Source organism: Paraburkholderia denitrificans, assembly GCF_042655705.1.
In the GTDB taxonomy this organism is placed as follows: domain Bacteria; phylum Pseudomonadota; class Gammaproteobacteria; order Burkholderiales; family Burkholderiaceae; genus Paraburkholderia; species Paraburkholderia denitrificans.
The window spans coordinates 1-55,888 of the sequence record NZ_JBHSMP010000036.1 but is presented as its reverse complement, the minus strand read 5'-3'; the positions used below and the strand labels follow the sequence as shown (position 1 = coordinate 55,888).

The 55,888-nt window shown below is 64.5% G+C and carries 50 protein-coding genes (1 of these 50 cut by a window edge); 26 read left to right on the top strand and 24 right to left on the bottom strand.

What is annotated here, in order from left to right:
* Nucleotides 1–892, bottom strand: the 5' portion of a protein-coding gene (locus tag ACFPTO_RS21910) for a carbohydrate ABC transporter permease (RefSeq protein ID WP_377714672.1). The gene continues 17 nt to the left of window position 1, outside the view; only the first 892 of its 909 coding nucleotides appear in the window; its start codon is at nt 890–892; the stop codon falls past the left edge of the window.
* Between the two features lie 219 nt (nt 893–1,111).
* Entirely contained in the window at nt 1,112–2,344 is a 1,233-nt protein-coding gene (locus ACFPTO_RS21905) for an ABC transporter substrate-binding protein (RefSeq protein WP_377714670.1), read from the bottom strand.
* A 292-nt stretch (nt 2,345–2,636) separates the two neighbouring features.
* Between ACFPTO_RS21905 and ACFPTO_RS21900 the strand changes: the two genes are divergently transcribed.
* From ACFPTO_RS21900 to ACFPTO_RS21890, 3 genes are all read left to right on the top strand, one after another.
* A complete protein-coding gene (locus ACFPTO_RS21900) occupies nt 2,637–3,410 on the top strand; it encodes an SDR family oxidoreductase (RefSeq protein WP_377714668.1) in 774 nt (257 codons plus the stop codon).
* Nucleotides 3,411–3,484: 74 nt separating this feature from the next.
* A complete protein-coding gene (locus tag ACFPTO_RS21895) occupies nt 3,485–4,552 on the top strand; it encodes an ABC transporter ATP-binding protein (protein ID WP_377714666.1) in 1,068 nt (355 codons plus the stop codon).
* Nucleotides 4,553–4,621: 69 nt separating this feature from the next.
* Nucleotides 4,622–5,494: a MurR/RpiR family transcriptional regulator gene (locus tag ACFPTO_RS21890; protein WP_377714664.1), complete on the top strand. Its 873-nt coding sequence runs from the start codon at nt 4,622–4,624 to the stop codon at nt 5,492–5,494.
* Nucleotides 5,495–5,629: 135 nt separating this feature from the next.
* Here ACFPTO_RS21890 and ACFPTO_RS21885 read toward each other — a convergent pair whose 3' ends face one another.
* Nucleotides 5,630–6,112: an Lrp/AsnC family transcriptional regulator gene (locus tag ACFPTO_RS21885; RefSeq protein WP_377714662.1), complete on the bottom strand. Its 483-nt coding sequence runs from the start codon at nt 6,110–6,112 to the stop codon at nt 5,630–5,632.
* A 263-nt stretch (nt 6,113–6,375) separates the two neighbouring features.
* On the opposite strand from ACFPTO_RS21885, the gene ACFPTO_RS21880 reads away from it, so the two are divergent.
* A complete protein-coding gene (locus ACFPTO_RS21880; RefSeq protein WP_377714660.1) occupies nt 6,376–7,002 on the top strand; it encodes a LysE family translocator in 627 nt (208 codons plus the stop codon).
* Between the two features lie 131 nt (nt 7,003–7,133).
* On the opposite strand, the gene ACFPTO_RS21875 is transcribed toward ACFPTO_RS21880, so the two are convergent.
* The 8 genes from ACFPTO_RS21875 to ACFPTO_RS21840 all read right to left on the bottom strand — a co-directional run bounded on the left by ACFPTO_RS21875 (nt 7,134) and on the right by ACFPTO_RS21840 (nt 14,581).
* Nucleotides 7,134–8,081 carry a DUF2242 domain-containing protein gene (locus ACFPTO_RS21875; protein WP_377714658.1) on the bottom strand — a complete coding sequence of 316 codons (948 nt, stop codon included), beginning with the start codon at nt 8,079–8,081 and terminating at the stop codon, nt 7,134–7,136.
* 143 nt (nt 8,082–8,224) lie between these two features.
* The gene (locus ACFPTO_RS21870) at nt 8,225–8,662 is read right to left on the bottom strand and encodes a rubredoxin (RefSeq protein WP_377714656.1); all 438 of its coding nucleotides are present in this window, start codon (nt 8,660–8,662) and stop codon (nt 8,225–8,227) included.
* 46 nt (nt 8,663–8,708) lie between these two features.
* Nucleotides 8,709–8,846, bottom strand: a complete 138-nt coding sequence (locus ACFPTO_RS21865) for a hypothetical protein (protein ID WP_377714654.1) — start codon at nt 8,844–8,846, stop codon at nt 8,709–8,711.
* A 269-nt stretch (nt 8,847–9,115) separates the two neighbouring features.
* Nucleotides 9,116–9,883: a GntR family transcriptional regulator gene (locus ACFPTO_RS21860; protein WP_377714652.1), complete on the bottom strand. Its 768-nt coding sequence runs from the start codon at nt 9,881–9,883 to the stop codon at nt 9,116–9,118.
* 43 nt (nt 9,884–9,926) lie between these two features.
* Nucleotides 9,927–11,285, bottom strand: coding sequence for an aspartate aminotransferase family protein (locus ACFPTO_RS21855; protein ID WP_377714650.1), 1,359 nt, complete (start codon nt 11,283–11,285; stop codon nt 9,927–9,929).
* Between the two features lie 137 nt (nt 11,286–11,422).
* Nucleotides 11,423–13,087 carry a SulP family inorganic anion transporter gene (locus ACFPTO_RS21850; RefSeq protein ID WP_377714648.1) on the bottom strand — a complete coding sequence of 555 codons (1,665 nt, stop codon included), beginning with the start codon at nt 13,085–13,087 and terminating at the stop codon, nt 11,423–11,425.
* 222 nt (nt 13,088–13,309) lie between these two features.
* A complete protein-coding gene (locus tag ACFPTO_RS21845) occupies nt 13,310–13,723 on the bottom strand; it encodes a DoxX family protein (protein WP_377714646.1) in 414 nt (137 codons plus the stop codon).
* Between the two features lie 132 nt (nt 13,724–13,855).
* Nucleotides 13,856–14,581 carry a pirin family protein gene (locus ACFPTO_RS21840; RefSeq protein WP_377714644.1) on the bottom strand — a complete coding sequence of 242 codons (726 nt, stop codon included), beginning with the start codon at nt 14,579–14,581 and terminating at the stop codon, nt 13,856–13,858.
* A 124-nt stretch (nt 14,582–14,705) separates the two neighbouring features.
* Between ACFPTO_RS21840 and ACFPTO_RS21835 the strand changes: the two genes are divergently transcribed.
* The 6 genes from ACFPTO_RS21835 (at nt 14,706) to glnA (ending at nt 20,570) form a co-directional block, all read left to right on the top strand.
* Nucleotides 14,706–15,614, top strand: coding sequence for a LysR family transcriptional regulator (locus ACFPTO_RS21835; protein WP_377714642.1), 909 nt, complete (start codon nt 14,706–14,708; stop codon nt 15,612–15,614).
* A gap of 307 nt (nt 15,615–15,921) precedes the next feature.
* Nucleotides 15,922–16,485, top strand: a complete 564-nt coding sequence (gene ahpC, locus ACFPTO_RS21830) for an alkyl hydroperoxide reductase subunit C (RefSeq protein ID WP_377714640.1) — start codon at nt 15,922–15,924, stop codon at nt 16,483–16,485.
* A 152-nt stretch (nt 16,486–16,637) separates the two neighbouring features.
* Nucleotides 16,638–18,239, top strand: coding sequence for an alkyl hydroperoxide reductase subunit F (ahpF, locus tag ACFPTO_RS21825; protein ID WP_377714638.1), 1,602 nt, complete (start codon nt 16,638–16,640; stop codon nt 18,237–18,239).
* A gap of 218 nt (nt 18,240–18,457) precedes the next feature.
* The gene (locus tag ACFPTO_RS21820; protein ID WP_377714636.1) at nt 18,458–18,751 is read left to right on the top strand and encodes a GYD domain-containing protein; all 294 of its coding nucleotides are present in this window, start codon (nt 18,458–18,460) and stop codon (nt 18,749–18,751) included.
* A gap of 96 nt (nt 18,752–18,847) precedes the next feature.
* Nucleotides 18,848–19,051: a hypothetical protein gene (locus tag ACFPTO_RS21815; protein WP_377714635.1), complete on the top strand. Its 204-nt coding sequence runs from the start codon at nt 18,848–18,850 to the stop codon at nt 19,049–19,051.
* Nucleotides 19,052–19,070: 19 nt separating this feature from the next.
* Nucleotides 19,071–20,570, top strand: coding sequence for a type I glutamate--ammonia ligase (gene glnA, locus ACFPTO_RS21810; protein ID WP_377714633.1), 1,500 nt, complete (start codon nt 19,071–19,073; stop codon nt 20,568–20,570).
* Nucleotides 20,571–20,623: 53 nt separating this feature from the next.
* Here glnA and ACFPTO_RS21805 read toward each other — a convergent pair whose 3' ends face one another.
* Nucleotides 20,624–21,997 (bottom strand): virulence factor family protein, encoded by a 1,374-nt coding sequence (locus tag ACFPTO_RS21805; RefSeq protein WP_377714631.1) that lies wholly within the window; start codon nt 21,995–21,997, stop codon nt 20,624–20,626.
* Nucleotides 21,994–24,612 carry a bifunctional lysylphosphatidylglycerol flippase/synthetase MprF gene (mprF, locus tag ACFPTO_RS21800; RefSeq protein ID WP_377714629.1) on the bottom strand — a complete coding sequence of 873 codons (2,619 nt, stop codon included), beginning with the start codon at nt 24,610–24,612 and terminating at the stop codon, nt 21,994–21,996. Before mprF ends, ACFPTO_RS21805 begins: the two co-directional genes overlap by 4 nt.
* Before the next feature lie 639 nt (nt 24,613–25,251).
* On the opposite strand from mprF, the gene ACFPTO_RS21795 reads away from it, so the two are divergent.
* The 6 genes from ACFPTO_RS21795 (at nt 25,252) to ACFPTO_RS21770 (ending at nt 31,448) form a co-directional block, all read left to right on the top strand.
* On the top strand, nt 25,252–26,412 hold the full coding sequence (locus ACFPTO_RS21795) for a porin (protein WP_377714627.1): 1,161 nt from the start codon (nt 25,252–25,254) through the stop codon (nt 26,410–26,412).
* A 361-nt stretch (nt 26,413–26,773) separates the two neighbouring features.
* Nucleotides 26,774–26,992 (top strand): hypothetical protein, encoded by a 219-nt coding sequence (locus ACFPTO_RS21790; RefSeq protein ID WP_377714625.1) that lies wholly within the window; start codon nt 26,774–26,776, stop codon nt 26,990–26,992.
* On the top strand, nt 26,970–27,701 hold the full coding sequence (locus ACFPTO_RS21785; RefSeq protein ID WP_377714623.1) for a GntR family transcriptional regulator: 732 nt from the start codon (nt 26,970–26,972) through the stop codon (nt 27,699–27,701). The genes ACFPTO_RS21790 and ACFPTO_RS21785 overlap by 23 nt, the downstream gene beginning before the upstream one ends.
* Before the next feature lie 491 nt (nt 27,702–28,192).
* Nucleotides 28,193–29,440, top strand: a complete 1,248-nt coding sequence (gene frc, locus ACFPTO_RS21780) for a formyl-CoA transferase (protein ID WP_377714621.1) — start codon at nt 28,193–28,195, stop codon at nt 29,438–29,440.
* Nucleotides 29,441–29,547: 107 nt separating this feature from the next.
* Nucleotides 29,548–30,360 (top strand): fumarylacetoacetate hydrolase family protein, encoded by an 813-nt coding sequence (locus ACFPTO_RS21775; RefSeq protein WP_377714619.1) that lies wholly within the window; start codon nt 29,548–29,550, stop codon nt 30,358–30,360.
* Nucleotides 30,361–30,446: 86 nt separating this feature from the next.
* A complete protein-coding gene (locus tag ACFPTO_RS21770; RefSeq protein ID WP_377714617.1) occupies nt 30,447–31,448 on the top strand; it encodes a hypothetical protein in 1,002 nt (333 codons plus the stop codon).
* Nucleotides 31,449–31,562: 114 nt separating this feature from the next.
* On the opposite strand, the gene ACFPTO_RS21765 is transcribed toward ACFPTO_RS21770, so the two are convergent.
* Nucleotides 31,563–32,507 carry a LysR family transcriptional regulator gene (locus tag ACFPTO_RS21765; protein WP_296659451.1) on the bottom strand — a complete coding sequence of 315 codons (945 nt, stop codon included), beginning with the start codon at nt 32,505–32,507 and terminating at the stop codon, nt 31,563–31,565.
* A 386-nt stretch (nt 32,508–32,893) separates the two neighbouring features.
* Between ACFPTO_RS21765 and oxlT the strand changes: the two genes are divergently transcribed.
* Both oxlT and ACFPTO_RS21755 read left to right on the top strand, forming a co-directional pair.
* On the top strand, nt 32,894–34,228 hold the full coding sequence (gene oxlT, locus ACFPTO_RS21760; RefSeq protein ID WP_377714615.1) for an oxalate/formate MFS antiporter: 1,335 nt from the start codon (nt 32,894–32,896) through the stop codon (nt 34,226–34,228).
* 20 nt (nt 34,229–34,248) lie between these two features.
* On the top strand, nt 34,249–35,292 hold the full coding sequence (locus ACFPTO_RS21755; RefSeq protein ID WP_377714613.1) for a LysR family transcriptional regulator: 1,044 nt from the start codon (nt 34,249–34,251) through the stop codon (nt 35,290–35,292).
* A gap of 98 nt (nt 35,293–35,390) precedes the next feature.
* Here the strand turns inward: ACFPTO_RS21755 and ACFPTO_RS21750 are convergent, their stop codons facing one another.
* The 4 genes from ACFPTO_RS21750 to ACFPTO_RS21735 all read right to left on the bottom strand — a co-directional run bounded on the left by ACFPTO_RS21750 (nt 35,391) and on the right by ACFPTO_RS21735 (nt 39,395).
* Nucleotides 35,391–36,368 (bottom strand): 2-dehydropantoate 2-reductase, encoded by a 978-nt coding sequence (locus ACFPTO_RS21750; protein ID WP_377714611.1) that lies wholly within the window; start codon nt 36,366–36,368, stop codon nt 35,391–35,393.
* 196 nt (nt 36,369–36,564) lie between these two features.
* The gene (locus ACFPTO_RS21745) at nt 36,565–37,185 is read right to left on the bottom strand and encodes a LysE family translocator (protein WP_377714609.1); all 621 of its coding nucleotides are present in this window, start codon (nt 37,183–37,185) and stop codon (nt 36,565–36,567) included.
* A 73-nt stretch (nt 37,186–37,258) separates the two neighbouring features.
* The gene (gene gltS, locus ACFPTO_RS21740) at nt 37,259–38,461 is read right to left on the bottom strand and encodes a sodium/glutamate symporter (RefSeq protein ID WP_377714607.1); all 1,203 of its coding nucleotides are present in this window, start codon (nt 38,459–38,461) and stop codon (nt 37,259–37,261) included.
* 154 nt (nt 38,462–38,615) lie between these two features.
* Nucleotides 38,616–39,395, bottom strand: a complete 780-nt coding sequence (locus tag ACFPTO_RS21735) for a hypothetical protein (protein WP_377714605.1) — start codon at nt 39,393–39,395, stop codon at nt 38,616–38,618.
* A gap of 472 nt (nt 39,396–39,867) precedes the next feature.
* Between ACFPTO_RS21735 and ACFPTO_RS21730 the strand changes: the two genes are divergently transcribed.
* The 5 genes from ACFPTO_RS21730 to ACFPTO_RS21710 all read left to right on the top strand — a co-directional run bounded on the left by ACFPTO_RS21730 (nt 39,868) and on the right by ACFPTO_RS21710 (nt 43,948).
* Nucleotides 39,868–40,260 (top strand): oxidoreductase-like domain-containing protein, encoded by a 393-nt coding sequence (locus tag ACFPTO_RS21730; RefSeq protein ID WP_377714603.1) that lies wholly within the window; start codon nt 39,868–39,870, stop codon nt 40,258–40,260.
* A gap of 43 nt (nt 40,261–40,303) precedes the next feature.
* Entirely contained in the window at nt 40,304–41,275 is a 972-nt protein-coding gene (locus ACFPTO_RS21725) for an NAD-dependent protein deacetylase (RefSeq protein WP_377714601.1), read from the top strand.
* Entirely contained in the window at nt 41,272–41,886 is a 615-nt protein-coding gene (locus tag ACFPTO_RS21720) for a DUF938 domain-containing protein (protein ID WP_377714599.1), read from the top strand. The genes ACFPTO_RS21725 and ACFPTO_RS21720 overlap by 4 nt, the downstream gene beginning before the upstream one ends.
* 105 nt (nt 41,887–41,991) lie before the next feature.
* Nucleotides 41,992–43,401 carry an NADP-dependent phosphogluconate dehydrogenase gene (gene gndA, locus ACFPTO_RS21715; RefSeq protein WP_377714597.1) on the top strand — a complete coding sequence of 470 codons (1,410 nt, stop codon included), beginning with the start codon at nt 41,992–41,994 and terminating at the stop codon, nt 43,399–43,401.
* A gap of 220 nt (nt 43,402–43,621) precedes the next feature.
* The gene (locus tag ACFPTO_RS21710; RefSeq protein WP_377714595.1) at nt 43,622–43,948 is read left to right on the top strand and encodes a DUF4148 domain-containing protein; all 327 of its coding nucleotides are present in this window, start codon (nt 43,622–43,624) and stop codon (nt 43,946–43,948) included.
* A gap of 367 nt (nt 43,949–44,315) precedes the next feature.
* Here ACFPTO_RS21710 and ACFPTO_RS21705 read toward each other — a convergent pair whose 3' ends face one another.
* Nucleotides 44,316–44,636 (bottom strand): hypothetical protein, encoded by a 321-nt coding sequence (locus ACFPTO_RS21705; RefSeq protein ID WP_377714593.1) that lies wholly within the window; start codon nt 44,634–44,636, stop codon nt 44,316–44,318.
* A gap of 313 nt (nt 44,637–44,949) precedes the next feature.
* Here ACFPTO_RS21705 and ACFPTO_RS21700 point away from each other — a divergent pair, with 313 nt between their 5' ends.
* The 3 genes from ACFPTO_RS21700 to ACFPTO_RS21690 all read left to right on the top strand — a co-directional run bounded on the left by ACFPTO_RS21700 (nt 44,950) and on the right by ACFPTO_RS21690 (nt 49,369).
* Nucleotides 44,950–45,675: a peptidoglycan DD-metalloendopeptidase family protein gene (locus ACFPTO_RS21700; RefSeq protein ID WP_377714720.1), complete on the top strand. Its 726-nt coding sequence runs from the start codon at nt 44,950–44,952 to the stop codon at nt 45,673–45,675.
* A gap of 64 nt (nt 45,676–45,739) precedes the next feature.
* The gene (ltaE, locus tag ACFPTO_RS21695; protein ID WP_377714591.1) at nt 45,740–46,744 is read left to right on the top strand and encodes a low-specificity L-threonine aldolase; all 1,005 of its coding nucleotides are present in this window, start codon (nt 45,740–45,742) and stop codon (nt 46,742–46,744) included.
* A 174-nt stretch (nt 46,745–46,918) separates the two neighbouring features.
* Entirely contained in the window at nt 46,919–49,369 is a 2,451-nt protein-coding gene (locus ACFPTO_RS21690) for a glycogen/starch/alpha-glucan phosphorylase (RefSeq protein WP_377714589.1), read from the top strand.
* Between the two features lie 99 nt (nt 49,370–49,468).
* Here ACFPTO_RS21690 and ACFPTO_RS21685 read toward each other — a convergent pair whose 3' ends face one another.
* The 5 genes from ACFPTO_RS21685 to phnL form a co-directional block, all read right to left on the bottom strand.
* Nucleotides 49,469–50,668 (bottom strand): porin, encoded by a 1,200-nt coding sequence (locus ACFPTO_RS21685; protein WP_377714587.1) that lies wholly within the window; start codon nt 50,666–50,668, stop codon nt 49,469–49,471.
* A 500-nt stretch (nt 50,669–51,168) separates the two neighbouring features.
* Nucleotides 51,169–52,284, bottom strand: a complete 1,116-nt coding sequence (locus tag ACFPTO_RS21680; protein WP_377714585.1) for a succinylglutamate desuccinylase/aspartoacylase family protein — start codon at nt 52,282–52,284, stop codon at nt 51,169–51,171.
* A 330-nt stretch (nt 52,285–52,614) separates the two neighbouring features.
* Complete coding sequence (locus tag ACFPTO_RS21675) at nt 52,615–53,382, bottom strand: ABC transporter substrate-binding protein (protein ID WP_377714583.1); 768 nt, start codon at nt 53,380–53,382, stop codon at nt 52,615–52,617.
* Nucleotides 53,383–53,824: 442 nt separating this feature from the next.
* On the bottom strand, nt 53,825–54,958 hold the full coding sequence (locus ACFPTO_RS21670; protein ID WP_377714581.1) for an alpha-D-ribose 1-methylphosphonate 5-triphosphate diphosphatase: 1,134 nt from the start codon (nt 54,956–54,958) through the stop codon (nt 53,825–53,827).
* Between the two features lie 77 nt (nt 54,959–55,035).
* Nucleotides 55,036–55,815: a phosphonate C-P lyase system protein PhnL gene (phnL, locus tag ACFPTO_RS21665; RefSeq protein ID WP_377714718.1), complete on the bottom strand. Its 780-nt coding sequence runs from the start codon at nt 55,813–55,815 to the stop codon at nt 55,036–55,038.
* Nucleotides 55,816–55,888 lie beyond the last annotated feature (73 nt).

Genomic DNA, 55,888 nt, shown 5'->3' with positions numbered 1-55,888 from the left:
CCGTGCTGCTGCCGCGCATGGCTTGCAGGCGCAGATAGGCGATCGAGAATGCGAACAGGATCAGAAGCATGACGAGCGACACGGCCGCCGCTTCGCCGGGGCGTCCCAGGCGGAAGCCTATTTCGTAGAGGTAGGTGACGAGAATGTGCGTGCTGTCGTCGGGGCCGCCTTGCGTCATGACCCAGATGATCGGGAACGAGTTGAACACGTAGATCACGTTCAGCAGGATCGCCATGTTGATGAACGGCTTCAGCAGCGGCAGCGTGAGCTGGCGGAACTGCTGCCAGGCGCTTGCGCCGTCGATTCGCGCGGCTTCGTAGATGTCGCCCGGAACCGACGAAAGCCCGCCGAGCAGGATCGTCGTCGTGAACGGAATCGACACGAGTATGCCGACGGCAATCTCGACGGGGAACGCGTATTCCGGCGTGGCGAGCCAGTGAATCGGCCCCGAGATGAAGCCGAGACGCTGCAGTGTCACGTTGACCATGCCGTAGTCGTCGTTGAACGCCCAGCGCCACACCACGGCGGTCATCGTGAGCGAGACGGACCACGGCAGCATCACGATCGTGCGCGCGACCCCGCGTCCATAGAAGTCCTGGTTGAGGATGAGCGCGACCGGCACGGAAATCAGCACGGTGCCCGTGACCACGAAAAACGTCCAGACGAGCGTGTTGCGCAGCGCGCTCGTGAACACGGGATCGCCGAGCACGTTATAGAAGTTCTGCAGACCGCTGAAACCGCGGATCTGCCCGAAGCGCGACACCTCGTGCAGCGACTGATACACGATGTTGAAGATCGGGTAACTGATGATGAACAGCGCGAGCAACAGACTCGGCACGATCAGGAGCCAGGGCGCGCGGGGTACGACGACGGCACGGTTGGAGCGGCTCATGCGGATGGATTCGCGTGTACGTTCGGGGGCGCCGCCGGGTGCCGGACTGGCTGGCTGCGTTTGCCCGGTTTGTCTCAGGGGACCGGAAGTCATGTTGTTGCGCCGTGGTGACTACGTTGCTTCGATGTACGTTGCCTCGATGCTTCGGCTGAGCGTCGCGCATGCGAGCCATGCCCGTATACGCGACGCTCGGCGCCCGGCGCCAGAGGCAGGCGGTGCTTACTTGCCGAGCGACTTGTTCGCTTCGGTTGCGGCCTGGTTCAGCGCGTCGGCGGGCTTGGCCTTGCCGAGGTAGATCGACTGCATCGCGTTCGTCACGGCCTTCGCGGTGTCTTCCCAGCCCGTCACGGTCGGCGCGAAGCGTGCGTGCGGCAGGAGCGCGATGAACGCCTGCGTGTCCGCATCCTTGAACGCAGGGTCGGCCGCTTCGGCCTTCGTCGTCGGCAAGAAGCCTTCCGTGCTCGTGAATTCCACGCGCGGCGCCTTCGTGAACAGGAAGTCGAGGAACTTCCAGGCGCTCTTCTTCACCTTCGAGTTCTTGAACATCATGATCGAGTCGGTCACCGCATAGGTCGCGGGCGTCGTGGCGACCGGAATCGCGTCGATGCCGTAATGGATGTTCGGGGCTTCCTTCTTCAACTGCTTCGCGAGGAACGGCGCCGAGATCATCATCGCCACGCGGCCCTGCTTGAAGAGGTTCTGCACGTCTTCGCGGCTGTAGCCCGTCACGCCCGGCTGCGTGAGGCCCTGGTCGATCATCGACTTGTAGAGCGTCGCGGCCTTAACGCCGTCCGCCGAATTGAACGCCGCCTTGCCGTTCTTGCCCACTACTTCGCCGCCGTGGGTCCACAGCGCGTAGTAGAAGTACACGTCGGTTTCGATTTCCTTGCCTTGCAGACCGAAGCCGGCAATGCCCTTGGCCTTCAGCTTCTTCGACGCGTCCACCACATCGTTCCAGGTCTTCGGACCGTTCGGATAGCCCACCGAAGCGAGCATGTCCTTGTTGTAGTAAAGCGCGCGTGCCGAAGCGGCAATCGGCAGGCCATAGACCTTGCCGTTGATTTCACCCGGAGCGAGGAACGGGCCGATGAAGCGCGCCTTGAAATTCGCATCCATGTAGCCGTCGAGCGGTTCGGCGATGTCGTCCTTCACGAAGTCGAGCAACCAGCGCGTGCCGATGATCGCGAGGTCCGCGTTCGCGCCGCCAGAGATGTCCGTTTGCAGTTTCTGTTGCAGCGAGTCCCAGTTCACGTCTTCGATCTTGATCGTCGTGCCCGGATTGGCGGCTTCGAACTGCTTGGCCATTCTTTCGAAGTACGGCGCGGTGGCGTCGCTGTAGTGCGCGACGGTCACGCGAACGGTGTCGGCGTGCGCGGCGACCGCGATGCCCGCGAAGGCGAGTGCGACGGCAAGCTTGCCGAGCATGGTGGATGCACGTTGCTGAAACGACATTCTCTATCTCCTGTAGTGGTTATGCCCTGCTATGCTGCCGCCGTGGCCCCGGCGCCGGGTTGCGTTGTGTGAAAAAATCCTACAGGATGAAAAAAGCGTTGTCACCTGGTAAACGCGATATTGTTTTTCTCTCGTTGCATTGCCTAACATACTGTAAAACCGGGAGAAATCTTGCGGCGCAGCAGAAAACTCAGTGCGTGTTAACCCGGGCGCCGCAGCGCTGTTTTTAAGTGGTGTGTAGGAAATTTTCAGGTATGAGGGTGGGGTTGGCGAGCCTTCTGGAGAGTCGAACATGAGCCGGGTGGTACTGGTGACGGGCGCGAACGGCGGAATAGGCCGTGCGCTGTGCAAACAGTTTCTCGATGCGGGCGATACGGTTCTCGCGCTCGACCGCGATGAGGCGGGTGTGCAGTCGTTGCGTACGCAATGGGGTGCGCAACGGCTGGAGGCGCTCGTTGCCGACGTGAGCGACGCCGACGCGCTCGCCGCTGCTGTTTCAGCCGGAGTGGCCGCGCGCGGGCCCGTGGACGTCGTCGTGGCGAATGCGGGCGGCGCGCTCGGCACGACGCTCGCGCGCACCGACGCGGCGGGCTGGCGGCGCGACATCGACCTGAATCTCAACGGCACGTATTACACGGTCGAAACGGTGCGCCAGTCGATGATCGAGCGGCGGCGCGGCGCGATCGTGCTGGTCGGCTCCGTGAACGGACTCGCGGCGCTCGGGCATCCCGCCTATAGCGCGGCGAAGGCGGGGCTCGTGAGCTACACGAAGGCGCTGGCGATCGAGCTGGGGCAGTACGGCATCCGCGCGAATCTGGTGTGCCCGGGCACGGTGAAGACGCCCGCGTGGCAGGCGCGTGTCGCGCAGCATCCGCGGATCTTCGAGGAACTGAAGAAGTGGTATCCGCTCGGCGACGTGGCGGCGCCCGAGGACATCGCCGACGCGGTCCTGTTTCTCGCGTCGCCGCAGGCGCGCGTGATCACGGGCGTTGCGCTGCCGGTGGACGCGGGCCTGATGGCAGGCAACCGGATCATGGCAAACGAACTGACGCTCGACCCGCTCTGAAGCATCCGGATAACCGACCGGGCAACAATCGGCAGGACACACGCGCGCACGCGCAATCAGCGAACGAGGCAAGCATGGCAGCGGTACAACTGAACGGCATCTACAAGCGCTACGGCGAAACTCAGGTCGTGCACGGCGTCGACCTCGACATCGAGGACGGCGAGTTCGTCGTGCTGGTCGGCCCATCGGGTTGCGGCAAGACGACGCTCATGCGCATGATCGCCGGTCTCGAAGACATCAGCGGCGGCGATCTCACGATTGGCGGCACGCGCGCGAACGGCCTGCCGCCGCAGCAGCGCAATGTGTCGATGGTGTTCCAGAGCTACGCGCTCTATCCGCATCTTTCGGTGTACGACAACATCGCGTTCGGCCCGCGCATCCGCAAGGAACGCGAGGACACGTTCAAGCCGCGCATCGAGGCGGCCGCGAAGATGCTGAATTTGTCGGGCTATCTCGAACGCCTGCCGCGCGCGCTCTCGGGCGGCCAGCGTCAGCGCGTGGCGATGGGCCGCGCCGTGGTGCGCGAGCCCGCGTTGTTTCTCTTCGACGAGCCGCTTTCGAACCTCGACGCCAAGCTGCGCGTGCAGATGCGCACGGAAATCAAGGCGCTGCACCAGCGCCTGCGCAATACGGTCGTCTACGTGACGCACGATCAGATCGAGGCGATGACGATGGCCGACCGCATCGTCGTGATGAACGCGGGCCGCATCGAGCAGATCGGCCGCCCGCTCGATCTTTACGACCGGCCGGGCAACCTGTTCGTGGCGAGCTTCCTCGGCTCGCCTGCGATGAACTTCGCGCAGGGCAGGGTGGTGAGCGATGCGCGCGGCACGGCGCTCGTGCTCGAAGACGGCTTGCGCGTGCCGCTTCCCGAAGGCCGCGCGCAGCAAGGCGCGCGCGTGACGCTCGGGATCCGGCCGGAGCATATCGAGGCGGGCGGCGAGCTGCCATTCAACGTCGACGTGATCGAGCCGACTGGCGCGGAGACCCATATGTACGGGAAAATAGGCGGCTCAACCTGGTGCGTCACCACGCGCGCGCGGCCACAAGTCGAGCCGGGGCAGCGCATGACGCTCGGTCTGCCTCTCGCGCATCTGCATCTGTTCGACACCGAAAGCGGCAAGCGGCTCGATAGCGACTGAATTCGAAACCGAGTGTCGGGCACATCGGGGCACATCGGGGCTCTTCGGCCAATCCACGGGAAATCCAGCTTGCCGGTCTCCAATCTGATCCATCACATCCGCGATGTCGCCGAGTCGCTGCGGCCCGCCGAGCGCAAGGTCGCCGACATGGTGCTGGGCGACGTCGACTTCGCCATGCGCGCGAGCATCACCGAGCTTGCGCAGCGCGCGGACGTGTCCGAGCCTTCGGTGACGCGCTTTTGCCGGGCGGTGGGCGCGCACGGCCTGCGCGACTTCAAGATGCGGCTCGCGCAGAGCGCAGCGGGCGGTGTGCCCTATGCATCGACGTCGGGCGTGGAGAGCGGCGACGAGATCGGCACGCTGCTCGACAAGGTGACCGAATCGGTCGTGCAAGGTATCGCGCACGCGCGCGCGTCGCTCGATCCGGCCGTGTTCGCGGCTGCGGTGGCGGCGCTCGGCAGTGCAAGGCGCGTGTACTTCTTCGGCGTGGGTGCGGGCTCGGGACTGGTCGCGCAGGATGCGGCGCTGCGCATGCTGCGGCTCGACATCGCGGCGAGCGCGTTCACCGACGCGCACCTCCAGCGGCTCTACGCAGGGCTGCTCGAACCCGGCGACGTGGCGTTCGCGATTTCGCAGTCGGGGCGCAGCGTCGAGGTGAACGAGAGCATCCAGATTGCGAAGGAGCGCGGCGCGACCACCATCGCGCTCACGAATGCCGGTTCGCGGCTCGCGTGGGTGGCCGATATTCCGCTGCTGCTGCGCGTGCCCGCTGCGGCGGAGCCGCATGCGCCGGGTGTTTCGCGCATTGCGCATCTCGCGGTGATCGACGCGCTCGCGATTGCCGTGGCGCTCGGCCTCGGGCCGAAGACGCTCGAGAAAATGCGCGATGCGCAGGCGCGCAGCGACGGCGATGTCGCGAAAGCGCCTGAAAGTGACGGATAGCGGCGTATAGCGGCTATGCTGGCGATAGCGGCTATCCAGGCGGCGACGCTGGCGGCGCGTTAGAAGATGAAAAACTACCTCTAAATTGCGCGCGCAACGATTCCGAACACGATTCGATCGTTTCAGCCGCGCGGCCTACACCTGCATCGACGGCACGTCTTTCATGCAGCGCAACGCGAACATCGACCGGCTGTGCCGGATGCCCGCGATGCGATAGAGCTTCTCGCGCAGGAAGCGCTCATAACCCGCGGTTCCATCGACTGCAACCTTGATCCAGTAGTCGTACTCACCCGAGACGAGATAGGCCTCCAGTACCTCGGGCAGCGCCGCGAGCGCTTCGCCGAAGCGGGCGAGGGCGTCGTCCTCGTGGCGGTCGAGCGTCACTTCCAGAATCACGATGTCCGCGTAGCCGAGCTTTTTCTGGTTCACGAGGGCGACATAGCCGTCGATATAGCCATCCGCTTCTAGCTGGCGCGTGCGATTCCAGCATGCCGTGGTGGACATGCCGACCTGTTCGGCCAGTTCGGCATTGGACAGGCGTGCATTCGTTTGCAGCGCGCGCAGGATCTTGTGATCCTGGCTGTCGAGTGTTCGGGCGGGGCGTTCGCGGGCGATCATGGCGAAAAAGAATTTTGTTCAGTTAATACGATTTACTGCGGAAGAACGTTCTGCATTTTGCCTGAAGCGGCACAAAAACAGGAAGCCTTTACAGCGGTGCGGCCGGTATATTTTCCGGCGTGCCTTCATGCCCCGGCACGACCCGCGCGGCCACCTTGCCTGCGCGGGGCGCGCTGCCGCAGCCACAAGCCGCGGCGGACCGTCCGGAGGGCGTGAAGGCATTCACACGCCGATTCCCTTGCCTGTCTTGCAGAACCACAACGATGTCGATCCAGCTGTATCTGTCTTTTCTTGCCGCCGCACTCGTACTCGTCTACACGCCCGGTCCCGTCAACGTCATGACCATGAGCCACGCGCTCCAGGCCGGCTGGCGCCATGCGCTGCCCTGCGTCTGGGGCAGCACGGTTGCCGTACTGCTCCAGCTCACGGTGACGGCGCTCTGCCTCAATTCCCTGCTTCTCATCAGTGAGCACTCGCTCACCGTGCTGCGCTGGCTCGGTGCGGCTTATCTCGTCTGGCTCGGTTTCAAGCAATGGCGCAGCGGCGCACTGGCGGGCGCACAGGCGAGCGACGATGCATCGGGCGACAGCCGCCGCGATCTGTTCTGGCGCGGCTTCGCGACCTCAGGGCTCAATCCGAAGACGCTGCTGTTCTTTCCGTCGTTCTTTCCGCAGTTCATGCGCGCCGACGCGCACTGGAGCGAAAACCGTCAATTTCTGTTGCTGGCGGTGACGTTTGCCGTGCTGTTCGCGCTCGGCGTGGCATCGATGGCGCTGTTCTCGCACCGGCTGCGCCACACGCTGCAACGGCCCAGGCGCGCGCGCGCCATGAACCGGCTGATGGGCAGTTTGCTCGTGGGTATGGGCGCGCTGATGGTTGGGTTGCGCTAAAGCGCGTAGCCAGGTGCAAGGGCGCGCAAGAACGCGCCGCCCCGCAGCGGGCGGGCGCAAGCGCGCGAGTGGGCGCTCACCTGGCGCCGCAGCGTTGCGGAGATTGAGGGTGCTTGGGGGGCTTGAGCCGGTTACGGCGTAGCAGGCGTTGCTGAAGCGGGTGCAGCGCCCGTTGTCGCGTTGCCGCTGCCGCCTTGAGCGGCGGGAGCCGCCGCCGTTGTGGCGGGCGTGGATGCCAGCGTCGTCGCGCTGGCCGCCGCAGGCGCTGCCGCGGAAGTGGCGGCAACGTGCGTTGCCACGGCTGCGTCGCTGGCCGCCGCCGCTGCGCCGGTCGCATGCCGTGACGTGACGGGTGCGAGCGCCGTTTGAGGCGTCACACCTGCCGCAACGGGTTGAAGCAGGGACGCCGGATCAGCCGATGCAGCCGTCGCAGCGGTATCCGGCGCCGCCGGATGCGGCGCGGCAGCCGGCACGGTAACGGGCGGCGGCAGCGGCGTGACCTTGATCTTCCCCGTATCCGGTACGGCTTCGCTACGCGCGGCGGCACCCAGATAGTTCCCGACCAGTTCGAAGAAACGGTTGTAAAACTTGCCGGACTGGATCGTTTCGCTCGAAATCTTGACCATCGCGTCGCTGTTCGAGCGGATCGGCAGCGAGACCGACCCCAGAATCGACAATCCCACGCTCGCCGACGTGTCGCTCTTCTTCAGCGCAAAGCCGTTTTGCACGGCATTCACGTAGACCATGCTCGTGTTCGCCGCGTCGCCGTCCGTACAGACCACGTGGATTTCAACCACGATGTGCGAATCGCTCTCGGGCTGGAAGTTCTTCGAGGCATCGACGGTGCCGTCGTGCCCCAGCGTCGTCATGTAACCCTGGCTCAGGAGGGCGCGGCGCGACGCTTCGCAGGCGTCGCCGCTCGCGTAGCTGAAGCTGCGCGAGAACTGGTTGGGTGCGCTGCTCAGCAACTGGTCGTCCTGGAATTTCGGCTTCGGCGACGAGCACGCGCTCAATGCGACGACAACCGCAGCCAGCAACGGACTCAGCGGATACAGGGAAAATCTCGGAAAGCGGAACATGTTCGGACCAGATCAGACAGCAATGCATCGGACGGCATGCATTGTAGTTCGGTTCCGCTTTGCATGACGCAAGAGTCTGTTTTTTGCCCGGACCCTGAAAGCCGTTCGTCGGCTGGGCGGCCGTGCGCCTCGCGCGGCAGCGCCTAGAACTCGACCAGCGCGAAATCGTCCTTGCCGACATCGCAAAGCGGACAGCGCCATTCGTCGGGCACGTCTGCCCAGCGCGTACCCGGCGCGAGGCCGTCGTCGGGTGCACCCGCCGCTTCGTCGTAGACCCAGCCGCAGATCACGCAGACCCATTGCTTGAAGCCGTCGTCGGCAGCCGTTGCGTTCGCGGTGCCGTTGTGTGCGTCGTGGGACGCGGCATCGGCGTCTTTCGCGCGCGGCGTATCGAGCGCATCGAGTGCGACAACGCGCGGTGCCGACGTGCCGCCTGCGCCATGACTCAGTTGCGTCTGCAACGCTTCCAGCAATCGGGCGGCTTCGCCGGCGGTGAGGTCGATCCAGTAGGGGTCGCCTGCGCCGTCATTCAGGCGTTCGGGCGAGAACTGGATTTCGAGGGCAACGCCTTTCTTGTACATGGGCAAAAACGGGGGAACGAGCGGACTGGCGGGCGGATGGCCGCGTTCAGAGAAAATGCCGTGCGATGAGCGACACCGCAACGCCGCTCGCGCCGATCAGCGCGAGAAACAGCAGCAGCGTCATCGCCTTGCGCGACGAAGCGCTCGAATTGGCGGGGACAGAAGATTGGGAAGGGGTGTTCATAGTGTGTGCGAAGGGCTGTGGGCGCCGGGTGCGCGACCCGATGGGCGCGCGGCGCGTGAGTGTCGCACGATTTCGTGCATGCGTCGACGCTGGCGGTGCAGCCGTCGCGCCGTGCGGCGCAGCGTGCTTGGCCGTTGCCGCGAAGGCGTGATTATCGCCGCAAAATCACCACGAAATGCGCACCGATTCGTGCGCGAGCGGAGATGGACTATTTCCCGCTGGTTGGGAGCGGCCGCGTGCGCCTTGCGGTTCGCGTGCGGCGAGGGAGATCAAGTCCGCAGTTGCGCAGGCGCGGTGCGGCGCCGTGCGGGCCGACCGGCGCGGGCACTGATTTGCGTGTCACCTGCGGTGTTGCCCACGCCGTTGCCCGCGCTGTTTCCTGAAGCATCAGGCAGGCAGTGCTTGTGCAACTGCTGCGCGGCGTGCCGCAAATCGCGTTCGATTGCGCGCCGCACGCCTTCCGCGTCGCGGCGCTTGAGACGTCGCATCAGGGCGTCGTGAGCGTCGTTGAGCGTGGCCGCGAAGCCGCTGTCGTCGAACAGCAGGTTCGAGATCGGCCCGACTTGCATCCAGACGGTCTCGATCAGATCGACCAGCAGCGGCGAGCCACACGCGCGGTACAGCACGAGGTGGAACACCTCGTTGGCGTCCAGGTAACGCGTGCGTTTGTTCTGCGCAAGCGCCTCGCCCATGTGCGCGCAGAGCGCGTCGAGCTGCGCGATCTCGTCGTCGGTGAGCCGGGGCGTAGCGAGGCTCGCCGCTTCGCCTTCGAGCATCACACGCACGTTCAACGCATCGTCGAATTGCGCGCGCGTGAGCTGCGGCACCAGCACGCCGCGATTGGGCACGCTCACGAGCGCGGATTCCGCCGCGAGACGCACGAGCGCCGCGCGCACCGGCATCTCGCCGACGCCCAGTTGTTCGGCGAGTGCGTGGATGCGCAGCCGCTCGCCGGGCACGAAGCGTCCGAGGCTCAGCCATCGGCGCAGCGTCGCGTAGGTTTCGTCCTGCAACGATTGGTGGGCGCGTGTTTTCATCGCGACGAGTCGGACGTGGTGAGCGAGGCTGGCGTTGCGCGGCTCATGTCAGTTCCGTCAAACATGCGTCGAAGGCTTCGAGCAGGCGGTCGACGTCGTCGGCCGTGGTGTCCGGGCACACGAGCATCATGTTGTGGAACGGCGTGATCAGCACGCCGCGATTCAGCAGATACAGATGCACGATGTGTTCGAGTTCGTCGTCCATCGCGGCGCGCGCTTCGGTGCCGTTGCGCGGCGGCGTGGCGCAGAACTGGAATTCGGTGCGCGCGCCCACGCGCGTCACGCACCACGGCAGATCATGACGCGCGATTGTCGCCACAAGCCCGTCGGCCAGGCGTTGCGCGAGCGCGAACATTTGCTCGTAGGCCGCCTCGGTCATCACTTCGGCGAGCGTTGCGCGCATCGCGCTCATCGACAGCATGTTTGCCGTGAGCGTCGTGCCGATGCCCGAATGGCCGGGCGGCGCGTCGAGCTTCGCTTGCTGCGCGCGCGCGGCGAGCTCGGCGGAAAAGCCGTAGACCGCGCACGGCATGCCGCCGCCCACCGGTTTGCCGAGCACGAAGAGATCGGGTTCGATGTCATGCATGCGCGCGTACCCGCGCGCTCCGCTGCTGATCGTGTGGGTTTCGTCGATGGCGAGCAGCGTGCCGTAGCGGCGTATGAGCGCCTGGGCTTCGCGCCAGAAGCCGGGTTCGGGCAGCACCATGCCGACGTTGGTCATTGCCGGTTCGGCCAGCACGCAGGCGACTTCGCCATCGGCGAGCGCCTTGTCGAGCGCATCGAGATCGTTGAATTCGACCACGCGCGTAAAAGGCAGCAGATCGTGCACCTGGCCGAGCAGGCTCGCACGCTGCGTCGGCACGCCGTCGATCAGATCGACGAATACGTCGTCCACCGTGCCGTGATAGCAGCCGTTGAATACGACGATGTGCTTGCGCCCCGTCGCCGCGCGCGCCCAGCGCAGTGCGAAGCGGTTCGCGTCGCTCGCGGTCATCGCGAATTGCCAGTACGGCAGGCCGAAGCGCTGTGCGAGGGCTTCTCCCACGGCTGCGGCGTCCTCGCCCGGCAGCATGGTCGTGAAGCCGCGCTGTGCCTGCGCCGCGATGGCGCGCGCCACCGGTTCGGGCGCATGACCGAACATCGCGCCCGTGTCGCCAAGACAGAAGTCGGCGTAGCGATGGCCGTCGGCATCGGTGAACGTCGCGCCGCGGGCGGCCTCGACATAGAGCGAGAACGGCGTCGACCAGTCGTTCATCCAGTGCAGCGGCACGCCGAACAACAGGTGCTGCGCCGCGCGCGCCGAAAGCGCCTGCGACTTCGGACGGGCCGCGATAAAGGCTTCGCGCTCGCGTGCAAGAACGCGCTGCGCGCGCTCCCGGCTCACGCGTTGACGGGTTGGCATGGGTGTCTCCTGTGTGCTTCTTTTTGGCCGCGCGCCGCCTGCCTGCGATGCGCGTCACGATTTGATCAAATCATCGCACGGGAGATTGGGGAAAGTAAATTTGATCGAATTTCCGCGGCCAGCGACAAAACCTCGATTCAATGAGTCGTTGCCTGCGCATCGAGTAACGAATGCACGCAGACGTCCACGCTCAGTTCGTTCAGCGCCGCAACGGGCAGCGCGTCGGTCGCCGCGCGCGTGAGCACGTGCAAGACGCGCGGCTTGAGGCGCGCGAGCACGAGCTTGCGGCCGTCTCGTGAGACTTCGGCGGCGTAGGTCTGCAGGGCTTCGATGGTCGAGCCGTCGATATCGGCCGATTCTTCGAGGCTGATGATCGTGTGCCGCATGCTCTCGTCGTGCTTCGCCGTGAGCATGCGCAGATGCGAGAGCACGCGCTCCACGTTGGCGAAGAAAAGCGGCGCTTCCGGCCGCACGATGATCATGCCCGGCACCGGGTGGGCATCCGGATGGCTGCGCGTATCGACGAAATCGTGCGTGTCGCCGAGCCGCCCCAGCACGCTCACCTTCGGCTCCGAAAGATTGCGCAGCGTCCAGAGCAGGCTCACGGCGATGGCGAGCAGCAGGCCGTCCAGCACGCCGAGCAGGAGCACCGCAAGACACGCGCCGAGCGCGAGAAAGCGGTCGCGCCGCCACTTGAGATACGGCGCGAACACGTGCGGATTGATCGTGTGGCTCACCGCGTGAATCACGATGGCGGCCAGCACCGGCTCGGGAATATGCGCGATTTGCGGCAGCAAAAGCGCGACCATCAGCGCGATGACGGCGGCGGCGGTCCACGCCGCGACGCGCGTCTGAGCGCCCGCCGCCTCGTTGGCGGAGGTCCCCGAATAACCGGCGCCCACCGGCATGCCGCCGAAGAGCCCGGAGACGAGATTGCTCGCGCCGAGCGCGGCGAGATCGCGGTTCGGCGAGAACGGGTCGTCGTGCTTCAGGGCAAAGCCGCGTATCGAGCCATACGACTCGGCGTAGACGATCAGCATCATCGCGAAGGCCAGTTCGCCGCAGCGCAGCCATTGGGTGCGTTCGAGATCGGGCAGGCCGAAGCCGATGTGCGCGAGGTCGATGCGGCCCACCTGCACGATGCCGTAGTGCGGGAGATCGACGGCATAGCCGAGCACGATGGACAGCACGATCACGACGAGCGTGGCGGGCACGCGCGGCCAGCGTTTGAGCGCGTACAGAATGACGAGCGCGGCGATGGCGAGTGCGCCGCCGTAGAGGCTCCACTGCTTCGTCGTTTCGAGCAGGCCCCACAGATAGCGCGGCGCGTCCGAGTGCGTGGGGTTCACGCGCAGCGCGAGTCCGCACTGCTTGAGAACGATGGTGATGGCGAGCCCGAACGTGAAGCCTCGCAGCACGGACTTGGCGATGAAGTCGGACATGTTGCCGAGACGCGCGGCGCTTGCGATGAGGAAGAACAGGCCGGCCATGATGATGATGCCTGCGCCGAGCAGGAGCCGCGTGGCGGCATCGCCGCCGGATGCGGAGAGCGTGACGGCGGCAAGCACGGCGGCCGATGAAGACGTTGACGATACAACAGCAAAACGGCTGTTGCCGATCACGCCATAGATCGCGAGGCCCGCGATCAGCGCGACGATACCGGCTTGCGGCGGCACGTTGCCGATGTTGGCGTACGCAACGGCTTCGGGCAGCAGCAGGCCGGCGATTGCGCAGCCGGCGAGCAGGTCCTTGAGGTGGCGCTGGTAGAAGCCCGGCGCGGCGCCTGGTGTGGCCGTGGACATGTCGTGCCTCTCTCCCTGTGTTTTTGTGTTGGGTGACGTTGGGGATGGTAGCGCAGAAGACGTCGTTTCAGGCCCAGGGTCATGACGGCGCTTTACCGCAGTGCAGCAGCGCAGTGCGGCAGCGCGGAGCAAGCGCTCGATGCAACAGCAATGAAAAAGGCGCGATGCGTCAAGCGTATCGCGCCTTGGGGGAGGGGAGTGCGAATGCGCTCGGGCAGGCGACTACTTCCGGTCGAGCGAGATTCGTCCGGGCCCGGCCACGGCGAGCGCGAGCAGTCCGCCCGCGATGCTGACGTTCTTGTAGAAGTTGATCATGTCGCCCATTTGCGCCATGCCGGTCTCGGTCCAGAAGCGATGGCCGATCAAGGCTGCGGCGATGGTATAGAGCGCGAGCAGCACGGCGAGCGGGCGCGTGAAAAAACCCACGACGATCAGCAGGCCGACGACCAGCTCCATCACGACCGCGATGGCCGCCGATACGGTGGGCGCCGGTGCGCCGACGTGCGCCATGTACATGACGGTGCCCGTGAAGCCGTTGGCTTTTTGCCAACCGAACAGCACGAACAGCGTAGCAATCAGGATGCGGGACACGAGCAGGACCGCGTCGTTACCCTGGCCGAACAGGTTGTATCGCATGTTTCCCTCCGACGGGATGACGTTGTTTCAGTTCTTTTCTGACGATATGAAGCCTGTGGAAAGAGAGGCCCGGGCGGGCCTCTCATACAGACTATGCAATTCCACGCGGCAATGCCACGCCGCGATTACACGTTACGACCAGAATTCCGACGATTCCATGTTGCGAAGATCGAAGACCAGCACTTCGGCGTCGTCGCCCTGACTGAACGTCAGTTCGCGTTCGTTGCGGATGCGAGCACCATCGCCTTCGCCGAACGCGACGCCGTTAACACTCACGCTGCCGCGCGCGACGTGCACGTACGCGAAGCGGTCTGCGCCGATGGCGAGCTTCGCGCTTTCCGCACCATCGAAGCGGCCTGCATAGACGCGCGCGTCCTGGCGTATCTCAAGCGAGTCCTCGGCGCCGTCCGGCGAGAGCACGAGCCGCAGCTTGCCTTGCTTCTCGGCCTCGCTGAAGTTCTTCTGTGCATAACGCGGCTGTGCGCCCTTCACATTCGGTGCGATCCAGATCTGCAGGAAGTGCACGGGTTCGTTCGCCGAGTGGTTGAACTCGCTGTGCGTGACGCCGGTGCCCGCGCTCATGAGCTGCACGTCGCCGGGGACGATCACCGAGCCGTTGCCCATCGAATCCTTGTGCTCGAGTGCGCCTTCGAGCACGTACGAGAAGATTTCCATGTCGCGGTGCGGGTGCTTGCCAAAGCCGCGTGCCTGGGCGACGCGGTCGTCGTTGATGACGAGCAGATCCGAGAAGCCGATCTGCTTCGGATCGTAGTAGTTCGCGAACGAGAACGTGTGACGTGAGCTGAGCCAGCCGTGTTCGCCGCGACCGCGCTGATCTGCCTTGCGAAGTTCAATCATTTCGACCTCCAGTGATGTTGTCCGGTTGAGTTGCCTGAACGAATGAGGCGTAGTTTAGGTCAATCAGACTGTGTCTAATTGCCGTAAAATACGACTCACTGTCACCAATAAGTGGACAATGGCCATGCAATTCGACGACATGCGGATCTTCATCGCAGCCGTGGACGCGGGCAATTTCACGGCCGCCGCCAACCGGCTGCGCCTGTCGAAGCAGTTCGTGAGCCGGCGCGTGGCCGCGCTGGAGGGGAGCCTCGGCGTGCGGCTGCTCGTGCGCAATACGCGCAATGTGGCCGTGACGGATCTCGGGCAGGACTTTTATGAACGCGCGAAGCGCATTCTCGCGGACGTGGGCGAGGCCGAACGCGCCATGTCCGCACGCCGCACCGAGCCGCGCGGGCTGCTGAAAGTGAGTGCGCCGATGTCGTTCGGCATGGTGCATCTGTCGCCGCTCGTCGCCGAATTCTTGCGCGCGCATCCAGATGTGCGCTTCGACATGGATCTGAGCGACCGCACGGTCGACGTGATCGGCGAGGGATTCGACATGGCGCTGCGTATCGGGCGTTTGCAGGATTCGACGCTCGTCGCGCAAAAGCTTATCGACGTACGCATGATCGCGTGCTGCAGTCCCGGTTACCGTCGCCGTCGCCAGGCACCCGCTACGCCCGCCGATCTCGCGCAGCACGCATGCTTGCCATACGGGCAGCAAGGGCGCGCCGCGTGGGCCTTCGTTGTCGACGGCGTGGAGACGTCAGTCGATGTGCAAGGCCCGCTGCGGGCCAACAACGGCGAAGTGATCCGCGACTCGGCTATCGCCGGACTCGGCATTGCGTATCTGCCGGACTTCATCGTCGCGGGATCGGTCGATGCGGGGCTATTGGTCGAAGTGCTCACGCCGTTCATTGCGCCGCCCGTCGCGCTGCATGCGGTTTATCCGCGGCATCGCGAAAGTTCTGTGACGATCCGCGCGTTTACGCAATTTCTGCGAGAGCGTCTCACGGCGCGTGCAGCGACCGCGCGCGGCGGCGCGCTTTGATGCGGCGGCGCGCGGTCGCTGCACGATGCGCCGGGCATGCAAGCGGAATTTCCAGAAAATAAGCGGGGCAATGGGGCGTAGTGTCGCAGTTTCGTTGTATCCTCACGCCCCGTTGGTTGCTCACACCTGTTGCGCGCACCCATTGCGGTTCGCGTGTACGGTCACGGTGATAGCGGTCGTTTCGAAGGCCGATAGCAATTCCCAATACCCGCGATCAAAGCAACCAATTTATCAAACGGGTCCGATTCACGTAAATTGTGCCCATACCTTTTCCAACCCATTCCAACCCAGAGCGAGGAAGCAACGCATGTCTCTCATCAACACGCAAGTCAAGCCGTTCAAGGCCACCGCTTATCACAATGGCGAGTTCGTTCCGGTCTCGGAAGAGAACTTCAAGGGCAAGTGGTCTGTAGTCGTGTTCTACCCGGCCGACTTCACGTTCGTGTGCCCGACGGAACTGGGCGATCTGGCCGATCACTACGCTGAATTCCAGAAGCTGGGCGTCGAAATCTACGGCGTCTCGACCGACACGCACTTCACGCACAAGGCATGGCACGACACGTCGGACACGATCGCCAAGATCAAGTACCCGCTCGTGGGTGACCCGACCGGCGCGATCACGCGCAACTTCGAAGTGATGATCGAAGAAGAAGGCCTCGCACTGCGCGGCACGTTCGTGATCAACCCGCAAGGCGACATCAAGCTGTGCGAAATCCACGACAACGGCATCGGCCGTGACGCAAAGGAACTGCTGCGCAAGGTGCAGGCTGCGCAATACGTCGCGTCGCACCCGGGCGAAGTCTGCCCCGCCAAGTGGACGCCGGGCGCTGAAACGCTGAAGCCGTCGCTCGACCTCGTCGGCAAGATCTAAGCGCTTCACAAGCCGTAAAACAAGCAGTAAAGCCTGAGCGGCCATCGCGGCGGCGACGGCTGTATCACCTCCGGGCCGCGCCTTCGCGGCTTGCGGCCCGGACGCCTTATCAGGCATTCCCCTCCCTGCTTCATCCTCCGCCGGAAATCGCCATGCTCGACGCCAATCTCAAGACTCAACTTAAAAGCTACCTGGAAAAGATCACGCAGTCGCTCGAGATCGTTGCGTACCTCGACGATGGCGAGAAGTCGCAGGAACTGCAGGGGCTCCTGCAGGACATCGCTTCACTGTCCGATCGCATCCGTTATGAAGAACGCCGTGGCGCCGCAACGGGCGACGCGCGCGTGCCTTCGTTCGAAATCAGGCGTGCGAATGTGGACGTCAAGGTTGCGTTCGCAGGCATTCCGATGGGCCATGAGTTCACGTCGCTCGTCCTCGCGCTGCTGCAGGTGGGCGGTCATCCGGTGAAGCTCGAAAACGACGTGATCGAACAGGTGCGCGCGCTCGACGGCGTGTTCTCGTTCGAAGTCTATATGTCGCTGTCGTGCCAGAACTGCCCGGAAGTCGTGCAGTCGCTCAACGCGATGGCGACGCTCAACCCGAACGTGAAGATCGTCACGATCGACGGCGCGCTGTTCCAGGATGAAATCGAGCAGCGCCAGATCATGGCCGTGCCGACGATGTATCTGAACGGCGAAGTGTTTGGCCAGGGCCGCATGGGCGTCGAAGAAATTCTCGCGAAGCTCGATACCGGCGCGACCGCTCGCGCAGCCGAGAAGCTCGATGCGAAGGACATTTTCGACATGCTGATCGTCGGCGGCGGACCCGCTGGCGCGGCGGCAGCGATCTACGCGGCGCGCAAGGGCATTCGCACCGGCGTGCTGGCCGAACGCTTCGGCGGCCAGGTGCTCGACACGATGGCAATCGAGAACTTCGTCTCGGTACCGGAAACGGAAGGGCCGAAATTCGCAGCGGCGCTGGAGCAGCACGTGCGCGCCTATGACGTCGACATCATGAATCTCCAGCGCGCCGAGGCGCTCGTGCCGGGCGACAAGGCAATCGAGATCCGCACCGCGAGCGGTGCGACGCTGCGCGCAAAGAGCGTGGTGCTCGCGACGGGCGCGCGCTGGCGCAACGTCAATGTGCCGGGCGAACAGGAATACCGCAACAAGGGCGTGGCGTACTGCCCGCACTGCGACGGTCCGCTCTTCAAGGGCAAGCGCGTGGCGGTGATCGGCGGCGGCAATTCCGGCGTCGAGGCGGCCATCGACCTCGCGGGCATCGTGAGCCACGTGACGCTGCTCGAATTCGGCGCGCAACTGCGTGCGGACGAAGTGTTGCAACGCAAGCTGCGCAGCCTGCCGAACGTTACCGTGCATGTGAGCGCGCAGACCACTGAAATCATCGGCGACGGCCAGAAGGTGACGGGCCTCGCGTATCTCGACCGTGCGACGGAGGTGAAGCATGACCTCGAACTGGAAGGCGTGTTCGTGCAGATCGGCCTCGTGCCGAATACCGAATGGCTCAAGGGCACGGTCGCGCTGTCGAAGCACGGCGAGATTGAAATCGACGCGAAAGGTCAGACGTCGGTTCCGGGCGTATTCGCCGCGGGCGACGTGACGACGGTGCCGTTCAAGCAGATCGTGATCGCCGTCGGCGAAGGCGCCAAGGCATCGCTCGGTGCGTTCGAATATCTGATCCGCTCGTCGGCGGAGCAGGAAGAGGACGCGAAGGCGGCCACGGCGGTCGCATAAGCGCTGCTGAAATCTTCCGTCCGGTGGATGAGACGCCAGCCTCTGCGCTGGCGTTTTTTTTCGTCTGCGGATTGTGTGAGATGCGTAGAGAGCGGTGGTATGTCCGTTCGCGTTGCCTAAAATGAAATGGCGCACGCTGCCGGCTTGCGATAGCGTCCGGCGCATCGTAAGACACTGCGCGCGCATCCCGACACGTTCACTCGTAAAGGGGGATCGTCATGGCAACGTATGTAGTGCTCGCACAATTCACCGATCAGGGAATCCGCACCATCAAGAACAGCCCGCAACGGGCAAGCCAGGTCGAGGAAATCGCGCGCGGCTTCGGCTGTGAAATGAAAGAGGTCTACTGGACGCTGGGCCACTACGACATTGTGGCCATCGTCGAAGCGACGGACGAGCAGTCGCTGACTGCATTCGGCCTCGCGCTCGGCTCGGCGGGCAACGTCCGCACGCAAACGCTACGCGCTTTCACCAAGAGCGAAATGGGCGCGATCATCGGCAAGCTGTCCTGATTCGCCGACCGTCAACTGCATTGCCCGTGTTCCGCACGTCCTGGGTACGGGCGATGCTACCTGTGATCGGTTTCCTGCCGATTTTGCGGAGGTCAGATGAACGCTCAAGGCAAAGGCGACGTACGCGCATCCGTGCAAACCGCCGAACAGATTGGCGGCTGGGTGTGGGTCATTACACTGGTCGACTTCGACGCGCGCGAGGTCCGGCGCTCGCTGGTATCCGAAGAAAGCTACACCACGCAGCGCGCGGCGAAAGACGCGGGCGACGCCCGTCTCCAGGCGCTCGCACACGATCAGTAGTCAAACCGGGAGAAAGCCCATGTCCAGTCCTCACGGTGCCTCGCCGCTCAGCGTATCCGTCGACGCCGGCAGTTATCGCGTCGCACGTCCCGAAACGCCGCAGCAGGTCATCAAGCTGCTGCGCGAACGCGAGATCCAGATTGTCGATCTCAAGTTCACTGATCTGCCCGGCCTCTGGCAGCACTTCTCCATCACGTTGCCCGAGGTGCACGAAGGTCTTTTCGAAGACGGGATTGGTTTCGACGGATCGTCGATTCGCGGATTTCAGGAGATTCAGGAATCCGACATGCTTTTAAAGCCGGATCCGACCACCGCGTTCATCGACCCCGTGAGCGAGACGCCCACGCTCTCGTTGATCTGCGACGTGGTCGATCCTGTGCTGCATCAGCCGTATTCGCGCGATCCGCGTTACGTTGCGAAGAAGGCCGAGGATTATTTGCGGCAGACCGGCCTTGCGACGACCTGCTACTTCGGTCCCGAACTCGAATTCTTTATCTTCGATTCGATCCGCTTCGGGCAGGATGCGCACAGCGGCTACTACTTTGTCGAATCCGCCGAAGGGGACTGGAACAGCGGCCGTGACGAAGGCGCGTATGGCGGCGGCAATCTCGGCTACAAGCCGCGCTTCAAGGAAGGCTATTTCCCGGTGCCGCCGCACGATACGCTGCAGGACATCCGCTCGACCATCGTGCTGATGCTGCAACAGGCCGGCGTGCAGGTGGAAGTGCATCACCACGAGGTGGCCACCGCGGGACAGAACGAAATCGACATGCGCTTTGCCACGCTCAAGCGGATGGCCGACAACGTGATGATCTACAAATACATCTGCAAGAACGTGGCGCGCAGCAAAGGCAAGGTGGCGACCTTCATGCCGAAGCCGCTATTCGCCGACAACGCGAGCGGCATGCACTGCCACCAGAGCCTGTGGAAAGACAAAGAGAATCTGTTCTACGACGCGCACGGCTGGGCGCTCACATCGAACCTCTGCCGCTGGTACATTGGCGGCCTGCTCAAGCATGCTCCGGCGCTGATGGCGTTCTGTGCGCCAACAACGAATTCCTATAAGCGCCTCGTTCCCGGCTACGAAGCGCCGGTGAATCTTGCGATGTCGCAGCGCAACCGCTCGGCAGCCGCGCGCATTCCGATGTACTCCGATTCGCCGAACGCACGGCGCGTCGAATTCCGTTGTCCCGATCCCTCGGCCAATGCGTACCTCGCGTTTTCGGCGATGCTGATGGCCGGGCTCGACGGCATCGAAAACAAGACGGACCCGGGCGATCCGCTCGACGTCAACATTTACGACCTGCCGCCCGAGCAGGCGAAGAACGTCCGCCAGGTGCCGGGTTCGCTCGACGAATCGTTGAATGCGCTCGAAGCCGACAACGAATTCCTGCGCAAGGGCGATGTCTTTACCGAAGACGTGATCGATACGTGGCTGGAATACAAGCGCGTGCACGAACTGGATGCGATCCGGTTGCGCCCGCATCCATGGGAGTTTTACCTGTACTTCGATATTTGATGCTGTGTGCGGCGCGGCGCGATCCGTGGTTCCCGATCGCGCTGCGCGCATGACTAACCGCGTGCCGCGATTTCCTTCTTCCAGCCGTCGATGATTCTCGTGGCAAGCGCGTTGTAATCGCCGTCGAAGTGGTGGCTGCCGTTCGTCTTGACGACGTCGATCCCCGTGTTCACGAGCGCCGGGCAGAGCGTGTCCTTCTCGTCCGCGCCGTAGACGCATTGCACGATTGCAGGCGGCACCTTCGCCAGTTCAGGCCGCACGGGCAGCGCCGAATCGCTCGCGGGCATGCCGAGCCAGCCCGTCACGCGGATCTGGAAATCGGCGTCGGGCGCAAAGCCGAGCAGCGACATGTACGACACCTTCGCGCGCAGCGCGTCGGGCAGGCGGTTATAGGCGAACGGCATGACATCCGCGCCGAACGAATAGCCCACGAGCGCAATGTGCTTCGCGTGCCAGTGCGCGGCATAGGCCTTGATCACGCGCGCGAGATCGTGGCTCGTCTGCGCGGGCGGCTTCTCTTTCCAGAAGTAGCGCAGCGAATCCCAGCCGACCACGGCGATGCCGTTCTTCTGCAACGCCTCCGCAATGGTCTTGTCGAGATCGCGCCAGCCGCCGTCGCCAGAAATCACGATGGCGAGCATGTCGGTCGGCTTCGCGGCAGGCAATTCGACCAGTGGCAGATCGGAGATGTCCTCCTCGCTTTCGGTCACGACACGCAGATGCGGCGCGGCCAGCGAGACGAGCTTGTCGGCGCCCGTGAGGTTCGGCGCGAAAACGTGCGGCGTTGCCATGCCCGCGCCCGCGACTGCCGGAGCACGTGCGCCGCCGCTCGTGACGCCTTGCTCGAAGAAGCCGGGCAGGCCCGTGCCGCGGCTCAGTTTCGGATCGGCTGCGCACGGAGCGAAGCGCGCGTCGAGCCGCGCGGCGGGGTCGAGCGAGATCGCGCCTGCGAGCGTGTTCGCGGGCGCCTGCGAGAGCATGCGCGCGGCGATCAGCGCGCCTTCGCCGCTGCCGATGGCAATCGGCGCGAAATACTGGCTCGATTCCTGTTGACGCTCCAGTTGATGGCCGATCGCTTCGGCGTCGCTATAGAGCTTGTGGCAGGTCTCGGTTTTCACGGCGGCGAGGTTCGCCGCATAGCGCGACGTGTCCACGCCCACGACCATTGCGCCGTGCTTCGCGAGGGCATCGGCGCGCGCCTGGTCGTCGCTCGCCCAATGCTCGCCCGCCGAGAACAGCACGGCGAAGCCGCGCATGGGGCCGGACGGCTTCGTGACCGCGACGTCGCCGTAGCGGCCGCCGGGCACGTTCGTGACCGGCGTTGAAGCCGTGTTGATGGCCGCCTGCGCCGCCACGCAGGCGAGCAGGGCGGCGCTGGTGGCGCAGGCGGCGATAACGCGCGGCAGCGCCGGAAATCGAATGGTCATGAACGACTGCCTCCAGCCAGCAGTGAAAGATCGGCGAGTGTGATGAAGACGCTGATCGAGCCCGACGCGGCCAGATAGCGCGGTTCCCAGCGCGGCGAAAACTTGTTCTTGAAGCCGCGCAGGCCCCGGAAGTTGTAGAACCGGCCGCCGAAACGCCAGATCAGTCCGGCGAGGCGATGCCACGGCGAGGCAAGCGGCGTGGCGCCCATGCCCGAGAGCGGCGCCATGCCGAGCGACAGCGTCTCGTAACCCGCGGCCTTCAGATGCAGCGCGAGCTGCGTGAACAGATATTCCATCGTGTACGACGACGCATCGGGCAGATGACGCATCACGCCGACCGTTGCCTCGGTATTGAGGTCGGTCGTCATGAACGTGACGAACGCGAGCGGCTCGCCGTGCTGGCGCACGAGCAGCGCCGACTGTGCGGCGAGATAGTCGTCGTCGAAGGCGGCCACCGAGAAGCTCTTTTCGCGTGCGTCGCGGCTGTCGAGCCAGGCGTCGGAGATCGCGCGCAGCGTCGGCAGATGGGCGTCCATCTGCGCGCCGTCGATGTGCTCGATCGTGAAGCCGTCGCGTTCGCCGCGCTTGAGCGCGTAGCGCAGATGCGCGCGCTGCGAACCCTTGAGGTCGAACTCGCCGAGCATCACGCGCGCTTCTTCGCCGAGCTTCATCAGCGTGAGACCGGCGTCGAGATAGAGCGGCAGCGCGTCGGCGCGCACCTGGTAGAATGCGGCGCGTCCTCCGTGGGCGTGTGCGAGCGCAACGAACTCGCGAACAAGCGCGGGCCATTCCTCGCGCGGGCCGACGGGGTCGTGCAGCGCAGCCCATGTGCGGCCGCGCTTGGCGTACATCAGGAAGGCATTGCGCCCGGCTGTGAACAGGAAGCTCTTGTCGCCCATGAGCGCGAGACCGGCGTCGCTGCGTTCCTGCGCGCGTACGATGCGTGCCGCTTCAGCGAGATCTTCGCTCGCGGGCATCACGAAGCGGCCTGCCGCCGGACGCAGCAGTTGCCGCGCCGCGAGCGCGGCGGCGAACATGCTCGCGCCGAGGGTCGCGCGCAGCGCGCGCGGGGCGCGTCCGTCGAAGGCGAACTGCCACCACAGATTGTGCGAGTACTGCACGTCGCGGAAGGCGAACAGCAGCACCCAGACCGCTAGCGCGATCACGCAGCCCACGGAGGTGAGCCAGCCGGTCGTGAAGGGCTCGGCGAACAGCGACGAACGGCGGTTGAAGCGGTGCCGCGTGGCGAAGAGCAGCACGATCAGCACGCACAGCATGCCCGCTTCGACGAACGCGAGACCCTTCGCGAGCGACAGCACGAAGTTGGTGACGGCGATCATGAGCGCGAGCCACCAGGCCGCGTCGAGGCGGCGCAGCAGCCCGCGCGCGACGAACAGCAGCAGCACGCCGAACAGGCTGCCGAGCAGTTGCGAGCTTTCGAGCACCCAGAGCGGCAGCACGGTTTGCAGCAGCGCGATGCGGTGCGTGAAAGCGGGCGTCGCGCCCGAGATCACGAGCATGCCGCCCGTCACGAACGTGACGACGGCGAGGAAGAGCGGGGCGAGTTGCGAGACGCCGCTCGCGCCGCGCACTCCTACGTCCGCGAGGCGCACGCCGAGCGGACGCGCGAGTGCGCGGCCCTCGAAAGCGGCGAGCAGCGCGGCCGAGAGGATCAGCGGCGCACCGAAGTAGATCGCGCGATAGGCCAGCAGCGCGGCAAGCACCTGCGAGCCGGGCACGGCGGAGCCGAGCGCGAAGACCATCGCGGCCTCGAACACGCCGATGCCGCCGGGCGTGTGGCCGATCAGGCCGAGCAGCATCGCGGCGCTATAGACGGTCAGGAAATCGATCAGTGCGACTTGCGCGTGCGGCATCACCGACCAGAGCGCGAGCCCGGCGCCCACGACGTCGAGCGCGGCGAGCAGCAACTGCGCGACGAGGTCGCGCCGCGCGGGCACGGCAAAACGCAGCCAGGCGCGTCCGAACGGCTCGATTTCGCGCGACTTCGTGGGGCATGCAACGATCAGCGCGGCGCCGAACGCGAGGAGCGCGCCGCCGATCCAGCGCAGCTTCTCCGGGGCGAGGTGCAGCATGCCGGAGAGCGTGCCGGCGGCGCCGGCCATGCCGAGCGCCGTCATCAACGTGAGTGCGAACGCAAGCGTGGCGCTCGTGAATACGGTCATGCGGCCGATCTGTGCGGCGTTCACGCCCGAGCCGCCGTAGACGCGGCAGCGCACGGCGCCGCCCGTGAGCGCGCCGAAGCCGGTGACGTTGCCGAGCGCCGATCCGGCGATGGCGCCGACCCAGAGCGCGCCGCGCGGCACGCGCGCGCCGAGGTAGCGCAGCCCGACCGCATCGCGCCCGACGAGCGCGACAAAGCTCAAGGCCGTGGCGCCGACTGCGCCCATCCATTCGGACGGGGTCAGATTCCAGAGGTGACGGATCACCGACCGGTAATCGACGGACTGCGACAGGTGCTGGAACACCACGAGCAGCAGCGCGCCGATGCCGAGCGCGAACGCCGGTGCGACGAAGCGCTGCAGGTGCAGGGCTTCTGCGCGGCGCTTTAGTGCGGCGGCAACACGCATCAGGCGCGAGGATTGCGAGTGGGGCATGGATTGTTCTGACAATGCTTCGGTGCGGTCGTTGTGGCACAACGGATTGCCCGGAGCGGACATCGCGGTTTATACGTCGTGCTTCGCAGGGGTGAGATGGCTTTGCAAGAGGCGGCGTGGCGAAACGTAATGGTTTGGTAAATGGCCGGTAAAGTCAGGAAACGCTTCGGAGCGCAAGGCGGTTGACAATCCAGGGAAAAAGAACGGTAAATCGGTGTTCGATCAAGGGAGCGCGGGTGGCCCGCGCGATAATGCGTCGCACCACAGACGGATGTGGTTTAAAACGGACGTTTGAAAATAAAAATCGCCGGTTCGCGTATATGGCGACGCATGCTTCTTCTGAGTATTGTTATTCGATTAAGGGCCGTGTGGATGTTTGCAGTACGTAGCTAACTAAGCCGCGCCGGAATGCCCGTTTAGCGGAGGGCTGGCGGGAGTCTGGCGCACGTCAGGCCCGGGTATGGCAGATCCGCAGGCGCAATGAATTTGTTTGCCGATGCAATCATTTTTAAAACATCTGCATAAAGCCACGGGCCGCTGTTAACAATTTGAGACACCTTTTTTAATTCTTTTACTTCGCCGTCCGGGAGAGTTAGTCTGGTTTAGCCAAGTGATGTTTTACTGTGCCGGGAGAATAACGTGAACCGACTCGCCCTGACATCTCTTTCGCTGTCGGCGCTTTGTGCCGCAGGTTTGGCCCATGCGCAGACCAGCGTGACGCTGTACGGCACCATCGATACATCGATCACCTTCATCAACCACGCCAACGGCAACGCGAATCAGTGGTCGCTTGGCAACACCAGTTTCGGCAACCTCTCGGGGTCGCGCTGGGGCCTGAAAGGCGCCGAGGATCTCGGCGGCGGTCTCAAGGCGATCTTCCAGTTGGAGAACGGCTTCAATCCGTCGACAGGCACGCTCGGGCAGGGCGGCCGCCTGTTCGGGCGCCAGGCCTATGTCGGATTGACTGCCGAGCAGTACGGCTCGCTCACACTCGGCCGCCAGTACGACCCGCTGGTCGATCTGGTTCAGGGGATTACCGCGGATAACTACTTCGGATCGGTTTTCGCGACCCCGGGCGACGTCGACAACTACGACAACAGCTTCCGCGTGAACAACGCCGTCAAATACACGACGCCGATGTGGAACGGTCTACGGGCCTCGGCCATGTACGCCTTTGGCGGTGTGGCCGGCTCGACGGGCTCCGAGCAGTCGTACGCGGCCGCCGTGGCCTGGACCAGCGGCCCGCTCAGCCTCGCGGGCGGCTACTTCTACGCGGCGAACAACCAGGCTGCGCTCGGCATCCGCGAGACCTGGATCAGCACCTCGGACGGCCCCTTCGACGGCCCGATCAACGCCGGTTACGCAGCGGCGCACTCGCTCGCGATCGCGCGGGCGGCGGCGCAGTACATCATCGGCCCGTTCACGATGGGACTCGGTTACAGCAATGCGCGGTACGCGCCGGACGCCAGTTCGGTATTCCGCAACACCCAGAAATACAACACCGGGCAGGGCTTCGTGAATTACCAGCTGAACCCGGCGCTGCTGCTCGGCGTCGGCTACAGCTACACGCGGGCGAACGGCGATACGTCGGCGAACTACCACCAGGTGTCGATCGGCGCGGACTACAGCCTGTCGAAGCGCACCGACCTTTACATGACGGCGGCCTGGCAGCACGCAAGCGGCGAAACGGGCGACGGTCTGGGCGGCTCGATGCCGGCCGAAGCGTCGATTGGCTCGTATGGCTACTCGGGCACGAACACGCAGGCGATCGTGAATTTCGGCTTGCGCCACAAGTTCTGATATGGCCGGTTTTTCCCCCGACGCCGGGTGCGCCCAGTAAGCGGCTCACCCGGCGTTCTGCATCGGGTGAACGGCACGCGCCTGTGCGTCCGCCAGTCGTTCGTGTGTATGTTCGGTTGTCCGGACCGCTACTCCCTCTTGCCGTAGGGGCCGATTTCTATCTAGGATTGACTCTTTAGCGTCAAATCCGGCCCGCGTGGGCTGGCCGCAAACCCGACGGTTGAGCACCCATTGAAGCACGTGTTGCAGACAAACGACGATATCTGGATGGTATGTGATATATCACATACAGAATATTGCCTTTTGTCGCGACGCAGCATATGATTGAGCCATTCGATCACTCAATCTGATGGAGCTTCAAATGGATTTCGTCTCTCTCGCGCTCTTCAGCGCATCTGTCTTGGGGTTAGGCGCCGCCGCCACCGTTCTGATCGCCAAATGGCTACCGAAGTCGGCCGTCGAAGCGGCAGCGGAACACGGCCGGTTTGTCGGTCTGGGCGAGGCGCTGGTTGCAAAGCAGCCGGCGTATCGTCCGCAGTTCCGTAAAGAGGCAATGAATGTCGTCAGAACTTCAAACTGAAGCTGTAGCCCATCCTTCCCCCGCGCCGCTCCAGCTCGCGTTGCAGCCTATCAACGCGACGCTGAGCCTGCGCGATCAGGCGTACGCGATGCTGCGTCAGGCCATCGCGGACGCCGACATCTACCAGTCACGCGAGGAAATACGGCTCGACGAGCGCGTGCTCAGCGAGACGCTCGGCGTCAGCCGTACGCCGGTGCGCGAGGCGATGACGCTGCTCGAACAGGAAGGCTTCCTGCGCATGGTGCCGCGCCGCGGCATTTATATCGTGCGCAAGAGCAAGCGCGAGATCGTCGAGATGATCCAGATGTGGGCCGCGCTCGAAAGCATGGCTGCGCGGCTTGCGACGATCTATGCCACCGACGAGGAAATCGCGAATCTGCGCCACATGTTCGACAATTTCCGCGACAGCACGCCGGCGGAGCATATTGCCGAGTATTCGGATGCCAACATCGCGTTTCATCAGGCGATCGTCGAGCTTTCGAAGTCGCAACTGATCCTTGAGACGATCAAGAACATCTTCGTGCATGTGCGCGCGATCCGGCGCATGACGATTTCGCAGAGCGATCGCGCGTCGCGCTCGATCGTCGACCACCTGCGGATCATCGAGGCACTCGAAAAGCGCGACACCGAACTGGCGGAGCGACTCGTGCGCCAGCATTCGCTCGATCTCGCCACCTACGTCGAGAAGCATTGCGACTTCCTCGATTGACCGGGACGGCGTAGCGCAGGCAACGTTGTTATCTGCGAAACGGGAGGCTCCACGGCCTCCCGTTTTGCGTTTACCGCGCGACACGTTCTAACGCCCGGTGGGGCAAAGCTTTATGCGCATCAACTTTTTCATTTTCAAGAAAGTGATGCGCGGCTCGCCTGCATATCGCCGAGCCTTGTGTATCTCGCCCGTATGTATCTCGTGCACTGAATCCAGTGCACCGCGCTGCTCTGAGCCTCGGGGTTTTCCCGCGCACGCGCCGCAGCAATGAGCCCGGAATTCACGTAAATCGATGCTGGACGGGGTTTTGAGGCGATTCCACACGCATCCTGCCACGGATAATCCCGCTCTTGCGTGGCATTGATATATCACATACCGTATTGTCAAACGGCGCAGGCTTCCGTCGCTCCCATGCGAACGCTGACGCGGCCGCAGTTCCCACCGATTTTCGAAAACACGCCCGGCCACGACTACTAATAAGGAGACATGACATGGGCAAGGCATTGGATGGCGTGCGGATCCTCGATTTCACGCACGTACAGTCGGGTCCGACGTGCACGCAACTGCTCGCATGGTTCGGCGCCGACGTCATCAAGGTGGAGCGCGTTGGCGCTGGCGACATCACCCGCGAGCAACTGCGTGACATTCCGGACGCAGACAGCCTCTACTTCACGATGCTCAACGGCAACAAGCGCTCGGTCACGCTCGACACCAAGAATCCGCACGGCAAGCGGGTACTCGAACGCATGATCCGCGACTGCGACGTACTCGTGGAGAACTTCGCGCCCGGCGCGCTCGAGCGCATGGGTTTTAGCTGGGAGCGTATCCAGACGCTGAATCCGCGCATGATCGTCGCATCGGTGAAGGGCTTCGGCCCGGGGCCGTACGAGGACTGCAAGGTCTATGAGAACGTCGCGCAATGCGTGGGCGGCGCGGCCTCGACGACCGGCTTCGACGATGGCCCGCCCGTCGTGACCGGTGCGCAGATCGGCGACAGCGGCACCGGGCTGCATCTCGCGCTCGGCATCGTCACGGCGCTGTTCCAGCGCGAGCACACCGGGCGCGGACAAAAGGTGCTCGCCGCGATGCAGGACGGCGTGCTCAACCTGTGCCGCGTGAAGTTGCGCGACCAGCAGCGGCTCGATCGCACCGGCGTGATGAAGGAGTATCCGCAATATCCGAACGACGATTTTGGCGAAGCCGTGCCGCGCGCCGGCAATGCATCGGGTGGCGGCCAGCCGGGCTGGATTCTCAAGTGCAAGGGCTGGGAGACCGATCCGAACGCCTATATCTACTTCATCGCTCAAGCGCCCGTGTGGGAACGGATCTGCAAGCTGATCGGCCGCGAGGAATGGATTGGCGATCCGCGCTACGCAACGCCCAATTCGCGGCTGCCGCATCTCAAGGAGATCTTCGCCGAGATCGAGCGGTGGACGATGAGCCGCTCGAAATTCGACGCAATGGCCGTGCTCAATCGCTACGATATTCCGTGCGGCCCGATTCTCTCGATGAAGGAGATCGCCTCGGACGAGTCGTTGCGCACGAGCGGCACGATCGTCGAGGTTGAGCATCCGGTCCGCGGCAAATACCTCACGGTCGGTAATCCAATCAAGCTCTCGGACAGTCCCACCGAAGTGACGCGCTCGCCGCTGCTCGGCGAGCACACCGATGAAGTGCTCGCCGAATTCGGCTACTCGCACGACGATATCCGTTCGCTGCGTGCAGCCGGCGCGATCTGAACGCAGTGCACAGGCGGGCGTCGCACGACGCCCGCCTGAATGAATGTGACTGTGAATGTGACTATCCGCGCGCCGGAAGTCTGCGCGCGGCAACGATGGAGCGAAGCATGAACACCTGGATGCGCTTGATGGCGCCTGACGGCGGGATCGTGTTCGGCCGCGTCGAGAATGGATATCTGCACGAATACGCGGGCCTCGATCAGCTCGTGCCGACCGGCGCGGTGCTGCCGTTGCGTACGCTCAGCCCGCTCGCGCCTTGCGCGCCCGGCAAGGTGGTTGCGCTATGGAACAACTTTCACGCACTCGCCGCAAAGCTCGAAAAACCGGTGCCCACGCACCCACTTTTTCTGTTGAAGCCGGCTGGCTCGGTGATCGGGTCGGATACGCCAATCCTTCGTCCTGCGCACTACGCGGGAAAGATCGCCTTCGAAGGCGAGCTGGGCATCGTGATCGGCAAGCGCTGTAGCAATGTGAGCGAGGAAGAGGCGCAGTCTTCGATCTTCGGCTATACGATTGTCAACGACGTCACCGCGGCCGGCCTGCTCACTGAAAATCCGCACTTCCCGCAATGGTGCCGCGCGAAGGGTTTCGATACGTTCTGTTGCATCGGCCCGGCTATCGTCTCCGGCTTCGACTGGCGCAGCGCGCGCGTGGTGACGCGGCTAGATGGGGGCGAACGCCAGAACTATCCGCTCGACGACATGGTGTTCACGCCCGCTCAGCAGGTGAGCCTGATTTCGCAGGATCTGACGCTCGAAGCGGGTGATGTGATTGCCTGCGGGACCTCGCTCGGCGTCGGCTCGATCGGTGCGGGCGCAACGGTCGAGATCGCGATCGAGGGCATCGGCACGCTGAGCAACATACTCGCGACGGAGCGAGCCGAAGGCGTGCCGGACACCGCTGCCCAAAGCGCGGCGTGAAGGTACCGAAGGAACCGGGAAGAAACCGAAGTCCCCGAGAGCACTGACGACGCGCGCGGCGTGACATCCGGGCGCGAGGAGAACCGATGCGAACGCAACTGGCTGGCGACATCGCGTGGTTGGGCGGCGGCCTGCTTTACGCCTGTGCGATTTGTGCACTTGCACAACTGGCGGCGCTGGCTCCGCCGTGGGCGCGGGGCATGCCAGCCGCCGCACGCGTCGCGTACGGCAGTGTGCGGTGCAGGAAAGCGTTGCGCGAGCCACATGTCGCTGCGGCCATCTGCTATGCACTACTACTTGCCGTGCTGCCCGGCTTGATCGCGTTTGGGGTGACCCATGCCGCCGCTGCGGTGGCTGCGGTCGAGGCGGGCACATTCGCCGGATCGTGGCTCGGTATGCGGCTGGATCCCGGCGTGCGCGTTCGCTTGATTGCCGTGGCGGGGTGCGTTGTGGGGCTGGCGGCGCTCGGCAGCGGTATCGGATGGTTTCTCGCGCAACCGGAATCCGGGTTGTTCGAACAACGTGCGGCGAGCTATCTGGCGGTGGTGCTGGGCTCGCTGCTGCTCGGCGCCGCCGCGAGCGCGGTGTGTGGCGCGGCACATGCAGGAGCGCGCGCAGGTCCGCGTGCACCGTTCAGCGTCGGCGACCGCCTCGTGCACGCCGCAGCGCTGTTGCTTGGCATCGCAGTCGGCTGCGACTTTGCGACGGCGGGTGTTGCCGACGATTTCGCGCTTCCGGCGCTCGCTGCCGGGAGCGTGCTCGGAATGGCGCTCGGCGCGCGTCTCATGACGCGGGCGCGGCGGCCGCGCATCGAACGGTTTGCTCTGCTGCCTGCCGTGGATGCGGGGCAGCAGGCCATCGGCACAAGCATGCTCAGGCTGAGTTTTGCCGGTGTGCCCGACGAACTGCTGGTCGAAGCGTGCGGCAGCGGCGCGTTTGCTCCCGAGTGTCTCTATGCGCGCGCCGCTCCACCCGGCGGGTCCGCACGCATCGCACGTGAAGTGCCGCAGGGCGTGCCGCGTCGGCAGCGCCGCCGTTATCGCGCATTGCGGCGCGTGCGCACTGGCAGCCCCGAAGCAGGCAACTAGCGAGTAACCAGCGGGCAAAAAGCGAGTAACTAGCGGGCAACAAGCAGGCCGCTTGAAGCCAAAGCGGGCGAAGGATCAGGAATGACTAAAGCATCCGCGCCGATCCATAGCGATTCACTTATGAAGGCTGCTTTCCGACACGCGCGTGATGCTTTCGATGAGTTGCGCACCTTCTTCCATGAGGAAGCGCTTGAACGCGAGCGCGACGGGCGGCAGGCGCTTGTTTTTGCGGTGCACGACGTACCAGTTGAGCATGACCGGAAAGGATTCGACGTCGAGCACCACCAGGTGCCCGACCTGCAGTTCGAGGCTGACGGTGTGTGCGGAGAGGAACGCGATCCCCATGCCCGCGATCACAGCCTGCTTGATCGTCTCGGTGCTTTTGATCTCCATGGCGATCTTCAGGTTTGCAATCTTGCCCGCGAACCCTTCTTCCATCGAGTTCCAGGTGTCCGAGCCGCGCTCGCGCACGATAAACGCCTCGTTGGCGAGCGTGCTCAATTTGATGCCGCGCTTGTGCGCGAGCGGGTGCGTGGGCGCTGCCACGATCACATACGGATGCGGCGCAAACGGCTCGTTGATGGCGTCGGTCGCGTGCGGCGGGCGCACCATCACGGCGAGATCGGTCTGGTTCGTCGCCAGTTGATGAAGCAACTGTTCGCGGTTGTAGACGAGCAGGTTGAGCGAAACGCCCTTGTAGCGGCGCGTGAATTCGGCCAGCAGGCGCGGAAAGAAGTAGTCGCCCGCGCTGATCACGGCGACGTTGAGCTTGCCGCCCGAGACGCCTTTGAGCTGGCTCATGGCCTCGTCGACTTCGTGGAACTGCTGGATGATCGCGCGGCTGTAGTGAAGCATCTCGGTGCCTGCCGGCGTGAGGTAGGTCTTTTTGCCGAGCTGTTCGAAGAGCGGCAGTCCTGCATGTTCCTCAAGCTGGCGGACCTGCGTGGAAACGGCCGGCTGCGTGAGATGCAGCTCCTCGGCGGCACGCGAAAAACTGAGGTGGCGCGCGACGGTTTCGAAGACCTTGAGCTGCCGCAGCGTGGCGTTTCGCATCGTCATGACCGATCCATAAAGGAATCTGAATCCTGATAATAACAAACTTTAATTGTGAGTAATTCAGCAATGACCCTAGCATGGCATTGAAAGGAGTCCGAATGCCGTCCGTACAGCATGCGGGTTAACGCTGGGGTAGGGAAAACACGGCAGCGCAAGGTATCAAGCAAGGTATCAATAAAGCGGTCGAACCCCTGTGCAATAAAGCGGTGACGAACAGGACGCATTAAATCGAACGCGTGCGGGTTGGCAGATTTTTATTCGAATATCGGTTTTGTCTGTGTAATAAGAATCAAAGGCAGTTTCAGGTCGCAATCGCAAACTATAAGCAGCAATTTATGCAGGCCGGCAATTCCGCCGGCACTCATGAATGGAAAGTGGAGACAAGCGAGATGAATGCAATCAGTCAAAGGAGCGAGACAGGTCCCTTCTGGACCAACCGCTGGTTTCAGTTAGTCGTGGGCATGGTGTGCATGGCGCTCGTGGCCAATCTGCAATACGCATGGACGTTGTTCGTCGCGCCGATGCACGCGCGGCACCAGTGGGGCGTGGCGTCGATTCAACTGGCGTTCTCGATCTTCATTCTGACTGAGACCTGGCTCGTGCCGATCGAAGGCTGGCTGGTCGACAAGTTCGGTCCGCGTCCGGTCGTGGCGGTCGGCGCGGTTTGCGCGGGCCTTTCGTGGGTCCTCAATTCGTACGTGACGACGCTGCCGATGCTGTACGTCTCGTCCGCGGTCGCGGGCATTGGCGCAGGCGGCGTGTATGGCACGTGCGTCGGTAATGCGCTCAAGTGGTTCCCGGATCGTCGCGGTCTCGCGGCGGGCCTCACGGCTGCGGGCTTCGGTGCGGGCGCAGCGGTTACCGTGATTCCGATTGCGAACATGATCGCGAGCCGGGGCTTCGAGCACACGTTCTTTTTCTTCGGCATCCTGCAGGGTGTGTCGATTTTCGTGCTCGCGCTGCTGCTCGTGAAGCCCGCGCCGCGCGCGACCGTCGCGTCGCCACGGCGTCTCGTCTCGCGCGTCGACTACACGTCGGGGCAGATGATCAAGCAGCCGGTGTTCTGGGTGATGTACGCCGCGTTCGTGGCCGTCGCTGCGGGCGGCCTGATGGCGACGGCCCAGATCGGCCCCATCGCCAAGGACTGGGGTCTCGCCAAAATGCCGATGACCGTGTTCGGCGCGACGCTGCCGCTGCTCACGCTGACGCTCTCGATCGACAACATCTGCAACGGCTTCACGCGTCCGCTGTGTGGCTTTATTTCGGACAAGATCGGCCGTGAGAACACGATGTTCTTCATTTTCGTCGGCGAAGGTCTTGCGCTGCTCGGCATGATGCGGTTCGGCACGAACCCCTATGCGTTCATGACGTTTGCCGCGCTCATCTTCCTGTTCTGGGGCGAGATTTTCTCGATCTTCCCGGCGATCTGCGCCGATACCTTCGGCAGCAAGTTCGCCGCCGCCAATGCGGGCACGCTGTACACGGCGAAGGGCACGGCATCGCTGCTCGTGCCGATCGCGTCGATCCTCTCGACAACGGGCGGCTGGAGCGCCGTATTCGTTGTGGCCGCCATCATTACGATTGCGGCGGGTATCAGCGCCAAGTTCGTTCTCGCACCGATGCGCCACCGCCTGCTCACGCAGCAAAGCGACGCGTACCAGGTTTCCCGCACGGATGATGCGCCGTCGGGCCTGTCGCAGTGGTCCAATCAGACCGGCGAATAAGACAGGGCGCGGGAAACGCGATGAACGTATCCCTCCAGCAACTCAAGGTCTTCGTCGCGGTCGCGCGGGCGCGCAGCTTCACGCGCGCCGCGCGCGAGTTCGGCCTCACGCAGTCGGCGGTGAGCCGCTGCGTGCGCGATCTCGAAGAGGCCGTCGAGTTGAAGCTGTTCGACCGCACCACGCGCAACGTCGAACTCACGCTCGCGGGCAGCGGCTTCGAGCGCCGCATCGGGCGACTGCTCGACGAAATCGACATGGCGCTCGCCGAAGGGCGCGAAGCGAATCAGGCGCATAGCGGCGTCGTGCTCGTGGCGAGCAATCCCGCGTTGTCGTCGACGTGGGTGCCTGCCGCGCTCGCGCGCTGCGCCGCTGCGTTTCCGTCGCTTACGCTGCAGCTCGAGGATCTGCCGCAGTCCGCCGTTTTGCGGGCCGTCGAGCAGGGCGAGGCGGACTTCGGCGTGATCGCCGAGGCCGCGCCGCCGCTTGCGTCAGGTGTATCCGGCATGCCCGGTGGATGCGGCAATCTCGACGTGCAGCCGCTCGCTGAGGCACCGCTGTGCGCGGTGCTGCCGCCGTTTCACCCGCTCGCCCAGCACGGCATGCTGCGCTGGGCCGATCTCGCGGGCGAGCCGCTTGTCACGCTCAATCGCGATGCGGGCTACCGTGATGCGGTGGTGCGTGTGCTGGCCGGGCTGTGTGCCGAAGGCAAGCCGCTGCAGGAGTTCGCGCACGCGGCGGGCGTCGCGCGCATGGCGCAGCTTGGGCTCGGCATCGGCGTGCTGCCCGTGTCCGCAGGCGCGATAGCGGCGCGCGATGCAGCCGATCCCGCCTGGCATTGGCCCGCGCCAGCGGGCTCGCTCGCGGTGCGCGTGCTGCAACCGGTCGTCAATGTGACGACGATGCTCGTGCGCCGCCGCCATCGTTCGCTGCGCCCGTGTGCTCAGGCTGCGTGGTCGCAGTTCGCCGCGGACGCGTCGAGCGGCGCGCAAACCGGCGTGCCGAAGCGCGAGGCGGCGTGTACGTCGTTGTCCGCGCAACCGTATGAACCGGCGAGCGTGAGCTAGACGATTCGATGCGGTTTCGCTTCACGCAATATTCGCGCAATAAAAAACGGACCACGATGTGGTCCGTTTTCGTTTATGCCACCGTTACCGCAGCGGCGTCACGCAGCCATCAGCGCCATGCGTTCGCGCTGCTTGACGAGGGCGAGCACGACGTCGATGGTGGGCGTCGGTTCGCCGACGAGCACGCCCATCTCCTGCACGACCGTCAAGAGCGGATCGATTTCCATCGGCCTGCGGTTTTCCAGGTCGACGAGCGTCGAGGTCTTGTGCGCGCCCACCGCGCCCGCGCCGTCGATGCGTCGCTCCACGTCCACGCGGAAATGCACGCCGAACTTCTCGGCGATGTGCTTGGCCTCCAGCATCATCGTGCGTGAGACGTTGCGGGTGGCCGGATCGCTCGTGATGACGTCGAGCGTGCCGTGCGTGAGCGCGCTGATCGGGTTGAAGCAGAGATTGCCCCAGAGCTTCAGCCAGATCTCGTCGCGAATGTTCTCGCGGATCGGCGCGTCGAACCCGGCGGCCTGCATGATCTCGTGCAGTTGCACGATGCGCTGCGTGCGCTCGCCCGAAGGCTCGCCGATCGGAAATTTCTTGCCGTACACGTGGCGGATCACGCCGGGCGCGGCGATTTCGGCGGCCGGATACAGCACGCAGCCGATGGCGCGCTCGGGCCCGAGGCGATTCCACTGCGACCCGTCCGGATCGATGCTTTCGAGCCGGGTGCCCTCGAACTGGCCGCCGTGGCGATAGAAGTACCAATAAGGGATGCCGTTCGTGCCCGTGACGATGGCGGTGTGCTTGCCGATGAGCGGCTGCATGGCGTCGATCACGCCCGCCACCGAATGCGCCTTGAGCGTGATGATCACGACGTCCTGCACGCCGAGTTCGCGCGGATCGGAGGTGCAGCGCACATCGGCGACATATTCTTCGCCGTCCATCAAAAGGCGCGCGCCGTGCTCGCGCATGGCGGCGAGATGCGGGCCGCGCGCGATGAAACTCACGTCGGCGCCCGCGCGTGCGAGCTGCACGCCCATCATGCCGCCTATCGCGCCCGCTCCAAAGATGCAGATCTTCATGTTGAAACCCCAGTGACGTTGAAAACCGCTTGTCCGTCGCCGCGCGGAACATGCTTTAAAAAAAGCGTGCGGTAAAAAGCGTGCCGCTCGCCGCATCGACAGACGATGGTTCGAGCATAGGGGGAGGCGTGGATTAACGACAGTTAAAGTTTGTCGGTAAAACCATCAACAAAAGCTTATGAATGGAGCGTGGCGATCAGCGATGGCGCACGAGCAGGAAACTCACGCCGATCAGGCCGAGAAACGCGCCGCAGCAACGATTGAACCAGCGGCGCACGGCCTGGCGCGTGAGCCAGCGGCCGAGATACACACCGGCGAGCGAGTAGAGCGCAATGGCGATCCATTCGAGCACGAGAAAACTCGCGCCGAGCACGGCGAACTGCGGGCCCATGGGTTTAGCCACATTGACGAATTGCGGCAGAAACGCCGTGAAAACGAGGATCGCCTTCGGATTGCCCGCGGCCACGAGGCACTCGCGCCACGCGATGCGCGCAAGCGACGCGTCTTCTTCGAGGGTCATGCCGGCCGGCGCCGCATCGCTGCGCCAAAGCTGGATGGCGATCCAGACCAGATACGCGGCGCCCGCGAGCTTGATCACCAGGAAGAAGGTTTCGGAGGCGCGCAGCACGACCGCGAGTCCCGCGGCGGTGAGCGCGATCATCGCGGCGAACGCCACGAGCCGTCCCATGCCGCCCACCACTGCGCGGGCGAAGCCGTAGCGTGCGGCCACGTTGATGGACAGCAGGTTGTTCGGCCCCGGCGCCATGTTGAGCGCGAAGCACGCGGGAAGAAAGAAGAGCCAGGCGGTAAGGGACATGTTCGGGCCGCGTGCGCGTCGGAGAGGCGAATCGACTGATTCTATCCGAAACGCACGGCGGCCCCGGCGGCCTTCAGTGGAACAGCGGCAGCGCGAGAAACAGCTTGATGACGATGACGTTGACGACGTCGATGAAGAACGCGCCCACCATCGGCACGATGAGGAATGCGACGTGCGAGTGGCCGTAGCGCGCCGTGACCGCCTGCATGTTCGCGATGGCGGTGGGCGTCGCGCCGAGGCCGAAGCCGCAGTGACCCGCGGCGAGCACCGCTGCGTTGTAATCGCGGCCCATCGCGCGGAACGTGACGTACATCGCGTAGAGCACCATGAGGACCGTCTGCGCGGCGAGGATCGTGAAGACCGGCAGCGCGAGTGCGCTGAGATCCCAGAGGCGCAGCGTCATGAGCGCCATCGCGAGAAAGAGCGCGAGGCTCACGTTGCCGATCAGCGCGACCGCGTGCTCGGCGACCGGGCGGCCGAAGTACGCGAGCCCGTTCGAGAGCAACACGCCGACAAACAGCACGCACACGAACGTGGGCAATGCGAACGCGCTGCCCGCAAGCAGATGCGAAATCGTGCTGCCCGCGGCGAGACTGATGGCGATGAGCGTGACCGTGTAGATGAATGCGGCGGGCGTGGTGGGCTGTTCGGCATTCGGTTCTTCGAAGGCGAAGGCGTCGGGCGCGGCGGCTTCGCCGGCTGCCGTGCCGCGGTGGCCGATGCGGTTGAGCAGCCGCTGTGCGACCGGCCCGCCGATAATGCCGCCCATGACGAGCCCGAACGTGGCGCACGCCATGGCGACTTCCGTGGCCGAAGACAGGCCGTGATTCTGGCTGAAGACCCTGCCCCACGCGGCGCCGGTGCCGTGTCCGCCGGACAGCGTGATCGAGCCGCCGAGCAGACCAAAGAGCGGATCGATGCCGAGCCACAGCGACATGCCGATGCCGAGCACGTTTTGCAGCACGAGCAGCCCGATCACCACGGCGAGGAAGCGCACGAGCACTGGGCCGCCCATCTTCAGACTCGAGAGATTCGCGTTGAGGCCGATGGTGGCGAAGAAGGCGAGCATGAGCGGCGTTTGCAGGCGGGTGTCGAACTTCACGTCGATGTTCGCGCCGGAATGCAGCCCGAACAGGATGAGCGCGACGACGAGACCGCCGGCGACCGGCTCTGGAATGGTCCAGCGGCGCAAGAGCGGCAGCGCGGTGACGAGCCGCCCGCCGAGCAGCAGGACGAGTGAGGCGGCAACGAGCGTGCCGTATAAGTCGATGTTCATGGTGGGCCTTGCAGCGCGGGGGAGAGGAAAAGCAGACGGGCACCGTTCCCGCGCGGGGTGCCATCGTCCACGGTAGACGAGCGTCGCGTTCAGGGCGCAGTGCGTGCCTCGCCAGCCGGCGAGCGCGAACCTGCGAACGCGCACTCTCTGGACGTCACTTCATGGTTGCTTTGCCGACCTCGATGATTTCGGCCAGATGCCGGGCCGGCACGACTTCGCGAATCATCCCGATGTGGGTGTTCTGGGTCGAACCCAATGCGTCGTCGCCGAAATTCACGCTGTGATCGAATGCCCGGTAGGCCAGCGGAACGTCCACCGGCTCCGGCCATTTTTTCTCGATGGCGTGATAAGTCACGGCCGCCATCAGCAGCGTGAGATCACGATCGGGATGGAAACCGTCGCCGGCCATCACCCACCGGAAGCCGGGCTGGATCTGCTGCGCCATCAGGTAGGCCATGCCGGTCGGCACGTGCCCGTCAGCCTTGATGCGCACGCTCGTGATGGCTTCGGCCCGGTTGACGATGCGGTTATCCATGAGGCTCTCCTGGTGCGTGCCCATCACGTAGACCCGGGAGCCGTTGGCGCGGGCAATCCGCGCGAGGTTCGCGAAGGCGGCGGCACTGGCCTTGCAGCCCGCATCGTTGCGTACGGATTTGTCGAGCATGCAACTCGCCAGGTTGCCGCGCTCCTGCAGGATGACGGCATCGAATCTCTGCTTTTTGAGTTCGCGCGCAAGCGCCTGGCTGCGCACGCGCTCGTCCAGATCGCCACCTGTTTCCACCAGCATGTCGGCCCGGATGTCGCGCCGGTCTACGGCCTTGACCAACGCCCTGTACACCTCGGGAAGATTGCCGATGTAGGTACGGCTGTCGCCCACCCACAGCACGCTGTCGGCCGCTTGGGCGAGCGGCACGCACAGCGCCAGCGTCGCCATGACGAGCGCGCTGCGCAGGGCGGATCGGAGCGAAGTCCGGGTCAAAGTCCGGATTGAAGCGCGGTAGTGCGAAAAAACTGGAAGTATGCGTGTCTTCGTATTCAAACTTTCTTTAAACGTGGTGTGAGCGTTCGCCAGGCCATCGTTCTTGTTTCGTCGATAGCGGGCGAATCTTCGGCGCATCGCTTGCGCATCCGGTGCGGCAAGCTGATCCGTGTGAACGATCTGGAGAGGGCGCTCCTGCCTGGAGCGTCGAACATTCTATCAGCATTACGAAGCATCAATTGTTGAGAATTGTTAGATGGCCAGGGACTGGCGATGTCATCGATGCTGTCGGAAAACCGTGGCCGATCCCTGATACCGAGGTTGCGATGCACGGTTCGGCCCGCTGCGGGCGGGCCGTGCGGCATCGCACGCGCCCGCGGCACGTCCCGTATACTGGTCGTCGACCTGCCACGACGACCGAATACCCATGTCTTTGCCTCCACGGCCCGAGGACGATCCGCGCCCCGAGCCTCCCATGCGTCCCGACGACGATGCCTGTTGCGGCTCCGGCTGCGATCCGTGCGTCTTCGACTTCTACGCCGAAGCGCTGAACGCCTGGCGCGCCGAACTCGCCGCATGGGAAGTGCGCGAGGCCGCGCGCCGTGAAGCGGCGGCACGCGAGGCCGAGGGCGCAACCGCGGGCGACACGACGCCGAAGGTTCTGACCCGATGTGAACCGTCTGCAAAGCGCGCTCCAAAGCAGGCTGCAAAAGAGGCCGCAAAAGAGGCCCCGAAGCAGGCTGCAAAACAGACCCCGAAGCAGGCCGCAACACAGACGTCAAAGCGGGCACCGAGGCAACCGCGCAAACCGGCCAGCTGAGCTGAGCGCGCCGCTTCCGCCCGAGCGCGCAATCGAACCCGCCATGACCGAATCCGACCTGCTGACCCCCGCCGCTCCCGCGTCCGATGCGCTCGACGCGCTGCACGCGTTCGTCGAGCGCCATCCGCGCCTGTTCGTGCTGACCGGCGCGGGCATCAGCACCGATTCGGGCATCCCCGGTTATCGCGACGAAAACGGCGCGTGGAAGCGCTCGCCGCCGATCACGTTGCAGGAATTCACCGGCTCCGAAGCCTGGCGGCGCCGCTACTGGGCGCGCAGCATGCTCGGCTGGCCGGCTGTCGGCTTCGCGCAGCCGAACGGCGCGCATCGCGCGCTCGCGCGTCTCGAATCCGCGGGCTTCGTGTCGGCGCTCGTCACGCAGAACGTCGACGGACTGCATCAGCGCGCGGGCAGCCACGGCGTTATCGAACTGCACGGCAGCATCGGCCATGTCCATTGCCTCGCTTGTGGCGCGCAGTACACGCGCGCGTCGATCCAGCCGCTGCTCGAAGCGAACAATCCCGAAGTCGCGGGTGCGTTCGCCGCGCCCGCCGCGGATGGCGACGCCCATCTCGATTTCGACGGCAACCTGCCCTTCGCCGTGCCCGCGTGCGCCGCGTGCGGCGGCATGCTCAAGCCGTCGGTCGTGTTCTTCGGCGAGAACGTGCCGCGCGAACGGGTCGCGGCGGCAACGGCTGCGCTCGATGCGGCCGATGCGGTGCTCGTCGTCGGCTCGTCGCTGATGGTTTACTCGGGCTATCGTTTCTGCGCCTGGGCGCAGGAGCGCGGCAAGCCCGTCGCGGCGGTGAACCTCGGACGCACGCGCGCCGATCCGCTGCTCGCGCTCAAGGTCGAGGCGTCGTGTGCCGCGATGCTCGAAGCGCTCGCCGCGCGTTTGCTGCCGCGCTCTACCGAACATGAGGAACACGAGGAACATGCCGGACAGCGGCCCGACACGGCTGAAAACGGCGGCGAACCGCCCCGAACCGCTACGAATACAGACATCGAACGATGAGCGAACCGCACTCCAGCGCGCGCCTTTTCGCGTCAGCCGCCGAACGCAACGCCGCGCCGATCCTCGCAGTCCTGCGCGGTGCGCTGCCTGCTCGCGGCAAGGTGCTCGAAATCGCGAGCGGCACGGGCCAGCACGCCGTGCATTTCGCGGCGGCATTGCCCGATATCGAATGGCAGCCGAGCGATGCGGATCCGCTCGCGCGTGCCTCGATCCTGGCCTGGCGCGAGTACACGGGTCTGTCGAATCTGCTCGCGCCGCTTGATCTGGACGTGCGCCGCGAGCCGTGGCCGATCGATGCGGCCGATGCGGTCGTCTGCATCAACATGATTCACATTGCGCCATGGGAGGCGGCGATCGCGCTCATGAACGGCGCGGGCCAGCGTCTCGCGGCGGGCGGCGCGCTCGTGCTCTACGGGCCGTACCGGCGCGGCGGCGCGCATACGGCGCCGAGCAACGAGGCATTCGACGCCCAGTTGCGCGAGCGCGATCCGGCATGGGGCGTGCGCGACATGGAAGCCGTCGAAGCGCTCGCGCAAGCGCAAGGCTTTTTATGCGAGCAGCGTGTGCCGATGCCCGCGAACAATTTCAGTCTGGTCTTCAGGAAGCGGTGAGTCCGGGCACGCCGTGACTCGGTACAGGCAGCGCCTGGGCGTTTCCCTTATCCTTGCACGATTGGCGCCCTGGGCGTCGCCGTCAAAGCGAAGTGGAGATACAACATGAGCAAGCAGGCAATCGGTGTCGTGGGGCTGGCCGTCATGGGCCGCAATCTGGCGCTCAACATCGAGAGCCGGGGTCATGCGGTGTCGGTCTTCAACCGCACCCGTGAGAAAACCGACGAACTGATCGCCGAATTCCCCGACCGCAAGCTCGTACCGGCCTATACGCTGGAAGCGTTCGTCGAGTCGCTGGAAAAGCCGCGCCGTATCCTGATGATGGTGAAGGCGGGTGAGCCGACCGACGCCACCATCGCGTCGCTCAAGCCGCTGCTCGATGAGGGCGACATCCTGATCGACGGCGGCAACACGCATTTCACCGATACGATCCGCCGCAACCAGGAACTCGCGCAGGCGGGCCTGCATTTCATCGGTACGGGCGTGTCGGGCGGCGAGGAGGGCGCGCTCAAGGGGCCGTCGATCATGCCGGGCGGCCCGCGCGATGCCTACGAACTGGTCGCGCCGATCCTCACCGAAATCGCGGCGAAGGCGCCGGACGGCGCGCCGTGCGTCGCGTACATGGGCCCGGACGGCGCGGGCCACTTCGTGAAGATGGTTCATAACGGCATCGAGTACGGCGACATGCAGCTGATCGCCGAAAGCTACGCCGTGCTCAAGCAGGTGCTCGGCCTCTCGAACGAGGAACTCGGCCAGGTCTACACCGCGTGGAACCAGGGCGAACTCGACAGTTATCTCATCGACATCACCTCGCGGATCTTCGGCAAGAAGGATGCGGAGACGGGCAAGGATCTCGTCGACGTGATCCTCGACCGCGCCGCGCAGAAGGGCACCGGCAAGTGGACGAGCCAGAATGCGCTCGATCTGGGCGTGCCGCTGCCGCTCATCACCGAGTCGGTGTTCGCGCGCGTGCTCTCGTCGCTGAAGACGCAACGCGTCGCGGCGAGCAAGGTGCTGTCGGCGCCGTCAGTGAAGCCGTTTGCGGGGGACCGCACGGCGTTCATCGAAGCGGTGCGGCGCGCGCTGTACCTGAGCAAGGTGATCTCCTACGCGCAGGGTTTTGCGCAACTGCGTGCGGCCTCCGACGACTACAAGTGGGACCTGCAGTACGGCACGATCGCGAAGATCTTCCGTGCGGGCTGCATCATCCGCGCGCGCTTCCTGCAGAAGATCATGGACGCCTACGCGCACGATCCGCAGCTCGCGAACCTCTTGCTCGACCCCTATTTCCGCGATATCGCCGCGAACTACGAGGCGGCGTTGCGCGAGGTGGTGGTCCAGGCCGTGTCGGCGGGTGTGCCGGTGCCGACGTTCTCGTCGGCGATTGCCTATTTCGACGGCTATCGCTCCGAACGCCTGCCGGCCAACCTCGTGCAGGCGCAGCGCGACTTCTTCGGCGCACACACGTTCGAGCGTATCGACAAGCCGGGCAGTTTTCACGCTGATTGGGCTTGAGGACGGCACGCGCAGGCGCGCGGTAGAAATCCATATTAGCGTTACGGTTTTTGCTGGAATCGAAAGGCGAGTCACGTCGACTCGCCTTTTTTATTGCCTGAAATGAAATTGTGTTTCAACTAATTAGGGTTTTCCCTATAGAAAAAAGCCTCCTAGACTGTGTTCAACGGCTTACGAACAAGGCGTTCGAAGCCTGGATAAAACACATGGAGGTCTACGTATGAAGAAGCTCATTCCCGCGGTTGTGGTTGTCGCCGCGCTCGCCATTCCGGCCATTTCGTTCGCGCAGCCGGACCAGCAAGGCCTGACGCGCGCCCAGGTGCGTGCGGAACTGGTGGAACTCGAACACGCGGGCTACAACCCGGCGACCGACCATCTGAACTATCCGGCAAACATCGAGGCCGCCGAGGCGCGCGTGCATGAGCAGAAGCTCGCCAGCAACGACACCAGCGGCTTCGGCGCACCGGCAGACGGCACGACGCAGGCGGGCGACCCGGTTGTGCCGCAACGACCGGCCAAGGCAGGGTCGGTGTATTTCGGCCACTAAGCCGGCCACCAGGCCGTTTCGCCGAAACCCGACGCCAGCGCGCCGCGTCATGCGGCTCCCCGGCCCCGGAGATGGAACGTGCAGTTGCTGGGGTCGTGACAGATTTATGCGGTTGAAGTAGCAGTTGCTGTCGAGGTAGCTGTAGCAGTTGCAGTGGAAGTAGCAGTGGAAGTTGCAGTTCCGGCAGTAGAAGTTGCAGTTGCAGTAGAAGTTGCAGTGCTGAAGTCTCTGAGAGGTTGGATTAGTAGTGGCAGTATCCGCAGCATGCAGTCAAGCGCGGCCCGGTCCAGAACCGGTCCGCGCTTTCTTGTTTGGGGCGCCGTCTACTCCGGGTCAGGGTCTGTTTGCGCCAGGCACAGGCCCTGCCTCAGTGCAGGAGGCGCGGGCGGCGTGCGATGTCGTCGAAGAGCGCACGGCCAGGCTCGAGTGCGAACAGCCAGGTTTCGTCGTAGCCGCTCAGCGTGTCGAGCGACTGGCGCAGACGCTCGATCACCACGGCCGGAATTTCGACGGTCGCCTCGACGCCGCCCGACAGGTGTGCGACGCTCGCATGCTGGACCAGTTCGTCGGCCGCTTCGGCCACGTCAGTCGCAAAGACAAGGTGGTTGTTCAGCAATTCGACAAGGCCGGGCGACGCTTCGATGTCTTCGACACTGAGCTGCACGGAAAGGAAGGTGGCTTTGTTCATCCTCGGATTCCTCACGAATGCGGGGTCCCAGCGAAACATCTGTCGTTATTTTTATGGTGCGGCACGACGCAGTATAGGCGAGCGTTGCCGGAAGTGAGTGCTGCCCGCTTCGCGCGGTGCGTTTCGCATCGGACGATATAATGGTTCGCCCGTTTTTTCCGGCCCTCCTTTTTCGCGAGGCGTAGCGCGTCAGCGAACGCTTGCGAACCGAAGCACATCGAATGTACGTGGCGCCCAGTGTACGTAGCCAGGCGCAAGCGAGGCACAAGCGAGGTACTGCAACATGAATCGACACCGGCGAAACCCGGACGCAATGTCAGGAGCGGCGGCAGTGGCAGCAGGGGTCGCACTGGCTGCCCTGACGCTCCTGATGAGCGCCTGCACGATTACCCCCTGGGGCGAAACGGTTGGCAGACCCGTCCCGACTTCGACCGGCGGCGTTCCCGCCGGTTACTATCGCGTCAATCCCGGCGATACGCTCGCGCGCGTCGCCGCGGCCTTCGGCCAGCGTCCGCAGGACATCGCAAGCTGGAACCAGTTGCCGCTCAACGCAAGCGTGGTGCCCGGCCAGGTGCTGCGCGTAGCGCCGCCGCCGAGTTACGCGCCCTCCGCGCAGCAGCCGCCTTCTTCAGCGCCCGCGGCGGCGGGTGTCGCCATGCCCGCGCCCGTCCCGCCGTCTCTCACGCTCGCCTGGCCGGTTTACGGGCCGCTGCTGCAGAAGTTCGTGCCCGGCAAGGCCAGCGGCATCGTGATCGGCGGCGTGGCGGGCGAACCGGTCAAGGCCGCCGCGGCGGGCCGCGTGGTCTACGCGGGCACGGGCATCGAGGCCTATGGGCCGCTCGTCATCATCAAGCACAACGATTCGGTCGTGACCGCCTACGGCCACAACGGCAAGCTGCTCGTGAAGGAAGACGAGGCCGTCACGCAAGGCCAGCCGATTGCCGAAATGGGCGTCGACACCCACGGCGTCGCCAGCGTGCAGTTCGAGGTGCGCAGCAACGGCAAGCCGGTCGATCCGTTGCCGCTGCTGCCTCGCTAGGCGGCGCGCGCAAACCGGTGCGCGTGCGCCATCGCGCAAGCGCCAACCAGGAGGACTTCATCGCATGATCGATCTGCGTAGCGACACCGTTACCCGCCCGAGCGAAGGCATGCTCGCCGCCATGACCCGCGCCGAAACCGGCGATGACGTCTGGGGCGACGACCCGACTGTCCTGCGCCTGCAGGCGCGCCTCGCGGAGGAAGCGGGCAAGGAGGCGGGCCTGTTCTTCCCGAGCGGCACGCAGAGCAACCTCGCCGCCCTGATGGCGCACTGTGCGCGCGGCGACGAATATATCGTCGGCCAGGCGGCGCACACGTACAAATACGAAGGCGGCGGCGCGGCGGTCCTCGGCAGCATTCAGCCGCAGCCGCTCGACAATGCCGAAGACGGCACGATTGCGCTCGAACGCATCGCCGCCGCGATCAAGCCGCTCGACGATCACTTCGCGCGCACGCGCCTGCTCGCGCTCGAGAACACGATCGGCGGCAAGGTGTTGCCGGCGGCGTATGTCGCCGAGGCAACCCGGCTCGCCCACGCGCGCGGACTCTCGACGCACCTCGACGGCGCCCGCGTGTTCAACGCCGTCGTCGCTTCGGGCCAGCCGCTCGCGGCGCTCTGCGCGGGTTTCGATTCGGTGTCGATCTGCTTTTCGAAGGGGCTGGGCGCGCCGGTGGGTTCGGTGCTGGTCGGCAGCCGGGCCGTGATTGACGTCGCGCACCGCTGGCGCAAGGTGCTCGGCGGCGGCATGCGTCAGTCGGGCGTGCTGGCGGCGGCCTGCCTCTACGCGCTCGATCACAACGTCGCGCGGCTCGCCGACGATCACGCCAACGCAGCCCGCCTTGCAGCCGGTCTCGCGCAAATCGCGCAAGTGAAAGTCATGTCGCAGGCGACGAACATGGTGTTCGCGCAGTTCCCGCAGGAACACTGCGCGCCGCTCGAAGCGTGGCTCAAGGAGCGCGGGGTGCTCACGCAGATGCTTTACGCGTCGCGATTCGTGACGCACCTCGATTTGTCGGCGGCGGATATCAATACGTTTGTCGAGGCCGTGAAGGCGTATTTCGCGCGATAACGCCTCGGCGGCACGGCACCCGCCGCCGCACGCCATGCCGTGCTGCCGCAAGCGGCGCAAAAATGTCCTACTCTGCAAACTGATCTGCGTTTCGGCCCCGGCGTTGCGCCCGGGCGCTTTGCACGCGCAGCCCCAGAACGCGCGGCGAGTGCGCCGCATTTCCGGGAGGCTTCGATGACAGTCGGTCTGGAATTCGACCAGTTGCAGAGCAGCGCCGACGCACTGCGCCGCTCTATCTCGAACCGCTTGATGTACGGCGTCGGCAAGGACGCCGTCACGGCCCGTCCGCAGGACTGGCTGCACGCCGCGGCGCTCGCCGTGCGCGATCGTCTCGTCCAGCGCTGGATGGTCACCACGCGCCGCCAGTACGATCAGGACGCTAAACGCGTCTATTACCTGTCGATGGAATTTCTGATCGGCCGGACGTTCTCCAATGCGCTGCTCGCGCTCGGCATCTACGATCAGATGAAAGAGGCGCTGGCCGACGTCGGCATCGACATGGAATCGCTGATCGATCTCGAACCGGACGCCGCGCTCGGCAACGGCGGCCTCGGACGTCTGGCCGCGTGTTTCCTCGATTCGATGGCGACGCTCGGCATTCCCGGTTTTGGCTACGGCATTCGCTACGACTACGGCATGTTCCGGCAACGGATCGTCAACGGCGAGCAGGTCGAGGCGCCCGATTACTGGCTGCACGCCGGCAATCCGTGGGAGTTTCCGCGGCCCGAGGTGCAGTATCCGGTGCACTTCGGCGGACGCACCGTGCAGCGCGACGACCACGTCGAATGGATCGACACCCAGCACGTCAACGCGATGGCCTACGACACGGTGATCCCGGGCTACGCAACCGACGCCACCAATACGCTGCGCCTGTGGTCCGCGCGTGCGGACGAGGAACTCGATCTCTCGGCGTTCAACAAGGGCGACTATCAGGGCGCGGTGGAGACGCGCAACGAATCGGAGAACGTCTCGCGCCTGCTCTATCCCGACGATTCGACGATGGCGGGCCGCGAACTGCGTCTGCGTCAGGAATATTTCTTCGTGTCCGCGACGATGCAGGATCTGATCCGCCGCTATCTGCGCACGCACAGCACGTTCGGGCGCTTCTCCGAGAAAGTCGCGGTGCATCTGAACGATACGCACCCGGTGCTGGCGATCCCCGAGCTGCTCCGTCTGCTCGTGGATGTCCACCATCTGCCGTGGGCCGAGGCGATGGGCCATATCCGGCGCGTGTTCTCGTACACCAATCACACGCTGATGCCCGAAGCGCTTGAAACCTGGGATCTCGAACTATTGGCGCGATTGCTGCCGCGGCATCTGCAGATCATCTTCGATATCAACGCGGCGTTTCTCACCGAAGCGAGCGATCAGGGCGCGCACGATCTCGACCTGATCCGCCGCATCTCGCTCGTCGACGAATTCGGCCACCGGCGCGTGCGCATGGCGTATCTGGCGATCGTCGCGAGCCACACGGTCAACGGCGTTTCAAAGCTGCATTCGCAACTCATGCAGCGCGATATCTTTGCCGATTTTGCGCGGCTCTATCCCGAGCGCTTCACGAACGTCACGAACGGCATCACGCCGCGCCGCTGGCTCGCGCAGGCGAATCCGCCGCTCGCCCGGCTCATCGACGAGAGCGTCGGCACGAACTGGCGGCGCGATCTGCTCGAACTGCGCGGGTTGCGCAATCTGCGCGGCGACGCCGCGTTCGAAGCCGCCTTTCACGCCGCCAAGCGCTGCAACAAGGTGCGTCTGGTGCAGCGGCTCACGCAGCGCACGGGCATCGCGTTCGATCCCGACGCGCTCTTCGACATGCAGGTCAAGCGCATTCACGAATACAAGCGCCAGTTGCTCAACGTGCTGCACGTGATCGTGCGCTACAACCGCATCCGCGAGAACCCGCAAAGCGACTGGGTGCCGCGCGTGGTGCTGTTCGCGGGCAAGGCGGCGTCCGCGTACCGCATGGCGAAGACGATCATCAAGCTCATCAACGACGTGGCTGAGAAGGTCAACAGCGATCCCGCGGTGGGCGGACGGCTCAAGGTGGTGTTCGTGCCGAATTACGGCGTAAGCGTGGCAGAACTGATGATTCCGGCTGCCGATCTTTCCGAGCAGATCTCGACTGCGGGCACCGAGGCGTCGGGCACCGGCAACATGAAGCTCGCGCTAAACGGCGCGCTGACGATCGGCACGCTGGATGGTGCGAACATCGAGATCGGCGAATCGGTGGGACCGGAGCATATCTTCATCTTCGGCCACACGTCGGATCAGGTCGACGCACTGCGCGCGTCGGGCTATCGGCCGCGCCAGATCTACGAGGACAACGCGGAGCTGCGTACGGCGCTCGACCAGATTCGCACGGGCTTTTTCTCGCCTGGCGACCCTGCGCGCTTCCTGGATATTTTTCACTCGCTCGTGGACTGGGGCGACCACTACCTCGTGATGGCCGATTTTGCTGCGTTCATCGCGGCGCAGGAGGAAGTCGACCGCCGGTTCGTCGACGTCGCGGGGTGGACGGCGAGCGCAATCGAGAACGTTGCGGGCGTGGGCCAGTTTTCGTCGGATCGCGCGATCTCTGAATACGCGAGCGATATCTGGCGCGTGAAGCCCCTCGACATGGGCTAGCGGTCACACCGGGCCGGGGCCGGGCAGAGCCAGCCGCAATAAAAAAAGGCGCCGCAAGCGGCGCCTTTTTCAGCTGCAAAACTGCCAGCAGGGTGCTTCTTAGAAGCGGTGACGCATACCGACCGTCACAGCAACCTGGCTTTGCGTCGACGAAGCCGAGCTTTCGCCGTTCATGAACGCGTGGATCCGGCCACCCGTTGCCGACACGTGTTGCCAGTCGCCTTGCAGGTACACGTCGGTGCGCTTCGAGAGCAGGTAGTCCGACTGCAGCGAAACCGTGTTGAAGTTCGGGTTCACGCCTGCGCCGAGGTCCGAGCGGGTGTACGTGTATGCGCCAGCCAGCGTCAGGGCCGGGGTCAGAGCGTAACGGACGTTGGCTTCGATGTTCTGGAAGCGGGCGCTGTTCGCGCCGAAGGCGATGCCGCCACTCGTTGCGTTGCCCCTGCCCGATTGCGTACCCGAAATGCCGCCGCCGGCTGCATCCGACAGGTTCGTCTGCGTGTACACGAGGCCAGCCGTTGCCGGGCCGAACGCGTAGCTCAAGCCGCCGCCGAACGTGCGCTGACGGCCTGCCAGGAACGTCCATTCGCCGGTTTGCGCGCCTGCGCCGCCCGAACCCGTGAAGCTGCTCCCATTAGTGACGTTGTTGGCGAACGAGGCCGACGTGATGTCGTTGTTCAGCTGGAGGTAGCCGGCTGCAAGCTTCAGGGGACCGTAGTTATACGTTGCGCCGAAGCTGTATGCACGGTTGTTCGCGAACTGGGTGCTGTTCGAGAACGAGTACGTTGCGCCGAACTTGAAGCCCGAAACGTCGATGCTCGTGTACTTGACCGTGTTGTTGAAACGGACCGAGTTGTTCAGGTTGTCGTTGTCGAACGGGTGAGCAGCGATCGTGCCGCCGTATTGGCCGCCCGTGAGCGTCAGCGGTGCGACGTAGTCAACGACGCTGTCGTATTGACGGCCGAGGGTCACGGCGCCGAACTGGTCGCTTGTGAGACCGACGAATGCCTGACGGCCGAACATGCGGCTCGACTGGCCGAACGTGCCGTTGTTGATGCTGAAGCCGTTCTCCAACGTGAAGATCGCCTTCAGGCCGCCGCCGAGGTCTTCAGTGCCGCGCAGGCCGAAGCGGCTGCCGTTGACCGTGGCGCTGCGAAGTTGCCAGGCGCTGTGGCCGCTCTGGTTGTTCGTGTACGTGATACCGGCATCGATCAAGCCATACAGCGTCACGCTGCTTTGTGCTTGGGCTGCGCTCGCGATAGCGGCGAGAACCGCGGTGGTCAGGATTTTCTTATACAAGACTTGTTCTCCGGATTAAGGAAAGATACGAGTGCCTCGTCTCGTTCGGACAAGGTCATCCGTGGCGCGCAATTTATTCCACGCTGCAGAATTTAATATGACAGAGGGAGTACGTAGGGAATTTGTTGCTTTACTGTGGTGTCGATACGACAGCAGGTCCCTGGAATTGATATTTGTTCAGGAATGGTATTCGTACCCGGGGCCGATGCGGATTGTTGAGGATCGCGGATGAGAAGCCGGGGGGATATATCTTTTTGGAATATGCCTGGCAGGCAGCCTTTGGGCTGCGAGATTTATCTGCGTCTATTGGTCGATTAAGACAGGCCGATGTGATTTATCAACAACACGAATTAAAGATCGTTGCCGAGATTTTGATGTAGCTCATATCGGCCGACGCTCGTTCGAGAACGTGAGTGATGCAGAGCAAGCGTCAACTGGGTCCGGCTGTCGTGGTTATGCGCCCGGCTCATACGTTCCGCATGAGCCGGGCTCGCGCCGGATTAGAGCGAGAGCAGCGCGCCGCTGCGAATCGGGCGCGCGCCTGCGATCCGTGCGATCTCCGCTCCGGCCGTGGCGAAGCGCGTGCTGTGCCGCGCGTACATCACGCCGCTCACGCTGCTGCGTAGCGTGATCACTTCGTCGGTCAGGGGGTTCACGATGTCGGCGACTGGCGCGCCTGCCTCGATCCACGTGCCGTGCTCGGCGCGAAATACGATCACGCCCGTTGCGGGTGCGACAAGCGGCTCCGTACCGGCGAGCGGCGTGGCCGGATACGCGAGCGGCGGCAGCGGCGGCGCCTCGCCTTCGATCACGCCGCGATGGACCAGATAATCGACGATGCCCTGCGCATCGCGTTCGGCGAATTCATATGACACGTCGCGCTGGCTGCGCAGCTCCACGGTCACCGAGATCGAGCCGAGCGGAATCGGATGGCGCTTGCCGAAGCGCTCGCGCAGTTCGCTCCAGCAGAAGCTGTGGATCTCGTCGAACGGATTGCCGACTGAATTCAGCGCGAGCAGCGACGCCTTGGCGTCCAGATAGCGCGCGAGCGGTTCGACGTCGGGCCACAGTTCCGGGTTCGTGTAGATGTGCAGCGCGGCTTCCCAGTCGCAATGCAGGTCGAGCACGATGTCGGCATCGAAGGACAGCCGCTGCAGCGCGAGGCGCTGCGAATCCAGCTCGGTCTTCGGCTTCTGTGCGGCCAGCGCTTCGCCCATGGCCGCGCGAATGGCGTTTCGGTTCGCGTCGGCGTCGGCACCGAGGCGTTCCTCGATCACCGGCAGCACGAGCGCCGCGAGGTTGTGGAAATTGCGGTTGAAGTTCTGCGCCGTATTTGATTCGAACCGTCCGGTGAGATGACCGAGCCAGTGCTGCCCAAGGCCGATCGGATTCGCGACCGGGACGACGACGATTTCGCCGCGGATGCGGCCCGCCGCTTCGAGTTCGGCGAGCTTGCGGCGCAGGACCCACGCGGCCAGCATGCCGGGCAGCTCGTCGGCATGCAGCGACGATTGAACGTAGACCTTTTGAGCGCCGCCCGTGCCGTAGTGGAAGCTCGTGATGTGCCGCTCGGTGCCGAGTGCGGGCGCGATCAACGGATGGTGATGGGTTTGCATGATCTGAGCGCGTCACGGGATGCCGCGGCGCGCATTGAAGTTGAGTTCGGATCCAGCGATTCCCGCGATGAAAGCGGTAGGCCGATCTTAGCGGATTCGATCTGAGGCCGGAACCCGGGCGGCTCCTCGCCGCTGCGCGCTCGATGCGCGACATGCTTGCCATCGGCTGCCATCAGGCAGTCACGCGCCGCGCATCCGAAGATGTTTTCCAATCCTCAATGATCGATGACGATACGGCGCGAGGGCGAAAAAAAACCCAGACCGCAGTCTGGGCTTTTTCGTGTGCCGCGTTCGCGACGCCCGCGGGCGTCGCTGCGCGGCGCAGGGCAATTAGCTGCCGTAGACGTCGAAGTCGAAGTACTTGGCTGCGAGCTTCTTGTACGTACCGTCCTTGATCATGTCGGCGATAGCCTTGTCGATCTTTGCCTTCAGGTCGGCGTCTTCCTTGCGCAGGCCGATAGCGGCGGAGCCCGTCGGGATTTCCTTGCCGGCGAACGCGAAGCCGGCGCCGCGCGGGGTCTTCAGGAAGCCCAGGTCGGCTTGCACTTCGTCTTGCAGCGCTGCGTCCAGACGGCCCGACAGCAGGTCGGCGTAGACCTGATCCTGGTTCTGGTAGGGAACCACGTTCACGCCCTTTGGTGCCCAGTTTGCCTTGGCGTAGGTTTCCTGGATTGTGCCTTGCTCGACGCCCACCGACTTGCCCTTGAGCGCGTCAGCCGTTGCCTGCAGGTTGGAACCCTTCTTCGCCACGAGGCGCGTCGGCGTGTTGAACAGCTTGGCCGAGAAGGCGATCTGTTGCTCGCGCTCCGGCGTGATGGTCATCGACGAGAGGGCGCCATCGAACTTCTTCGCCTTCAGGGCCGGGATGATGCCGTCGAAATCCTGCTCGACCCACACGCACTTCGCGTTCAGGCGCTTGCAGATTTCGTTTCCGAGGTCGATGTCGAAGCCGACCAGCTTGCCATCCGGTGCTTTGGATTCGAACGGCGCGTAGCTGGCGTCGACGCCGAAGCGCACGGTGGACCAGTCCTTCGCATGGGCAGCACCGGCCGATACGGCCAGCAGGGCAACCGACAGGGCGGCAAGCAGTTTCTTCACTATGTGTACTCCTCGGTATGGTTCATGGTGCACCGCGTGCGTTGTGGGCGCCGCAGTGCAATTATCAGGCGCGGTTTGCGTCCCAATTCTGGTCAGATCCGCCACCGGTATTGCCAGCGGCACGCCAAGATTACCAGGTCAAAATTGTGACGTCGCTAGTGTAATACGAGATAGTGCGTGCGGTCGCGTGTTACCGAACGTTCGGTAAGGAGGCGCAGGGGCCGGAAAACACTGCCGGACGGGCCTTTGCGGCAGTCGCGAGGCGCGCCCGAAACGCCGGTGCGGGTTTGCGATGCGCGGGCCGTGATGCGCCGGTGCGACAATCCGCGCAGCGCCGCTGCCGTGCCGAAAGATTCTGTATGGAATATGAAATAAAAACGATGGCGTGCCGTTGGCCGCGCGGGCTGTCCGGCACGCTTTTGCAGCGCGGCGCGCGCGCCGCTCAGACCACCCGCTTGCCCGCGCGGTAGGTCTCGCGCGGCACCGGCAGCGAATCGAGCATCACCACGCGCACGAAGTCGGCCCGCAGCCCGGGCTCGATTGCGCCCCGGTCGGTCAGCCCGGCCGCGCGCGCGGGTTCGTGCGAGACCGTCGCCACGGCGCGCGGCAGCGTCCAGCCCGCCTTGGCAACGAGGTCGAAGGCCGCCGCGAGCAGGCTCGACGGCACGTAATCCGACGACAGGATGTCGAGCAGACCCGCCTCGGCCAGTTCCAGCGCCGACACGTTGCCCGAGTGCGAGCCGCCGCGCACCACGTTCGGCGCACCCATGATCGTCGCGATGCTGCGCTTTTTCGCCTGCGCCGCGGCGAGGCGCGTGGTCGGGAATTCGGCGAGCACCATGCCTTCGGCGGCGGCCTGCTCGACATGTTCGACCAGTGTGTCGTCGTGACTCGCGAGAGGAATGCGGCGCACCCGGCAGCGCTCGACGATTTCGCGGCGGTGGTCGTCGGCGAAGCGCTTTTGCTCGTCAGCGAGTTCGGCCAGTGCCGTCGCGGCCTGCTCATCGGTCCACTTGCCGTGGCGCTCCTGGAAGCGGCGCCACTGCTCGCGGTCGTGCCACTGGCGCTGGCCCGGCGTGTGGTCCATCACCGAGGCGAGTCGCAGGAGCGGGTGCTCGCTCAGCGTGTCGAAAAGTTCGATCACGTCCTCGGTCGCGATTTCGCAGCGCAGGTGCAGGAAGTGCTCGGCGCGCAGCAGGTCGCGCTGGGAGAAACGCAGGAGCGCCTCGGAGCACGCCAGCTGCACGTCGCGGCCGCGCACGCCCACGGCGAGCCGCGTGCCGATGGCGAGGGCGTCGAACACGGTTGTAATGCCCGCCGCGGCGATTTGCGCGTCGTGGATCACGAACGCGGCGTCGGTGTTCCAGTGCACGCCGGGGCGCGGCGCGAGGTGCTTTTCCAGGTTGTCGGTGTGCAGTTCGACGAGACCCGGCAGCAGATAGTCGCCGTGCCAGTCTTCAGCGTCGGCGGCGGCGGTCGTGCCGCGCGACAGTTCGCCGATCCGGCTGCCATCGACACGCAGCGTGCCGGTGAAAACTTCGTCTCGCGTCACGATGCGGGCGTTCGTGATCAACATCGTCAGGCTCCGTAATCAGATCAGGGCGCAAGTCAGGCGCGGGTAACAAGCGCGGGTAACAAGCGCTGGGAAGAGGCTCAGGCGGCTTCGCCCAGCGGCGTTTGCGTGCGCGCGGCGGCGAGCGGCATGCGCCGCGTCGCGACGCGCTCACGTGTGTCTTCGTCGTGGAAGACACCGACGATCGCCGCGCCGTGCTCGCGTGCTTCGACGATCAATTGCGACACTGCCTCGCGGTTTTCCGCGTCGAGCGACGCTGTGGGCTCGTCCAGCAGCAGCACGCGGTGCTGCGCGATGAGTCCGCGAGCGATGTTCACGCGCTGCTGTTCGCCGCCCGAGAACGTTGCGGGCGCAAGCGGCCAGAGCCGCTGCGGCACGTTCAGGCGCGCAAGCAGCGTTTCGGCGCGCGCATACGCTTCGTCCTGCGCCACGCCGCGCGCTACGAGCGGCGCGGCGACGAGATCGCGCGTGGCGACGCGCGGAATCACGCGCAGGAACTGGCTCACGTAGCCCACCACGTTGCGGCGCAGACGCAGCACGTCGTGTGGCGCGGCGCAGGTGATTTCGAGGTGTTGCAGCGCGGTGTCGTCGTCGCGGATCGCAATCGAGCCGCCGCTCGCGAGATAGTTGCCGTAGAGGCAGCGCAGCAGCGTGCTCTTGCCCGCGCCGGACGGCCCGACAAGCACGACGCATTCGCCGCGCTCGACCTCGAGCGAGACGCCCGCGAGCGCTTCGATGCCGATGCCTCCCTGGCCGTGCAGCGTGAAGGTCTTGCGCACGTTTTCCGCGCGCAGCATCAGCGCGGGGCGTTCGACGAACGCGTGCATTGCGCGGTTGGCAGCACTAGTCGTGTCGGTCATATCGATTCCTAGGAGTGCGTCGGATTTGAGGTGAGGCGTGAGTCCAGGCACCAGGTGATAACTGGGTTCGCGC

Excerpts from the sequence above, each read along its gene's own strand:
- ACFPTO_RS21905 (WP_377714670.1), bottom strand. The coding sequence starts at position 2,344 with ATGTCGTTTCAGCAACGTGCATCCACCATGCTCGGCAAGCTTGCCGTC.
- ACFPTO_RS21900 (WP_377714668.1), top strand. The coding sequence starts at position 2,637 with ATGAGCCGGGTGGTACTGGTGACGGGCGCGAACGGCGGAATAGGCCGT.
- ACFPTO_RS21895 (WP_377714666.1), top strand. The coding sequence starts at position 3,485 with ATGGCAGCGGTACAACTGAACGGCATCTACAAGCGCTACGGCGAAACT.
- ACFPTO_RS21885 (WP_377714662.1), bottom strand. The coding sequence starts at position 6,112 with ATGATCGCCCGCGAACGCCCCGCCCGAACACTCGACAGCCAGGATCAC.
- ACFPTO_RS21880 (WP_377714660.1), top strand. The coding sequence starts at position 6,376 with ATGTCGATCCAGCTGTATCTGTCTTTTCTTGCCGCCGCACTCGTACTC.
- ACFPTO_RS21875 (WP_377714658.1), bottom strand. The coding sequence starts at position 8,081 with ATGTTCCGCTTTCCGAGATTTTCCCTGTATCCGCTGAGTCCGTTGCTG.
- ACFPTO_RS21870 (WP_377714656.1), bottom strand. The coding sequence starts at position 8,662 with ATGTACAAGAAAGGCGTTGCCCTCGAAATCCAGTTCTCGCCCGAACGC.
- ACFPTO_RS21865 (WP_377714654.1), bottom strand. The coding sequence starts at position 8,846 with ATGAACACCCCTTCCCAATCTTCTGTCCCCGCCAATTCGAGCGCTTCG.
- ACFPTO_RS21860 (WP_377714652.1), bottom strand. The coding sequence starts at position 9,883 with ATGAAAACACGCGCCCACCAATCGTTGCAGGACGAAACCTACGCGACG.
- ACFPTO_RS21855 (WP_377714650.1), bottom strand. The coding sequence starts at position 11,285 with ATGCCAACCCGTCAACGCGTGAGCCGGGAGCGCGCGCAGCGCGTTCTT.
- ACFPTO_RS21850 (WP_377714648.1), bottom strand. The coding sequence starts at position 13,087 with ATGTCCACGGCCACACCAGGCGCCGCGCCGGGCTTCTACCAGCGCCAC.
- ACFPTO_RS21845 (WP_377714646.1), bottom strand. The coding sequence starts at position 13,723 with ATGCGATACAACCTGTTCGGCCAGGGTAACGACGCGGTCCTGCTCGTG.
- ACFPTO_RS21840 (WP_377714644.1), bottom strand. The coding sequence starts at position 14,581 with ATGATTGAACTTCGCAAGGCAGATCAGCGCGGTCGCGGCGAACACGGC.
- ACFPTO_RS21835 (WP_377714642.1), top strand. The coding sequence starts at position 14,706 with ATGCAATTCGACGACATGCGGATCTTCATCGCAGCCGTGGACGCGGGC.
- ahpC (WP_377714640.1), top strand. The coding sequence starts at position 15,922 with ATGTCTCTCATCAACACGCAAGTCAAGCCGTTCAAGGCCACCGCTTAT.
- ahpF (WP_377714638.1), top strand. The coding sequence starts at position 16,638 with ATGCTCGACGCCAATCTCAAGACTCAACTTAAAAGCTACCTGGAAAAG.
- ACFPTO_RS21820 (WP_377714636.1), top strand. The coding sequence starts at position 18,458 with ATGGCAACGTATGTAGTGCTCGCACAATTCACCGATCAGGGAATCCGC.
- ACFPTO_RS21815 (WP_377714635.1), top strand. The coding sequence starts at position 18,848 with ATGAACGCTCAAGGCAAAGGCGACGTACGCGCATCCGTGCAAACCGCC.
- glnA (WP_377714633.1), top strand. The coding sequence starts at position 19,071 with ATGTCCAGTCCTCACGGTGCCTCGCCGCTCAGCGTATCCGTCGACGCC.
- ACFPTO_RS21805 (WP_377714631.1), bottom strand. The coding sequence starts at position 21,997 with ATGACCATTCGATTTCCGGCGCTGCCGCGCGTTATCGCCGCCTGCGCC.
- mprF (WP_377714629.1), bottom strand. The coding sequence starts at position 24,612 with ATGCCCCACTCGCAATCCTCGCGCCTGATGCGTGTTGCCGCCGCACTA.
- ACFPTO_RS21790 (WP_377714625.1), top strand. The coding sequence starts at position 26,774 with ATGGATTTCGTCTCTCTCGCGCTCTTCAGCGCATCTGTCTTGGGGTTA.
- ACFPTO_RS21785 (WP_377714623.1), top strand. The coding sequence starts at position 26,970 with ATGTCGTCAGAACTTCAAACTGAAGCTGTAGCCCATCCTTCCCCCGCG.
- frc (WP_377714621.1), top strand. The coding sequence starts at position 28,193 with ATGGGCAAGGCATTGGATGGCGTGCGGATCCTCGATTTCACGCACGTA.
- ACFPTO_RS21775 (WP_377714619.1), top strand. The coding sequence starts at position 29,548 with ATGAACACCTGGATGCGCTTGATGGCGCCTGACGGCGGGATCGTGTTC.
- ACFPTO_RS21770 (WP_377714617.1), top strand. The coding sequence starts at position 30,447 with ATGCGAACGCAACTGGCTGGCGACATCGCGTGGTTGGGCGGCGGCCTG.
- ACFPTO_RS21765 (WP_296659451.1), bottom strand. The coding sequence starts at position 32,507 with ATGACGATGCGAAACGCCACGCTGCGGCAGCTCAAGGTCTTCGAAACC.
- oxlT (WP_377714615.1), top strand. The coding sequence starts at position 32,894 with ATGAATGCAATCAGTCAAAGGAGCGAGACAGGTCCCTTCTGGACCAAC.
- ACFPTO_RS21755 (WP_377714613.1), top strand. The coding sequence starts at position 34,249 with ATGAACGTATCCCTCCAGCAACTCAAGGTCTTCGTCGCGGTCGCGCGG.
- ACFPTO_RS21750 (WP_377714611.1), bottom strand. The coding sequence starts at position 36,368 with ATGAAGATCTGCATCTTTGGAGCGGGCGCGATAGGCGGCATGATGGGC.
- ACFPTO_RS21745 (WP_377714609.1), bottom strand. The coding sequence starts at position 37,185 with ATGTCCCTTACCGCCTGGCTCTTCTTTCTTCCCGCGTGCTTCGCGCTC.
- gltS (WP_377714607.1), bottom strand. The coding sequence starts at position 38,461 with ATGAACATCGACTTATACGGCACGCTCGTTGCCGCCTCACTCGTCCTG.
- ACFPTO_RS21735 (WP_377714605.1), bottom strand. The coding sequence starts at position 39,395 with ATGGCGACGCTGGCGCTGTGCGTGCCGCTCGCCCAAGCGGCCGACAGC.
- ACFPTO_RS21730 (WP_377714603.1), top strand. The coding sequence starts at position 39,868 with ATGTCTTTGCCTCCACGGCCCGAGGACGATCCGCGCCCCGAGCCTCCC.
- ACFPTO_RS21725 (WP_377714601.1), top strand. The coding sequence starts at position 40,304 with ATGACCGAATCCGACCTGCTGACCCCCGCCGCTCCCGCGTCCGATGCG.
- ACFPTO_RS21720 (WP_377714599.1), top strand. The coding sequence starts at position 41,272 with ATGAGCGAACCGCACTCCAGCGCGCGCCTTTTCGCGTCAGCCGCCGAA.
- gndA (WP_377714597.1), top strand. The coding sequence starts at position 41,992 with ATGAGCAAGCAGGCAATCGGTGTCGTGGGGCTGGCCGTCATGGGCCGC.
- ACFPTO_RS21710 (WP_377714595.1), top strand. The coding sequence starts at position 43,622 with ATGAAGAAGCTCATTCCCGCGGTTGTGGTTGTCGCCGCGCTCGCCATT.
- ACFPTO_RS21705 (WP_377714593.1), bottom strand. The coding sequence starts at position 44,636 with ATGAACAAAGCCACCTTCCTTTCCGTGCAGCTCAGTGTCGAAGACATC.
- ACFPTO_RS21700 (WP_377714720.1), top strand. The coding sequence starts at position 44,950 with ATGTCAGGAGCGGCGGCAGTGGCAGCAGGGGTCGCACTGGCTGCCCTG.
- ltaE (WP_377714591.1), top strand. The coding sequence starts at position 45,740 with ATGATCGATCTGCGTAGCGACACCGTTACCCGCCCGAGCGAAGGCATG.
- ACFPTO_RS21690 (WP_377714589.1), top strand. The coding sequence starts at position 46,919 with ATGACAGTCGGTCTGGAATTCGACCAGTTGCAGAGCAGCGCCGACGCA.
- ACFPTO_RS21680 (WP_377714585.1), bottom strand. The coding sequence starts at position 52,284 with ATGCAAACCCATCACCATCCGTTGATCGCGCCCGCACTCGGCACCGAG.
- ACFPTO_RS21670 (WP_377714581.1), bottom strand. The coding sequence starts at position 54,958 with ATGTTGATCACGAACGCCCGCATCGTGACGCGAGACGAAGTTTTCACC.
- phnL (WP_377714718.1), bottom strand. The coding sequence starts at position 55,815 with ATGACCGACACGACTAGTGCTGCCAACCGCGCAATGCACGCGTTCGTC.